Annotated in this window: 53 protein-coding genes, 3 tRNA genes and 1 other RNA gene (1 of these 57 cut by a window edge); 27 read left to right on the top strand and 30 right to left on the bottom strand. The window is 29.0% G+C overall.

The annotated features are described in order from the left end of the window. The 7 genes from mtrD to mcrB all read right to left on the bottom strand — a co-directional run. On the bottom strand, window positions 1–611 hold the 5' portion of the coding sequence (gene mtrD, locus J3E06_RS01315) for a tetrahydromethanopterin S-methyltransferase subunit D (protein WP_013180515.1). 100 nt of this gene lie to the left of the window's left edge; only the first 611 of its 711 coding nucleotides appear in the window; it begins with the start codon at window positions 609–611; its stop codon lies off the left edge, out of view. 22 nt (window positions 612–633) lie between these two features. Next, window positions 634–1,542 carry a tetrahydromethanopterin S-methyltransferase subunit E gene (gene mtrE, locus J3E06_RS01310; protein WP_013180514.1) on the bottom strand — a complete coding sequence of 303 codons (909 nt, stop codon included), beginning with the start codon at window positions 1,540–1,542 and terminating at the stop codon, window positions 634–636. 568 nt (window positions 1,543–2,110) lie between these two features. Further along, a complete protein-coding gene (gene mcrA, locus J3E06_RS01305) occupies window positions 2,111–3,775 on the bottom strand; it encodes a coenzyme-B sulfoethylthiotransferase subunit alpha (RefSeq protein ID WP_013180513.1) in 1,665 nt (554 codons plus the stop codon). A gap of 57 nt (window positions 3,776–3,832) precedes the next feature. Then, window positions 3,833–4,618, bottom strand: coding sequence for a coenzyme-B sulfoethylthiotransferase subunit gamma (gene mcrG / locus J3E06_RS01300; protein WP_013180512.1), 786 nt, complete (start codon window positions 4,616–4,618; stop codon window positions 3,833–3,835). A gap of 9 nt (window positions 4,619–4,627) precedes the next feature. Then, complete coding sequence (gene mcrC, locus J3E06_RS01295) at window positions 4,628–5,221, bottom strand: methyl-coenzyme M reductase I operon protein C (protein WP_013180511.1); 594 nt, start codon at window positions 5,219–5,221, stop codon at window positions 4,628–4,630. Between the two features lies 1 nt (window position 5,222). Beyond that, window positions 5,223–5,702 (bottom strand): methyl-coenzyme M reductase operon protein D, encoded by a 480-nt coding sequence (gene mcrD / locus J3E06_RS01290; RefSeq protein WP_013180510.1) that lies wholly within the window; start codon window positions 5,700–5,702, stop codon window positions 5,223–5,225. Between the two features lie 190 nt (window positions 5,703–5,892). Further along, complete coding sequence (gene mcrB / locus J3E06_RS01285; RefSeq protein WP_013180509.1) at window positions 5,893–7,224, bottom strand: coenzyme-B sulfoethylthiotransferase subunit beta; 1,332 nt, start codon at window positions 7,222–7,224, stop codon at window positions 5,893–5,895. Between the two features lie 724 nt (window positions 7,225–7,948). Between mcrB and mmp10 the strand changes: the two genes are divergently transcribed. Continuing rightward, window positions 7,949–9,235: a methyl coenzyme M reductase-arginine methyltransferase Mmp10 gene (gene mmp10 / locus J3E06_RS01280; RefSeq protein ID WP_048187544.1), complete on the top strand. Its 1,287-nt coding sequence runs from the start codon at window positions 7,949–7,951 to the stop codon at window positions 9,233–9,235. A gap of 129 nt (window positions 9,236–9,364) precedes the next feature. On the opposite strand, the gene J3E06_RS01275 is transcribed toward mmp10, so the two are convergent. Continuing rightward, window positions 9,365–9,479: transfer RNA gene (locus J3E06_RS01275), tRNA-Met, on the bottom strand. Window positions 9,480–9,753: 274 nt separating this feature from the next. Here J3E06_RS01275 and J3E06_RS01270 point away from each other — a divergent pair. The 3 genes from J3E06_RS01270 to J3E06_RS01260 all read left to right on the top strand — a co-directional run bounded on the left by J3E06_RS01270 (window position 9,754) and on the right by J3E06_RS01260 (window position 12,250). Next, window positions 9,754–9,838 (top strand) — tRNA-Leu (locus J3E06_RS01270). Window positions 9,839–10,086: 248 nt separating this feature from the next. Next, a complete protein-coding gene (locus J3E06_RS01265) occupies window positions 10,087–10,668 on the top strand; it encodes a UbiX family flavin prenyltransferase (protein WP_013180507.1) in 582 nt (193 codons plus the stop codon). A 229-nt stretch (window positions 10,669–10,897) separates the two neighbouring features. Continuing rightward, entirely contained in the window at window positions 10,898–12,250 is a 1,353-nt protein-coding gene (locus J3E06_RS01260) for a signal recognition particle protein Srp54 (RefSeq protein WP_013180506.1), read from the top strand. 80 nt (window positions 12,251–12,330) lie between these two features. Here the strand turns inward: J3E06_RS01260 and J3E06_RS01255 are convergent, their stop codons facing one another. Then, on the bottom strand, window positions 12,331–12,930 hold the full coding sequence (locus tag J3E06_RS01255; protein WP_013180505.1) for a FumA C-terminus/TtdB family hydratase beta subunit: 600 nt from the start codon (window positions 12,928–12,930) through the stop codon (window positions 12,331–12,333). A 218-nt stretch (window positions 12,931–13,148) separates the two neighbouring features. Between J3E06_RS01255 and J3E06_RS01250 the strand changes: the two genes are divergently transcribed. The 3 genes from J3E06_RS01250 to J3E06_RS01240 all read left to right on the top strand — a co-directional run bounded on the left by J3E06_RS01250 (window position 13,149) and on the right by J3E06_RS01240 (window position 15,091). Further along, complete coding sequence (locus tag J3E06_RS01250) at window positions 13,149–14,018, top strand: sugar phosphate isomerase/epimerase family protein (protein ID WP_013180504.1); 870 nt, start codon at window positions 13,149–13,151, stop codon at window positions 14,016–14,018. 122 nt (window positions 14,019–14,140) lie between these two features. Continuing rightward, the gene (gene npdG / locus J3E06_RS01245; RefSeq protein ID WP_013180503.1) at window positions 14,141–14,836 is read left to right on the top strand and encodes an NADPH-dependent F420 reductase; all 696 of its coding nucleotides are present in this window, start codon (window positions 14,141–14,143) and stop codon (window positions 14,834–14,836) included. A gap of 90 nt (window positions 14,837–14,926) precedes the next feature. Continuing rightward, window positions 14,927–15,091 (top strand): hypothetical protein, encoded by a 165-nt coding sequence (locus J3E06_RS01240; RefSeq protein ID WP_013180502.1) that lies wholly within the window; start codon window positions 14,927–14,929, stop codon window positions 15,089–15,091. 121 nt (window positions 15,092–15,212) lie between these two features. Here the strand turns inward: J3E06_RS01240 and J3E06_RS01235 are convergent, their stop codons facing one another. The 5 genes from J3E06_RS01235 to J3E06_RS01215 form a co-directional block, all read right to left on the bottom strand. Further along, window positions 15,213–15,695, bottom strand: coding sequence for a 30S ribosomal protein S19 (locus tag J3E06_RS01235; RefSeq protein WP_013180501.1), 483 nt, complete (start codon window positions 15,693–15,695; stop codon window positions 15,213–15,215). Window positions 15,696–15,774: 79 nt separating this feature from the next. Next, window positions 15,775–16,500 (bottom strand): 50S ribosomal protein L2, encoded by a 726-nt coding sequence (locus tag J3E06_RS01230; protein ID WP_013180500.1) that lies wholly within the window; start codon window positions 16,498–16,500, stop codon window positions 15,775–15,777. Between the two features lie 205 nt (window positions 16,501–16,705). Beyond that, a complete protein-coding gene (locus J3E06_RS01225) occupies window positions 16,706–16,966 on the bottom strand; it encodes a 50S ribosomal protein L23 (RefSeq protein ID WP_013180499.1) in 261 nt (86 codons plus the stop codon). 224 nt (window positions 16,967–17,190) lie between these two features. Then, window positions 17,191–17,952, bottom strand: coding sequence for a 50S ribosomal protein L4 (rpl4p, locus tag J3E06_RS01220; RefSeq protein ID WP_013180498.1), 762 nt, complete (start codon window positions 17,950–17,952; stop codon window positions 17,191–17,193). Between the two features lie 111 nt (window positions 17,953–18,063). After that, window positions 18,064–19,065 (bottom strand): 50S ribosomal protein L3, encoded by a 1,002-nt coding sequence (locus tag J3E06_RS01215; RefSeq protein ID WP_013180497.1) that lies wholly within the window; start codon window positions 19,063–19,065, stop codon window positions 18,064–18,066. 664 nt (window positions 19,066–19,729) lie between these two features. On the opposite strand from J3E06_RS01215, the gene J3E06_RS01210 reads away from it, so the two are divergent. After that, complete coding sequence (locus tag J3E06_RS01210; RefSeq protein ID WP_013180496.1) at window positions 19,730–20,374, top strand: haloacid dehalogenase; 645 nt, start codon at window positions 19,730–19,732, stop codon at window positions 20,372–20,374. 27 nt (window positions 20,375–20,401) lie between these two features. Next, a complete protein-coding gene (locus tag J3E06_RS01205; RefSeq protein WP_013180495.1) occupies window positions 20,402–20,791 on the top strand; it encodes a hypothetical protein in 390 nt (129 codons plus the stop codon). Window positions 20,792–21,148: 357 nt separating this feature from the next. On the opposite strand, the gene J3E06_RS01200 is transcribed toward J3E06_RS01205, so the two are convergent. The 5 genes from J3E06_RS01200 to J3E06_RS01180 form a co-directional block, all read right to left on the bottom strand. Then, window positions 21,149–21,223 (bottom strand) — tRNA-Ile (locus tag J3E06_RS01200). Between the two features lie 206 nt (window positions 21,224–21,429). After that, window positions 21,430–22,278: an NAD(P)H-hydrate dehydratase gene (locus J3E06_RS01195; RefSeq protein WP_048187542.1), complete on the bottom strand. Its 849-nt coding sequence runs from the start codon at window positions 22,276–22,278 to the stop codon at window positions 21,430–21,432. A 183-nt stretch (window positions 22,279–22,461) separates the two neighbouring features. Further along, window positions 22,462–23,064: a DUF3343 domain-containing protein gene (locus J3E06_RS01190; protein WP_013180493.1), complete on the bottom strand. Its 603-nt coding sequence runs from the start codon at window positions 23,062–23,064 to the stop codon at window positions 22,462–22,464. A 295-nt stretch (window positions 23,065–23,359) separates the two neighbouring features. Next, complete coding sequence (locus tag J3E06_RS01185) at window positions 23,360–23,830, bottom strand: YeeE/YedE thiosulfate transporter family protein (protein ID WP_048187540.1); 471 nt, start codon at window positions 23,828–23,830, stop codon at window positions 23,360–23,362. A gap of 172 nt (window positions 23,831–24,002) precedes the next feature. Then, a complete protein-coding gene (locus tag J3E06_RS01180; RefSeq protein WP_013180491.1) occupies window positions 24,003–24,458 on the bottom strand; it encodes a cytochrome c in 456 nt (151 codons plus the stop codon). A 458-nt stretch (window positions 24,459–24,916) separates the two neighbouring features. On the opposite strand from J3E06_RS01180, the gene J3E06_RS01175 reads away from it, so the two are divergent. Together J3E06_RS01175 and J3E06_RS01170 are read left to right on the top strand one after the other, a co-directional pair. Further along, window positions 24,917–25,585 carry a hypothetical protein gene (locus J3E06_RS01175; RefSeq protein ID WP_048187174.1) on the top strand — a complete coding sequence of 223 codons (669 nt, stop codon included), beginning with the start codon at window positions 24,917–24,919 and terminating at the stop codon, window positions 25,583–25,585. Window positions 25,586–25,740: 155 nt separating this feature from the next. Next, window positions 25,741–27,204 carry a tripartite tricarboxylate transporter permease gene (locus J3E06_RS01170; protein WP_013180489.1) on the top strand — a complete coding sequence of 488 codons (1,464 nt, stop codon included), beginning with the start codon at window positions 25,741–25,743 and terminating at the stop codon, window positions 27,202–27,204. A 141-nt stretch (window positions 27,205–27,345) separates the two neighbouring features. Here the strand turns inward: J3E06_RS01170 and J3E06_RS01165 are convergent, their stop codons facing one another. Beyond that, entirely contained in the window at window positions 27,346–27,945 is a 600-nt protein-coding gene (locus tag J3E06_RS01165) for an adenylate kinase family protein (protein ID WP_326480563.1), read from the bottom strand. Between the two features lie 8 nt (window positions 27,946–27,953). Continuing rightward, on the bottom strand, window positions 27,954–28,484 hold the full coding sequence (locus J3E06_RS01160) for a hypothetical protein (RefSeq protein WP_013180487.1): 531 nt from the start codon (window positions 28,482–28,484) through the stop codon (window positions 27,954–27,956). A 474-nt stretch (window positions 28,485–28,958) separates the two neighbouring features. Here J3E06_RS01160 and J3E06_RS01155 point away from each other — a divergent pair, with 474 nt between their 5' ends. The 6 genes from J3E06_RS01155 to J3E06_RS01130 all read left to right on the top strand — a co-directional run bounded on the left by J3E06_RS01155 (window position 28,959) and on the right by J3E06_RS01130 (window position 35,338). Next, on the top strand, window positions 28,959–30,206 hold the full coding sequence (locus J3E06_RS01155) for a phosphoglycerate kinase (protein ID WP_013180486.1): 1,248 nt from the start codon (window positions 28,959–28,961) through the stop codon (window positions 30,204–30,206). A gap of 295 nt (window positions 30,207–30,501) precedes the next feature. Next, the gene (locus tag J3E06_RS01150; RefSeq protein ID WP_013180485.1) at window positions 30,502–31,485 is read left to right on the top strand and encodes a methanogenesis marker 2 protein; all 984 of its coding nucleotides are present in this window, start codon (window positions 30,502–30,504) and stop codon (window positions 31,483–31,485) included. Window positions 31,486–31,769: 284 nt separating this feature from the next. Further along, window positions 31,770–32,066 (top strand): hypothetical protein, encoded by a 297-nt coding sequence (locus tag J3E06_RS01145; RefSeq protein ID WP_013180484.1) that lies wholly within the window; start codon window positions 31,770–31,772, stop codon window positions 32,064–32,066. A gap of 102 nt (window positions 32,067–32,168) precedes the next feature. Then, window positions 32,169–33,035 (top strand): class I SAM-dependent methyltransferase, encoded by an 867-nt coding sequence (locus J3E06_RS01140; RefSeq protein WP_013180483.1) that lies wholly within the window; start codon window positions 32,169–32,171, stop codon window positions 33,033–33,035. A gap of 55 nt (window positions 33,036–33,090) precedes the next feature. Beyond that, window positions 33,091–33,957 carry a prephenate dehydratase gene (pheA, locus tag J3E06_RS01135; protein ID WP_013180482.1) on the top strand — a complete coding sequence of 289 codons (867 nt, stop codon included), beginning with the start codon at window positions 33,091–33,093 and terminating at the stop codon, window positions 33,955–33,957. A gap of 133 nt (window positions 33,958–34,090) precedes the next feature. Continuing rightward, the gene (locus J3E06_RS01130) at window positions 34,091–35,338 is read left to right on the top strand and encodes an LL-diaminopimelate aminotransferase (protein ID WP_013180481.1); all 1,248 of its coding nucleotides are present in this window, start codon (window positions 34,091–34,093) and stop codon (window positions 35,336–35,338) included. A 92-nt stretch (window positions 35,339–35,430) separates the two neighbouring features. Here J3E06_RS01130 and J3E06_RS01125 read toward each other — a convergent pair whose 3' ends face one another. After that, complete coding sequence (locus J3E06_RS01125) at window positions 35,431–36,756, bottom strand: TldD/PmbA family protein (protein WP_013180480.1); 1,326 nt, start codon at window positions 36,754–36,756, stop codon at window positions 35,431–35,433. A 339-nt stretch (window positions 36,757–37,095) separates the two neighbouring features. Here J3E06_RS01125 and J3E06_RS01120 point away from each other — a divergent pair, with 339 nt between their 5' ends. From J3E06_RS01120 to J3E06_RS01105, 4 genes are all read left to right on the top strand, one after another. Continuing rightward, complete coding sequence (locus J3E06_RS01120) at window positions 37,096–37,941, top strand: protein translocase subunit SecF (RefSeq protein ID WP_013180479.1); 846 nt, start codon at window positions 37,096–37,098, stop codon at window positions 37,939–37,941. Between the two features lie 217 nt (window positions 37,942–38,158). Next, window positions 38,159–39,328, top strand: coding sequence for a preprotein translocase subunit SecD (locus tag J3E06_RS01115; protein WP_013180478.1), 1,170 nt, complete (start codon window positions 38,159–38,161; stop codon window positions 39,326–39,328). 509 nt (window positions 39,329–39,837) lie between these two features. Further along, the gene (locus tag J3E06_RS01110) at window positions 39,838–40,974 is read left to right on the top strand and encodes a flippase-like domain-containing protein (RefSeq protein ID WP_013180477.1); all 1,137 of its coding nucleotides are present in this window, start codon (window positions 39,838–39,840) and stop codon (window positions 40,972–40,974) included. Window positions 40,975–41,095: 121 nt separating this feature from the next. Continuing rightward, the gene (locus J3E06_RS01105; protein WP_013180476.1) at window positions 41,096–41,515 is read left to right on the top strand and encodes a DUF2120 family protein; all 420 of its coding nucleotides are present in this window, start codon (window positions 41,096–41,098) and stop codon (window positions 41,513–41,515) included. Window positions 41,516–41,627: 112 nt separating this feature from the next. Here J3E06_RS01105 and pyrE read toward each other — a convergent pair whose 3' ends face one another. After that, window positions 41,628–42,182 carry an orotate phosphoribosyltransferase gene (pyrE, locus tag J3E06_RS01100; protein ID WP_013180475.1) on the bottom strand — a complete coding sequence of 185 codons (555 nt, stop codon included), beginning with the start codon at window positions 42,180–42,182 and terminating at the stop codon, window positions 41,628–41,630. Window positions 42,183–42,616: 434 nt separating this feature from the next. Between pyrE and J3E06_RS01095 the strand changes: the two genes are divergently transcribed. Both J3E06_RS01095 and J3E06_RS01090 read left to right on the top strand, forming a co-directional pair. After that, a complete protein-coding gene (locus tag J3E06_RS01095) occupies window positions 42,617–43,954 on the top strand; it encodes a hypothetical protein (RefSeq protein ID WP_013180474.1) in 1,338 nt (445 codons plus the stop codon). Window positions 43,955–44,173: 219 nt separating this feature from the next. Further along, on the top strand, window positions 44,174–44,803 hold the full coding sequence (locus tag J3E06_RS01090) for a DUF366 family protein (protein WP_013180473.1): 630 nt from the start codon (window positions 44,174–44,176) through the stop codon (window positions 44,801–44,803). A 95-nt stretch (window positions 44,804–44,898) separates the two neighbouring features. Here J3E06_RS01090 and J3E06_RS01085 read toward each other — a convergent pair whose 3' ends face one another. The 3 genes from J3E06_RS01085 to J3E06_RS01075 form a co-directional block, all read right to left on the bottom strand. Further along, the gene (locus J3E06_RS01085; protein ID WP_013180472.1) at window positions 44,899–45,690 is read right to left on the bottom strand and encodes a DUF1188 domain-containing protein; all 792 of its coding nucleotides are present in this window, start codon (window positions 45,688–45,690) and stop codon (window positions 44,899–44,901) included. Continuing rightward, on the bottom strand, window positions 45,687–46,199 hold the full coding sequence (locus J3E06_RS01080) for a DUF3236 domain-containing protein (protein WP_013180471.1): 513 nt from the start codon (window positions 46,197–46,199) through the stop codon (window positions 45,687–45,689). The genes J3E06_RS01085 and J3E06_RS01080 overlap by 4 nt, the downstream gene beginning before the upstream one ends. Window positions 46,200–46,346: 147 nt before the next feature. Continuing rightward, window positions 46,347–47,870 carry a phenylalanine--tRNA ligase subunit alpha gene (locus J3E06_RS01075; protein ID WP_198003569.1) on the bottom strand — a complete coding sequence of 508 codons (1,524 nt, stop codon included), beginning with the start codon at window positions 47,868–47,870 and terminating at the stop codon, window positions 46,347–46,349. A gap of 509 nt (window positions 47,871–48,379) precedes the next feature. On the opposite strand from J3E06_RS01075, the gene J3E06_RS01070 reads away from it, so the two are divergent. Beyond that, a complete protein-coding gene (locus J3E06_RS01070) occupies window positions 48,380–49,327 on the top strand; it encodes a TIGR01212 family radical SAM protein (protein ID WP_157209450.1) in 948 nt (315 codons plus the stop codon). Window positions 49,328–49,371: 44 nt separating this feature from the next. Here the strand turns inward: J3E06_RS01070 and J3E06_RS01065 are convergent, their stop codons facing one another. Together J3E06_RS01065 and ftsZ are read right to left on the bottom strand one after the other, a co-directional pair. Then, window positions 49,372–49,884, bottom strand: coding sequence for a helix-turn-helix domain-containing protein (locus J3E06_RS01065; RefSeq protein WP_013180468.1), 513 nt, complete (start codon window positions 49,882–49,884; stop codon window positions 49,372–49,374). Window positions 49,885–50,242: 358 nt separating this feature from the next. Then, window positions 50,243–51,340 carry a cell division protein FtsZ gene (gene ftsZ, locus J3E06_RS01060; protein WP_013180467.1) on the bottom strand — a complete coding sequence of 366 codons (1,098 nt, stop codon included), beginning with the start codon at window positions 51,338–51,340 and terminating at the stop codon, window positions 50,243–50,245. A gap of 548 nt (window positions 51,341–51,888) precedes the next feature. Here ftsZ and ffs point away from each other — a divergent pair. From ffs to gatA, 3 genes are all read left to right on the top strand, one after another. Further along, an RNA gene (gene ffs / locus J3E06_RS01055) (signal recognition particle sRNA) lies at window positions 51,889–52,202 on the top strand. Between the two features lie 1,246 nt (window positions 52,203–53,448). Beyond that, a complete protein-coding gene (locus J3E06_RS01050; RefSeq protein WP_013180466.1) occupies window positions 53,449–54,801 on the top strand; it encodes an alanine/glycine:cation symporter family protein in 1,353 nt (450 codons plus the stop codon). Window positions 54,802–55,143: 342 nt separating this feature from the next. Next, complete coding sequence (gatA, locus tag J3E06_RS01045) at window positions 55,144–56,445, top strand: Asp-tRNA(Asn)/Glu-tRNA(Gln) amidotransferase subunit GatA (RefSeq protein ID WP_013180465.1); 1,302 nt, start codon at window positions 55,144–55,146, stop codon at window positions 56,443–56,445. 171 nt (window positions 56,446–56,616) lie between these two features. On the opposite strand, the gene J3E06_RS01040 is transcribed toward gatA, so the two are convergent. Together J3E06_RS01040 and J3E06_RS01035 are read right to left on the bottom strand one after the other, a co-directional pair. Then, on the bottom strand, window positions 56,617–56,958 hold the full coding sequence (locus tag J3E06_RS01040) for a DUF555 domain-containing protein (RefSeq protein ID WP_013180464.1): 342 nt from the start codon (window positions 56,956–56,958) through the stop codon (window positions 56,617–56,619). A 32-nt stretch (window positions 56,959–56,990) separates the two neighbouring features. Continuing rightward, a complete protein-coding gene (locus J3E06_RS01035) occupies window positions 56,991–57,323 on the bottom strand; it encodes a DUF357 domain-containing protein (protein ID WP_013180463.1) in 333 nt (110 codons plus the stop codon). Between the last annotated feature and the right edge of the window lie 348 nt (window positions 57,324–57,671).

The raw sequence follows: 57,671 nt of genomic DNA, 5'->3' as shown, positions 1-57,671 counted from the left end.
TGGAAACCTTCAATGGTACCACCAATGTTATATGAAGCAAGAACTGCATTCATAAAGAAGAATCCTACTGCTAATACTCCCGCAATTGCAGGTATTGTAAATCCTAATCCTAAAAGACCTACATAAGCCATTCCTCCACCGATTCCTCCTAAAGCTGCTCCGATTAGTCCACTAACGAAACATACTGTTGGAATACCGTGTCCAGTTGTACCTGGAGTGATAAATGCACTTTGTGGGTCTTTTGTGATGGGGTCAATATCACATTTATCTGCTGCTGGTACAATACCAACACCGTAAACGTAAATTAACTGACCTATTAACATGGTTAATCCTAACATAATCATAGCACCAACAGCACCTGATAACATAATCAAAAGTGCGTGAAGTGGATTGCTAGCTATTATGCCAGGTTGTGCAGCCATTCCTGCTGCTGCTAATAAACCTGTGAAACCTGCACCTGCAGCCAACTGTGTTGTACCGGTACCTACCCCAGTTGAAGTAGCCATCGCAGCTGGTGCACCACCTACTGGAACAAAGTGAACACTTGCGTTGATAATTGCTCCTGCAAGGGTGATTTCAACAAGAGGTAATATAATACTTGAAATATCCATATTATCACCATTACTTTATTAATTATTTGTATGGCCCGTACTTGTTTCTTGCATATACTTCTACTTTTCTGTTAACAATTGCAGTAGCAATTACGATTAAAACACCTAATATAATTGCAAGTAAAGCTTTGATAACGAGGTCTGCACCCATTATATCGCCGATAATATTTCCTGTAACGGTTCTCCAGCCATCTAAGAAGATAATTAAACCGAAACAGAGACCGGTTAATGGACCTCCGAGTCTTGAACAGAAGTATGATGAATCTAAACCATTTCTAATACCAGTTTCTGCTTTAATATCAATGTCACCTTGGTTAGCAACAGGAATACCACCACCGAAAGCGTATTTTTGGTATTCTCTTTCAGCACCATAGTGGACATCCCCGGTTGATGAACCGATAGCACCAACTGTGATACCGAAGATTAAAGCTACCAATGGCAATGGGAATGGATTACCTAATGCTAATGTAGCTAAGTAAGCTGCTAATAACATAGTGAAAATTGCTATAAAACCGTGTCCCATCATAGGACCCATGTGTGTACTTATAACGTCCATATAAACTGGTTGGTTGAAGTTTTTGGACTGACCAACAATCCTACCTAAGTATGCGCTTAATGAGTATGCACCGTGAGTAATTGCACCTACTCCTGAACCTACTATTAAACCTAAGATTGGATTGTATCCTGCATTCATTAAAGCCCATGCTACAGCTCCTGCAACCGCTACGTATAAACCGTAGGATACAGGTTCACCGGAGATAGCTTTGTTGAAATATCTGTGTATGTTACCCATTTGGGGACCTAATTGCACCTGAGAGTTAGGGTTTGACTGTGAACCTACATCTGATTCTAAGTCTTCCGCACAACCTGAAACAGTTGCCGCAGCACCTGCCAAGGCTAAGGCTCCAAGGGTTAATAATGTTGGATCCATTTCTTTCACCTCATTGATTAAGGTAATATTGGCTATTTGTTAATTAAATATTTTAAGAATTCGTTAAACATTTCTTTAAACATTTAATGGTGTTAACTATTCAAATATTATTTATTTATATGATATATATTACTTTCCATTTCATTAATAAGTAAAATGACGTTAATATCCAAAAATACAATTAAAAAACTCTTTAATTTAATTAAAGATTTTTTTATTAAATATATTTTACTTTTTAAATATTATAATGTACTATGTACTCATTAATAATAGATGTTAATATTGCATAATTTTACGTAAATTTAACATCAACATATATTTTATTTTTAGTATTATAATTATATTATGATTTAATTTGTATCATATCCGTATGTCATAAGACTAATAAATTATACAAATAAAAATAATTAATTTTAACACTTTTTTATATCATAGTTATTAAACAAAAATTGAATTTGATTAACTTTAATTATAATTGTTATCTATTACATAACAATTTTTAAAATATATAAAAAAAGGAAACCATAAAAGGTTTCCTTAATTTTTTTAAACCATATTATTTACTAAATTAAATTTTAGCAGGTAATATAGCGTCTCTTTCACCAGCAGCTTCGAATTCTCTCAAAGCACCTCTAGCCATTTCTTTTCTTGGCTTAGTGAAGTCGAATACTAATGAAGGGTCAGCAAATGCAACTTTAATTAATGCGTTTGTTGCGAATGCGTCTCCTCTAGCTGAGTGTGCAGACTGTGCAATACCAGCGTATTCACCTTGGTGACCTACGTTCATTGCATAGTTAGGGTAGTTAGGACCTCTTAATTCCAATGGTGAAGCTTCGTCGTTTCTTATTGCTAAGGAGTTTGAAGCACCACATTGGTCTTGTAAGTCATAACCGTAGAATCCAAGTCTGCTGTGGTATTCTTTGTGTAATATTTGTGATAAGTACCAGCCGTTAACACCAGCGTTTGAGTTACCGGTTGCCATACATGTTGAAATACCAGCTGCAGCAGCAGCAACAGCAGCTCTTTGTGAGCCACCGAAGTGGTCTTCTAATAATGCTGGGTATTCATCGTATTGTTCTAATGCATAGAGTGTAACTTCTGAAGCGATATCTTCAACTACATCCATTGTAGCTTTTGTTCCGCATCTTCCGTATTTTTTCTCTACGTAGTCTAATCCGTAGTATGAGAAGTCATCTAAGATGTCATCTGTGTATGATGCTGTAGCATATTGTGTGAATCCTACACCACCAGACATGTATGAACCAAGCCAGATTTGGTCGTATAAAGCAGCACCAGTTGCAACTACCTCTAATGATTGCTCAACAGGGTCGTCGCTAACTCTTGTTGTTTGTACAACATCTGATAAGATACCGAATCTAACTCCACCAGGTTCGTTTGGACCTCTTGCTCTTCTTCCAGGTAAAGCATTACCCATCTGAATAACGTCAGCGTGCTTAGCAGCGTATGAGAAATCAGCAATTGCAGCTTCCCCAGCACATAATTTGTATGCTGTAATGAAAGACATACCAATTTGCATTGCAGACCATCTTGAGATGGTACCACCATCACATACTCTACCAACGAGTGAAGGTACTCTTGATACCTGGTATGTTTTTTTACCGATAGCAGCTTTTAATTCTTCAGCTTGTTCTTCAGGGAACAATTTGTTAATGTTGATTACAAATCTGTCGTCTAATTCGTCAGCTAATTCATCGTCACCGGTGAATATCTTAGCATAACAGTCCCAAGCTAATGAAGGGTGAACTTCTACCATGTGCTCTTGAACAACAGCTCCCCCTGGGAGTGAGTGGTTAATTGTGTGCATGTACTCGTTGATTGTTTCAGGAGTTACTTCTACACCCAATCTTTTTTCAAGAACCATGTGAGCTGTATCCATACCTACGATAACAGTTCTTCTGATATCGTCCCATAATTGCTGGATTGCAGCGTTGTTCATAAAGTGTAAGTCATCGCCTTCTACATATGAATCAGTGTTTGAAACTTTGTAAGGCATTAATTTTCTTTGTCCTAAAGGTACACCAATATCTGGGTTGTACATAGGAATTCCGTCCCTTTTCTCAGCAACAATTCTTTCGTTTTCTGCAAAGAATTCTTTCTTCCTTTCTGATTGTTGCCATCCACCGTATGTATAGAACTTGGTGAATTTTTCTTTAGGGTCTTCTTCAAACTTTTCTTTTAATGCTTTTAAGAATAATCTTTTTTCAGCTTCCATATAGGTTCACCTCAAGATTTATGAGAGGTTTTTCTCCCGTAAGGGTGGTGTATTTAATTATAAGTATGCGTCGAAGATTTCATTGAGTGGACAGTATCCACCAAGTGTTCTTGCTCTGTGTATTCTTTTAACAACTTCTACAACTTCCATGTCGTCTCTCATAGCAACGCCATCTTTTCTGTAGATTGTTGTAATTTCTTTTAATTTTTCTTGAGGTACTGGTTCTCCTACATCAACAGGTTCGTCCAATGGTCTTCCAACCTGGTCTTTAACATATAATATGTGTCCTGTTGCTTCGTCAAACTCGTATCTTTGTAATGCATCGAACATTACTCCGTTTTCATCTAATCTTAATGAGTGCCCGTGTACAGTAGCTCCTCTAATACCTGTTGTAGCAGGGTCAAATAACTCTGTGTCAACTAAGTAGTTTTTAGAGATAGCTTCCAAGTTGCTTTCTCTTAACTCAACAACTTGTCTTCCTGATAATGTACCACAATCTACTCCTCTAAATCTTGACATGTAGAGTCTTGATCTGTCGTATGGTTGTGATGGAGCAAAGTACATTGAGTCTGCAAACTGAATGTATCTAATTCTGTGTCCTTCTTTTGCACCGCTGATAGGTTCTACTAAATCTCTTACGTAGTCTTCAGCTAAGTCCATTTCTTCTAAAGGTGGGTGAACGGTTTTGTAATCTTCACCTGGTTGTCTGTGACCCATTATTTTAACAACATCTTCATCTGGAATTTCTCTTAATTTTTCCAATTCAAACGCTGGGTTAATGTGATTTCTTCTGTTCTCAGCAACTTTTGTTGCACCAGGGTAGAACTGAGGCTTGTATGCCATAAGATCACCTTATTTCAAGTGTTTTTTTATTTTTTCAATAATTTCATCAATTTTAGATTGTGGTGATGATTCTCCTCTTACAACTCCAGTAACTATTTCAACAATAGTTCCTTTAGTTTTAGGTTCTACTGGGATTACATCAGCAGTTTTAATTCCGATTTTAGCAAAGTCTTCCATATCAATAGGTGTCTGGCAAACAACTATCGTAGGTATGTTAACGTGTCTTAAAAACAACCTTGCTTTATAAACAACGTGGCTTTTAACGTTTCCAAAGTGAATAACGCATAATTTATGCCTATTTACTTGCTCTACTTCCTCAGGTTTTAAACCAAAAGTTGAACCTAAACTATTTGGTGCATCTGCTGGAAGTCCGCTACCTGCATTTAGTACAAGTACACTTGTTTGAATACCAGATTCTCTGATTCCATAGGTAATTTCGCAAACAGGTTTTGTGATATGTCGTCTGCCGGGTGACATTGCAACTACTACAACATCATTTTTTAGACCTTCAGCAAAGGTTCCTCTCTGAGCTAATCCGCCACCTTGGCCTAATCCCATTACAGCTCTACAGTCAACAATCTGCTCTCTCCTACCTACTGGCAAATTATTCACCCTTTTCGCTTTTAGGAATAAGTGAAACGGAGTTCTCAAATCTACTTCTTGGGTCTGTAACACCAAGCATTCTTTTATCAATGCTATTTACGAAACTTTCACCGTATTTCAAGTAGTCAGTAACTGTTGGTGAATCTTTTATAAATCTTCCTTCTGATACTCTGTATCCGAATGGGAATAATTCATTACAAATTTCATCAATTTTAGACAATTCATTTTCATTGTCTAATAATATCCAAAATCTACCTACTTGTAAGGTTAATTGAACTTCGACACCATTCACATTGATGAGTTTCCTCTCACTGTGATTAACGGGTGCCCCTTTTGCAGGTCCATAACCAACTTTTTGAGGTAAGGATTCGCCATGTAGTATTACTCTTTGAACGGTTTCTAACTTATAAGCACTATTTAGGAATTTTTCCGTAGTAGTGGCTTTTAAGAACCTATGTGGAAAGACTTCAATTTCAATCATTTTTTTACCTATTATTCGATTATTTCAAAATATAATTAAACACAATTCATAATATAATTTACAATTATAGTTTATCATTGTCCTTTTTTATATTTTTACTAATTTAATCGATTTTTATCAGTAATATAAAATTTAGAAATTAGATTTTCGGAATTTATTAGTCATAATTTAATAAAATTCAAATATCTAATTAGAGTTTATCTTGAACTTCTAAAGCACCTTCAATTACGTATTTTAAAGGTTCTCTGAATTCATCAAATGCTGAGTATACTGTACCAACTAATGCTGAAGTTTTTTCAGGTGAGAACATCTGTGTACCAGCGTCCATACACATAGCTGCACATACAGGAGGTATAGCAAATCCTTTTGAGTGTCTTGTTACAACGTGGTTACCGTTGAAGATACCTGGTCCTCCACCACCGTAAATAGAGTGTGAGAAGAATGAGAATCCTACTGCAGTACCCATTGATCTACCGTAATCTACACCAGGTAAACCAGTTTCGTACTCAATAATGTCGTTGTAGTATAAAATAGTTGAAGCAACGTTTTGTGCAGCTCTAGCAGCACCACAGTTAACCATAACTGCAGCAACTAAACCAGCAGCAGCGTATGCGTTCCATTTGTTTACATCAGCAGGTTTGTACATGTTGAATCCTGAACCTAAGGTTTTGTCTACAACAATAACGCCATCTGCGATTGCTTTTTCAATGATACTGTTAACAACTGAACCAACTGTACCGTTTGCATTAGCTTTAACTAATTCAATCACTAAGTTGTTAGCGTTTAATCCTTGGTAAGCTAAACCTAATAAGTGCTGTCTTTCAAATGAACCAACTGCATCTCCCATTTCGAACATAGCTGTTTGTTCTAAAACTGATGAGAATGCGATAGCGTTCATTAAGCTCTTTTTAGTTGTAGCTACTGCGTGGTTTACAGGGATATTTCTTAAAGCGTATCCTAAACCTTCTAATTTTGATGGAGCACCTAATAATGATGCAATGTTTCCACCAGCGTAGTCCATATCTTGTGGATATTGACCCATGATAGCTGAGTGTACTGTTGAACCGTCAAACATATCAACGTTGAAGTTAGTGATAATAGCTTCTTTTAAAGCCATACCTGTAGCTAACATTGATACTGAGTATTCTGCAGCAACATCTAATCTTTTTGTAGGTACTTGCACAGCCATTTGTTTACCGCCGTTAATTAACTTAACTTCGGTATCATCACCAGCTGATACTTGTAATATGCTTTTTACTTTGTCAGCGATAGCTTCCGCATCACTTACAACGTCTAACTCTATAGCTCTACCAGGAACCTGGCAACCTTTACCGCCGATTTTACCTTTAGCCAATGAATCTTCAACACCAGCTAAGTTAACCGCCACGGTTCTTTTAATGTTCTTAACCATCCCCATTATAGTTGGGTTATTTAATGGGCTGATAGCTTCCAATGGTACATCTTCTGCTACTTGGTTTCCTTTCGCATCAAATAGACATATCTTATCTTCATACTTTACCATAGGAATCACTCCTATTTTTTTGATATATACATCATAACATTACTCTATGTGTATATATTCACTTTTTCATTAGCTTTAAATAGAAAAGTTTATATATTTGATGTAATTAACACAATAGTTTGCGATAAAATATTGAAAAATTAGCCTTTAATATATAAAATTAAGATGAAAATAGAAGATTTTTTTAAAATATGTAATTATTATATCCCAATATCTAAATATTATATTTAATTTAAGTATTATATCAATATTCGCATAAATAATTCGTTTTCGATAGTATATTACAAACAAGGCGTTTTTTATTACCATCCCCTATTTTTTAAAGATTTTTTAATACTTTCAAAAATAATTAAAACTAAACTGAAGTATTGAGAATATATAAAAAATTTTTCAATAATGTATTACAAATCATCCTATAAGTATTAAATTATCGTATTTTAGTATTATGAATTAGTAATATAATATTATATATTCATACGATTGATTATACTTTGTAATTCCATACCTGGTAATATCCTACCTATACTCAATAACAATTAATTTATATTCAATATAACAATATTATGATAAATAATATTATGATAAAAATATAAATAAATTATAATTAAACTACAATCAAATTATACTTACAGATAATCAATTATGTTTATGTGATTTTATGAAAAATTTTGACTTTGATAATTTAAACGATTTTAATGATATGGACTTTTTTGACCCTTTCCAAATGGCAAATGAGAAGCGAAAAAACGACCAAAAGAATGACAACTTAAAAACACAGCTTTTAATAGATTTAAAAGGAGAACCGGGTAAAAATTGTGGGGGCTTTTGTAAATTTTGCTATTTTAGAAAAGTAAATTTCAAAAATCCTGAACCTTTGGGTTGTGGACAATGTACTTACCGTATAGGTTGTGATTATTGTACTAACTCAATAAGGGAAATCAATGGCGATTTTATACCTTTACCTTTTGCAATTCAACAAATACAGGACTCTTTAATGTTTAAACGATATGATAAAATAAATATCACAAGTGGTGGGGATACAAGTTATTACCCTTATTTGGAGGAACTTTGCCGAGAAATAGCAAATATGGGTTTAAAAATACATTTAGGCTATACTTCTGGAAAAGGAATAAAAAGTTTGCAATCTGCAAAAAATATGGTTGATTATGGCGTTGATGAAGTGACATTTTCAGTATTTGCAACAGATAAACAACTTAGAAAAGAATGGATGAATGATAAAGACCCTGACGTTTCAATCGAATGTTTAAAGCACTTCTGTAAACATTGTGAAACCCATTGTGCCATAATTGTAGTTCCTGGCGTTAATGATGGGGAAATTTTGAAAAAAACAATATCCGATTTAATAGATTGGGGTGCAAATGCTATAATTTTGATGAGATTTGCAAATAAAATAGAAAATGGGTTGATATTTGAGAATGAGCCTTTAATTGAAGAGATTGAAGTTCAAACAATAGAGGAATTTAGAAATGTTGTAGAAGAAATGTACAATACGTACGGGGATAAAGTAAGACTTTCAGGAACGCCAGTTTATGACCCTATTACTGATACGCCATTTGCTATAATGAAAGATGAAGAAACAATAAATAATTTAAAAAATAGTATAAAATCCGAAGCAACGATTATTACGGGTTCAGTATCGTATATATTCCTCTCAGAACTTTTTAAAGATACGCCGATAAACGTTATAAAAGTTAATAAAGATATTTCAGACCTTATTACTAAAAAAGATTTAGAAACAATTGATTTAACTGAATTAAAGGATACTGTATTAATTCCTTCAAGAGCATTAGTTCACGATAGGGATATGGAAGATATATTAAAGAAAGACGGAAGCGATAGAATCGTATTACGGGGTGTTGATAAATTAACACTCGATGGAGAAGTTAGTGGAGTTTATACAAAAGAGCAAGCAATAGAATTTGAAAAGGAATGTTTTAATGAATTGATTGATAAAATAAATTTCTTTGGAACTCCCATAAAAAGTAAATAATTAATTTTTTTATTTTTTATTTTTAATTTTCTTTATACCTTATTTTTTAGATTATCTTTTATTTTTTAAATTTTTAATTTTCTTTATTAGTATATTCAAATATACAAATTAATTTACCTAAAATAAAAATGCCGAGGGGGGGACTCGAACCCCCGACCTCTCGGTTTCCCAGGACCCAGGGAATTAAATCCCTGAGTATTTTCCGTATGAGCCGAGCGCTATAACCAGCCTAAGCCACCTCGGCAAATCTCCACCTTTTCATCGTAAACCCACTAATTCATCTTGGCTACTTTAACATACTCAAAACATCTATATATAGTTTTCTATTACGTAAAATACCCAAATATATAAGTTTATGGATTTATTAAGTAATCTATTTATTTTTAAACTATTTAGCGAAAACTATATATATTTAAAGATATGATTAAACTATGTAATTAAGTTATATACCTCATAATGATTAATAATTGATATACTACGGTATAACAAGCATAATATGTATTATACACTGTTTTAGTGCGAGGGTCGCCGAGCCTGGTCAAAGGCGCTAGATTGAGGGTCTAGTCTCGTAGGAGTTCGAGGGTTCGAATCCCTTCCCTCGCATATATTTTAAACTCAGAGCTTTTTTAGATAATTTATAATTTATAATTTATTGATAATTTTATAATTATAAGTATGATTATATGTAAATATATTTTACAAAATTATTATATTTTACAAAATATTGGCTATAATTTATTTATCGAATAAACATAATATTGTAATTTATAAGATAAATATAACGATAAAGAAACTTTTTAAAACTGTTTTATATTTTAGAACTTATATTTTGAAAAAATTGAGCTGAAAATATGGAAAACTCAAACAATAGAAAAGAAATTGTAGTATGTATTACAGGCGCCAGTGGTGCAATTTATGCAAAAAGGTTGTTGGAAGAGCTAAAAAAAGATGATTCGATAATCACATCGTTAGTAGTTTCAAAAATGGGTATTTCTACAATAAAATATGAATTAAATATAGAAATAGATGAATTTTATAAATTAGCGGATAATTATTATTTGGAAGACGATTTTTATGCCCCGATAGCGTCAGGCTCCCATAAATTTGATTCTGCTATAGTGATACCCTGTTCTATGAAATCGGTTTCAGCAGTTGCAAATGGTTATGCAGACAATTTAATTGCAAGAGTATGTGATGTTTGTTTAAAAGAGCACAGAAAATTAGTGTTGATTACTCGAGAAACACCCTTAAATGCAATTCATTTGGAAAATATGACTAAATTATCGAAATTGGGTGTAATTATAATGCCACCAGTACCTGCATTTTATAGTTTCCCTAAAACAGTCGATGATATTATAAATTTCACTGTGGGACGAATTTTAGATACTTTAGATGTTAAAAACAATTTAGTTAAACGTTGGGGCGATGAATAATTTAACATTAATAGTAATATTAACATTAATAATATGAAATTTAACATATTTCTTTTTTAAACTAATTTAATTAGTTTACTATAATTTAAAATAATATCATTATAATTATATAATATATTGAATAATATACTCATAATATCAACGTATCAAATTATTAAACTTATCAAAAGTATTAGGATTTTAAACAGTAATCTGTAATATTTATATGTAATAATTAATTGGTGAAATTATGCTTGACAAATTGGGTCAAAATATTTCAACTGCACTAAATAAAATAAAAAGTGCAACATTAGTGGATAAAAAATTAATTAAAGAAGTTATAAAGGATATCCAAAAAGCTTTAATTCAATCGGACGTTAATGTTAAGCTTGTTTTAAAAATGAGTAAGGATATTGAAAAGAAAGCGATAGAAGAAAATCCTCCAAAAGGTTTAACAAAAAAGGAACACATTATCCAAATAGTTTACAATGAACTTGTACAATTGATTGGAAATGAGCCTCAAAAGTTAGACTTAGACCCTTCAAAAAAATCAATAATTTTGTTGGTTGGTATCCAAGGGAGTGGTAAAACTACAAGTTCCGCAAAATTAGCAAGATTAATCCAAAAAAGAGGTTTAAAACCCGCTTTAATTGCAGCAGATGTTTACAGACCTGCGGCATATAAGCAATTACAACAGCTCGCTGAAAAAATAAATGTTCCTCTTTATGGTGACGAAACAAGAACCAAAACTCCTATAGAAATAGCTAAAGATGGTTTAAATAAGCTAAAAAAAGCAGATGTATTTATTATTGATACTGCAGGTAGGCACAAAGAAGAATCTGGTCTTTTAACGGAAATGAAAGAATTAAAAGATGAACTAAATCCAAAAGAAATTGTTTTGGTTATTGATGGTACTTTGGGACAACAGGCTAAAAACCAAGCTAAAGCATTTAAGGACGCCGTGGAAGATATCGGTAGTATTTTAGTTACTAAATTAGACGGTTCTGCAAAAGGTGGTGGTGCTTTAAGTGCGGTAGCTGAAATAAACGCTCCTATTAAATTTATTGGTACTGGTGAGGGTGTAGACGATTTAGAAACATTTGAACCTAAAAAATTTATATCCCGACTTTTAGGTATGGGTGATTTAGACAGTTTACTTGAAAAAACCGATGATATCGTAGAAGAAGCAAACGAAGAAGATATCGAAGCAATACTTAAGGGTAAGTTTACATTGGTTGAATTATATTCCCAATTAGAAACAATCTCAAAAATGGGGCCAATGAAACAAATATTAAGTATGATACCAGGAATGGGTGCATCAATGCCAAAAGAGGCAGCAAGTTTAACAGAGCAAAAATTGAAACGTTATAAAATTTTAATGGATTCTATGACTGAAGAAGAAAAGGAAAACCCAGAACTAATTAAAACTTCACGAATGCAAAGAATTGCAAGAGGGGCAGGAGCAAAACAGGAAGAGGTAAAAGAATTATTAAAATATTACCAAACTACTAAAAATGCTTTCTCAAACTTAAAACGTGGTAAAATGCTAAAAATGGGCGGTCAAATGGGTAAAATTATGAGACAAATTATGTATAAAGAATAATTAAACTAATAAAAATAATAAATTAATAAAATAATAAATTAATAAAATAATAAGCTAATAAACTAAAAATTATTTTATTTTTAAATTAACTCTTTTATTTCTTTTAAATTTTTTTCAACATTTTTATTTACATTTTTATATAAACTTTGACAATGGCTATCCATCGAAACAACCAAAGGACCAAATTCTTCAACTTTTAAACTCCAAAAAGCTTCTGGAATCCCCAAATTTAGTTTATGGACTGATTCAACTTTTTTAACACTTTCTGCAAGTAATGCAGCACATCCACCAGGTGCTGATAAGTAAACGACGGAATGTTCTTCAAAAACACTTAATAAGTCGTCAGACATTCCCCCTTTTCCGATAATCGCCGAAATATTAGTAATTTCTATAAATTTTTTTTCAGTTTTATTCATACGTGCTGACGTGGTTGGACCAATTGCCACACATTCCCATTCATCAGTTGTTTTTCCCGTTTCTGTCTTTTTCTGTTTCATTATGGGGCCTGCGTGATATATTACGCCATTTTTTAAATCAACAGGGGGTTTTTCTTCTTCTATTGCAGTAATATGTGCTTCGTCTCTCCCAGTGCATATATTGCCAGATAAATAAACAATATCTCCAACGTTTAATTTTTTAATATCTTCTTTTGAAATAGGGGTTTTTAAATGATATTGCATAATTTCACCGTTTTATAATTTAATTTATATATCTAATCTTATTACTGTATTTTTAATTATATTTTTAATTATAACTTATAATTATTAATATATTTTTTATATTATGTAGTTTAATTATTAATATACTTAAGATATTCAATAATATTTAATCTATTAAATACATTCATTGCAATGAAATACTATTTAAATGTATTAATTTTAAAATTTATAGTGATAAAATGGAAAATCAATCTTTTAATTTTGGTAAATTTAATAATAAGTGTGGATTATCTTCACTTGTATATATACACGATGATATAGTATCTTCCTTAGAAAAAATAAGCAAATATAACTTTGATTCTTGGGAAATAGTTTTTGAAGGTACTCACGCAGAAGCAGACTGTAAAATGGATAATATTTTAAATTTAAAACATTGTGAAATGAAAAAATGTCAAAAAGGTTTGGAAACTGTAGTACACGCCCCATTTACTGATTTAAACCCTGCTTCATTAAATGACAAGGTTTCAAAAGTGACCGTAGACAGTATAATCGAGGCAATAGATTTTGCTTCAAAAACAAACTCTAAAATCGTGACTGTACACCCGGGTTATATTCCATATCTTTGGAAAGATTATAAGGAGCGAGTAATCGAAAGGAATAGTAATTCGATAAAAAAATTAGTGGAAGTGGCTGAAACTTACGATATAACAATCGGTTTGGAAAATATGCCTAACTTTTTTGGTGTTTTAGGAACTACACCCGAAGAATTAGAACTGCTTACAAAAGGAATTGATTCAAATAGTTTGGGTATTACATTCGATATTGGTCATGCAAATACTTGCAAAGAGTTGTCAAACTTAAATACTGAGGATTACATCGCTGAATTAAACAATATTGGTAAAGGTATAGTTCATACTCATATTCACGATAATGATGGGACTGACGATTCTCACCTTAAACTAAAAGAGGGTAATATTAATTTAGAAGCCGTCTTTACAAACTTAAACGACATTAATTATAACGGAATTTATAGTTTGGAATGTAGAAGTATAGATGATGCAGTTGAAAGTAGGCGTATTATATCAGAAATTTTGAAAGATATTAATTAATACTTAATCAATTTATTTGATTTAATTTATCAGTAAATTATATAATGAATATTGTATTATGTAAATATAATCTAAATATGCAGTATCAATGAGTTAACCAAAAAGATTAAGTCGGTGAAATTATGAAAGTAGCAATATTGGGCGGAACAGGCGACCAAGGATTAGGTCTTGCAATGAGATTTGCAATGAATGAAGCTAATGAAGTAATCATTGGTTCAAGAAAAGAAGAAAAAGCAATCGAAGCTGCAAAAGAAGCAATGGAACGTTTATCCACAGTACAATCAAAAGATACAAAAAACATATCTATAAATGCAATGACAAATTTAGATGCTGCAAAAGAAGCTGACGTGGTACTTTTATCATTACCGTTTGAATACACTATTTCAACATTAAAAGATTTGAAAGACGCTTTAAAAGGTAAAATAGTAGTTTCTTTAATGGTTCCATTAGCAAGTGCATTTGGAGATAAACCTACAAGAGTAATCACTTGTCCACAAGGCTCCGTAGCTGAAATGGTGCAAGCATATTTACCAGAATCAACTGTGGTAAGTGGTTTCCATAATGTATGCCATAAGTGTTTATGTGATTTAGAAAATCCTATCAATTGTGATGTATTGATTGCAGGTGATGATAAAGAAGCAAATAAAACAGTTGTGGAACTTGCAAATACAATCAACGGTGTAAATGGTATTGATTGCGGAAAATTAGAAATTTCAAGATATATCGAACAGATAACTCCGCTTTTAGTTCAATTGAATATAAAATACAAAGCTAAAGGAACTGGATTGAGAATAACAGGTTTAGAAGGTAAATTATAATAATTAACTTTATTTTTTATTTAAATTTTTATTTAAATTTTTATTTTTTAGTTTTATATTAGTTGTTTCATTTAAAGTTCGAGTGATTATATGGGTAAAAAAGTTTTAAATAATCTTTTGGAAAAATATATTTATTTGGGTATTTTTACAATACCTTTTACAATATTGTTTATTCCTCAAATTGGATACAATATAATTTATTACTATTTTATGGGAATTATTCTAATAATCCTTATATCTGAATTTATCGATTAAATAATATAAAAATAATATAAATTAAGTAATATAACTTAAATAATATATTATAATATTTTTTTAAAGTAGTTTTAATTTGTTTTAAAAATTGAAAAAAATAAGATTTGGGTATGTAAGTACCTTATTTAATCGGTACGAACATTGAACCTCTTGTAGCACCCATACCTGGGGAACCGTGTTGAACTACAGCTCTTGTTGGTGCAAATTCTCCTAAGAATCTACCAACAGCTTCTTCAACTAATTTTACTTCTTTGAAGGCTTTACCGTTGTAAATACCGAATGATAATCCAATCATTTCAGGAGTAATCACAAAGTCTCTGCAGTGTGTTCTGATAACTCTTGGGTCTTTTCCTCTATTTACGAGTTTTCTTGCCTTTTTAATTTTCATAACCAATTTTCTTTGGTTTGCAGTAATTCCTCTTTTCATAGTTCTTCTTTGTCTTGAAGGAATTATTTCCATGAATTTCTTTACAGGCATTTCTTGCAACTGTTCTAATGTGTATCCTTTGTATTTGAATTCTACTCTTCTTCTAGGAGCCACATTTTGTTTAGTTGACTTTTTTCTTTTGCCGCCTTTTCCACTAAACTTTTTTTGTCTGGCCATGTTTATTCACCTTAGTAATAATAATCAATCATTTTATAATTGTTAATCTTAAGCATAAATGATTAACTGATTAGCGCAATTATCTCTTGCCACCAGTTCTTCTTGAAGCTATGTGACCAACTTTTCTACCTGGTGATGTGTGTCTTGAAACGCTTGTAGGTTTACCTGTGTGTTGGTGTCTACCTCCCCCGTAAGGGTGGTCTACTGCGTTCATTGCAACACCCCTAACTCTTGGCCAAGCAACAGCTTTAGCACTTAAAGCGTGGAATTTCTTACCTGCTTTCAAAAGAGGTTTTTCTTTTCTTCCACCACCAGCAACTACACCAATTGTAGCCCTACATGATGGATTTAAAACTTTTGGATATCCAGATGGTAATTTGATAATTGTTTTACCTACGTCGTGTGAAACAACGTGAGCGTAGCAACCACCAGCTCTTACTAATTTACCACCGTCTCCAGGAATAGTTTCAATGTTGTATACAGGAATACCTTCAGGTATTTCAGCTAAAGGCAATACGTTACCAGGCTTGATTTCTGCACTGATACCACAAGCAATTTCATCCCCAACTTTTTTACCTTCAGGGATTAAAACTAATCTTTCTTCACCATTTTCAAATCTTACTTTTCCAACAGGAGCGCTTCTTCCAGGGTCGTGTAATACGTCGATTAAAGCACCTACAACACTGCCGGTTTTCTCTGATTCGTCGTATGCTCTGTATTTAACTGCGCCTTTTCTTTTGTGAGATGGGGATGTATATTTAGGAGTCCCCCTACCTCTATTTTGGGATATTAGTCTTTTACCCATTTATATCACCATCGATTGTATCTACAAGTGTGTGTTTGAGTAATCTGATTTTACTTGTTTTCATCTTTTACGATAGGATTTACCACTTAGGGCGAAATTCAATACTTTTTCATCTTTTAACAAACGTATTGCGAATTGCATAGTTTATCAATAAACGAATTATCTGAATTTCCTTTTTCGTATATTTGCAAAATGCTAAGTAAAATTAGTAAATACCTAAGTTTGCAGCTACTTCACTTGCATCATATTCTTCTTTTAATGTAATGTAAGCTTTTTTAAGTCCTTTCGGGGTTATTTCTGTGTTAATGCTTTTAGCTTCAACTTCGAATAACTCTTTCATAGCTTTTTTAACGTCTTCTTTTGTGGCTTTCCTTTCCACATAGAATACAATCTTGTTTTCTTCCTCTATCAGTTTCATTGTTTTTTCACTGATAATAGGTGTTTTAATTACGTCAAAGGCATCCATTGCCATTCACCTCAAAGTCTACTTTGACCAAATAATTGCAAACTTTAAGACAAATCAAATCTAATTTAAATTTTATACGCATATGTAGAATTATAATAAAATATTATATTTCTATTTTCATATTTCGATTAAATTTATTAGATTTTATTCAACTTGTTGCAATTTGCAATTTTTAACCATTGATAAATAATCGAATAATAAATTAATTAAATTAAATAGAATGATTATTCGAATTTTTCTCTTAATGCTTCGATAGCTCCTTCAGTCCAGAGTGTTAATCTACCTGCTGCAGTACCTGGTGCTATGTGCATAGTACCTAAGTCATCAGCTGTGATTACATCAACACCTGCAATGTTTTTGGAAGCTTTAACAGCATCGCAAGCTTTTGATACAACAACCAAAACACTTCTTGGTTTTTTGTATTTTCTTCCTCTTAATTTACCTTTACCAGCTTTAATTGAGATACCTTCTTTAGCTCTCGTTAAATCTGCATCTAATTTTAAAGCTTTGAATACATCTAAAGCATCTTTTGTTTTCACAATACTTTCGAATTCTTCACTTACGATTAAAGGTAATGCCGGAACATCAGGTATGATGTGTCCTCTTGCTTTAACAATTTCTACGTTTGCACTTGCAGCAATAGCACTTTGTAAAGCTTTTAATCTTTCTTTTCTGTTGATTCTTTCTAATAAAATCTTTTCTACTTTAGGTCCGTGTGCTCTTCTACCGCCAACAGCTTGAGGAACAAATGCTCCACCACCTTGAGCGGTTCTTCTAACTCTTGCTCTACCATGACCTTTACCGATTGATTTAGCGGAAGTTCTATGACCAGCTAATAAATTTGAACCTTTTGGTTGTAATTTTGCGGTCAATGATGAAATTACAGCTCTTTTAATCAAGTCAGGTCTGTATTCTGCACTGAATACGGATGGTATTGCTACTTCTCCTTTTTCAGAACCATCTAAGTTGAATATTTTTGCGTTCATAAATTTACACCTGCTCGTGTTTTATTTATAGGTGATTGATTTAATGAATTTTCTTCTTAGCGTTAATGAATATATTATTCATAATCTATCTAATTTGAAACGTTAATTTGATTAGTTTCCTTGTTTTGATTCGGTGCTGATGTATGTAATTTCAGGTAATCCGAATTTATCAACAGGTGCTCTAATAGCGCCTCTTATCATAACTAATCTTTTAGCAGGACCTTGAACGGTACCTTTTACTAAAACGTATCCATTTTTAAGTACACCGTAGTTTAAGAATCCACCTTTCGGTGTAACTTCTGTTCCTTCTGCACCAATTTTGAATATTCTTTTGTTATATTCAGTTCTTTGGTGGAAACCCATCTGACCAGGTAATGGTACTGACCACATAACTCTTCTTGGTCTCCAAGGACCGATTGAACCTGTGTGTCTACCTACACCTTTTCTTTGGTGTTTACCAAATTGTATTTTGATGCCCCATCTTTTAACTGAACCTTGGAAACCTTTTCCTTTGGTTACAGCTACAGTATCGATGATTTCTCCAGCTTCAAATACGTCGTTGATTGACAATTTTTGACCGAGAATACCTTTTGCATAGTTTAATCTTTCGTCAACGCTACTGCCGCCAACTCTAATTTCAACTACTTCAGGTTTTTTCTTAGCTATTGCTGTCTCTTTAGGAATTGTGTATACAATTACTCTTACATCAACAATTTCGTTAATTAATGAGTCTAATGTATCAACTGATTTCAATTCTTTTTTAGCAACAGTCAATTTTCTTGCTAATTCTTGGTCTAATTCAGGAGCCCAAACTTCTGTCAATACTTTTAATCCATTTGTATCTTTTTTGTAAACTCTGATACCAGCGATTGTGATATTTGGAGTTTCTAAAACAGTTACAGGGGATGCTACTTCTTGCTCAGCATTTGGACTTTTTGGGTTGTTTTCAACATATAAAGCGTGTGTTACACCAGCTTTATATACAGGGTAAGCTTGGAGTCTCACTTTTTCGTCAACAGGCCATGACCTGATTTTTGGAACGATTCTTTTAGCTCTTTTTCTTGGGCTAAATGCTAAAGAACCTCTACGAGGTCTATTTTTTTTCATACCCATATTCTAACCTCCTTATAATTAACCCCATAGTGTAATTATTAGGTTATCGTCAGTTATTGTTATTAATTACTTTTTTAACTTATTGTATATTTATACGACATTTCATTAAAATATTAAAATATTGATGAAATTGCGTGTTTACACCTTTAATAAATATACAATAATAGCTAACAACTTATTTAAGTTTTAATAGCTTTTATAAGTGTTTTAAGTTTTTTGAAAGTTTATTTTCAAATATTTTAACATATTATATATTATAGATATTTAAAATATTGCAAAATAAAAGCAACCTATTGATGGCTCACGCCTTTTCAGGTTTTCCATATAGTTGCTCTATCAATGTAGAGTATCACAATATATAAAGTTTACTCAAAAAGTTAGTATTGTAATAAACCATATGTTATTATTAACATACTATTGTTATTGATATCCTCTTGATGATGTTAAGTATTTAATGGGATATAATATTATGTACCAAATTTTAATACCATTCAAATTTGAACTCAAAATATGTATAACATAATTATATAATTATACAATTATATAATCCCAATGAGATATAATTGTTCATAAATATAGTATTAAGTACATTATTGGGTATTATTATTAATTATTATAAATTATTACAAATTATTCTTAAAAAAACTGACCATACGGTGGTATCTTGGAAAAAAATTTATTAAATTACGATAATTTTAATAATCAAAATGAACTTATTGATTTTTTTGAAAATAAAGATTTAAAAAGAGAAAAAATATTAAAACTTTCAAGAGATATTGTAAGAAATTGCGGAATTACAATACGAAAAATACAGAAAGACGAAGAAGTATCCTTTAATCAATTAACAAACGATTTAAATAATTTACATAGTCATACGGTAGAGTTTCCTGAATTTAAAAAATACTTGGGTACCCCACAACAAGAGTATGTGGAAGCAATAGTATACCATATGATAACAACTCATAAAAAAATACCAACTTATGAAGATTTAAAGAAAGAATGCAGTACTTTGTTAAAAGAAAGCTACATTTTAGGATTATGTGATGTAATAGGGGAACTTCGTAGAAAAGTTTTAGATTGTATTTCAAAAGATAATAAGGACGATGCAGAGTTTTATAATGACGTTATGGAAATTTTATATGATTTTATTATGAAATTTGATTATTACCACGTAATAGACAATTTAAGAAGAAAACAAGACGTTTCAAGAAGTTTAGTCGAAAAAACAAATGGAGATTTTATTAATTTTGTTGAAAATTTAAAATTAAGAAATGAATTGAAAAAATTACAAGAATCAAACGATTTATAATACGAAAATGGGGTAAAACGGGAAATTATGGATATTTTTTATTTAATTTCAATATTGGGTGTGGCAAGTATATTCGTAATACTTGGATATACATTAATTGATACACTTTCAACGTTATTCGGCGCAAAAGTGATAAAAATAGATTTAAATTTTATAAAATCTTTAAAAATTTCTGTTTATAGCTCTTTAGCATCTATAATACTAATGTTTGTACCTTTTATTGGATTATTTGGGGGAGTTTTAGTAATTATCTATTTGATAAAAGAAGAAGCTCAAACAACTTGGAAAAAAGCGATTATGGCATATTTAGTAAGATTTGTAGTTTTAAACATTTTGCTTGTAATATTATCAATTACTGCAGTCTTAACAGGGATTATAAGCGTTTCAGAAATTTTAAACATTTTTGGGAATTTTTAAAAATTTACTATAACTTATGTGCTAAATAAAACAATTATTTCTTTTTAAATATCTTTAAAATTAAAAAAAATTAAAGGGGGGAATTTGTATCAAAAAATAGGGGTTTTCCTTAGTATTTCGTATATATTAATATTTAATAACTTAGTAGGATATTATAATGTTAATTATTTAATTTTTAAGTTGTTATTTTTCTAATATACAATACACGGTTATGGTATTAATAATTATCTATTTGTAAGATATCTAACTATTTAATTAGCCTATGAGATTTTTTATTAACCTTTTTATACTCAATAGAATTTTATATATTATATTTGTATATCTATATGTACAAATTAATATGTCTAAAATAAAAAGTAGGACAGCGGGGATTCGAACCCCGGACCACTCGGTTATCAGCCGAGCACTCTAACCAGGCTGAGCCACTGTCCTAATGTTCCTATTATAATTTAAGATTTCTTGTTTTACCTTTCATCTTAAACGCAAATTCAACTATGCACTCATACTATATAAAGTTTTTTATAATTAATAAATTTAAATTTAGTATTCTTTAAAAGGGCGCTGTTTTAATATTTAAATTTGATAATCTTTTAAAAAATAGAGAATTTATTATTTTTATTTTTTATTTTAAAAAATATTTACTCGATAATTTTATCTAATGCGTCAGGTATGGCATCAATTATTTCATTAATTTTGGTGTCCGGAGTAGGTTTAATCATATTTGCAATTTCTCGATTTACAAGACATCCCAATGTACAAGCTTCTGAAATTTCATAACCGCAGTAGATTAAACCTGAAATTATACCTGTTAAATTGTCGCCTGTACCCCCAATACACTCCATAGCGGCGTGTTTTGGTTCTGAAACTGAGGCTATAATTTCACCTTTTTCAACAATATAATCTGTTTCTCCTTTCACAATCATATTATCAGGCATTTTGCCAGTTTCATACGCCATTTTTATCAATTTGACAACATCTAAATCGTCAACTTCTGAAATAAAGCCCCTTACATATGCAGGATGTGAAGAATCTTTATCTGCTAAAAATGCTAATTCTCCAACATCTGGCAGGAATAATTTAAATTTATCGCCTATTCCAGCAGCTTTTCCTGCATACATTCCACCTGCATCCCCAACTACAAAGTTTCTTTCAAAATCAACCCTACTGATTTCGGATATTTTTGGTTTTATGTAGTGTACAATAAGGAATTTGTTATTTAAATGACTGATTTCGTCATATATCTTAGCACTACCGTCTCCATCTCCAATATCGCCTGCAAGTATTGCAATTAACTCCTTACTTCTATTAAAATATTGAAGAGTTTTATAGCAAGAAGCTATCAATGTAGCAGTACCCATAGAAATTGGTATTTGAACCGTATTCTCAGGAATGTTTTCATTATAAAACCTTATATTATCGAATGAGATTTCAACGTTTCCTTTTGTAAGTCCTAAGCCGTGAATAGGAATTGTTCCAGCAATAACCATTTCGGAGAATTTATTATTTTCCATGATATCCCCCTATCGTTTATAATACCTAATTTTTAATTATATTTTTAAAATTATATTATATATGGTGTAATTAACATATTATACTTATAATTATACTTATAATAATAATAATAATAATAATAATCTGTTTTTTATTTTATTTATTTTATTCTACTTGATTTAATTTTGTTTGTGGTTTTTAGCCCTTTCAAAGGCTTTATGGAGCGTATATGCACATAATGAATACCCCAATTCTTTAGGGTGCTCTTGTTCTGGGATATCTGAAATATTTTTATTCATCAATTTTATGGTAAGATATGGCACATCAGGACAACCGCCTCCCGAAACATTTGTAATTATCCCGTTTTTATCCAACGTTATTTTCATATTGCCGGACCTATACATCGTATGTTCACCAATTTTTTTAATTTTTACAAGTTCTATTGGTTTTAACATAGTTTCTTCAAGGGATATGGATTTAATTACTTCAATATCATTATTTTTTAATTCTCGGATTATTTCTATATTTTCTATTATTTCATATTGCAAAGCTAAATCACAACCTTCTCGAACCTCTGCAGGGGGTGCGACTACCTTTATATTGTAATTTTTCTTTTTCAATATCTTTTCAGAGTTTATTGTATCTTTAACGTTTTTAAAAATTAATAGCCCTTTTCCAGATAATTTTTCATTACCTGTCTTGTTTTTTGAAGTATTTTGCGATTCAAAATCTTTTGGATTTTCTGACTTTGATATAATATTCTTTAATTTTTTTAGTATCATAATTTCACCAAATGGCGGGGGTCAATTAATTATTATTCATCAATTTTAGAGATTTTAACCGTACATATCTGTGCAAATATTCTCTATTAACACTATATGGAAATAATTATTATTGATAATCAAATTTTAAAATACATTTTATGATATGTACTATTAAATTGTTTTTAATTTTTTAATTATTTTTTACATAAATTATAATTACTGAAATTATAATCTGAAAAAAGTCGAAATAAGTCGAAGTAATTCTAATTCTAAAAAGAATAAAATAGGGTATTTTATATTTTATGTAGATTAATTATGATAATATTGATTGTACTAATGGAGTAACCCATTGGTGGAATATTACAGCACCTACTGCCATACCGAATACATATGCAATAGCTGTTTTATTACCTTCTCCTGCCATAACAAAGTTTCTGAATGGACAACCGCCTTGAATAATGGATAATATACCAACACCAAGACCGCCAATAACTGTAACGATGATGTGGGGCATTAATCCTAAACTTCCTGCAGCATCTCCAGGTATTGCAGTAAATCCTTTTGTAACTATCCATGGGAATGTAGGCAATTGACCTAATAAGCTGAATAATATTGCAGTTATAAGGGCGCCTCCAATAAATCCGATTAAACCCTTGAATAACCAACTATCTTTTATTAATATCATATCTCGAATACCACCGCAGAAGCAGAGTGCAGACCTTTGTCCAAGGTATCCAAGAATGAGACCAAATATTAAAGTTCCAATTGCTGGAAGCCAGTTTATAACTTCTGACATTCTTTTCACCATATTTTGAATGTTGTTTTTATCTATTTTTTATCTATTTTTTATTATTTTTATCCAATTTTAATTACATTAAGTTCGTTTTTGACGTAATCTAAGTTTTTAATCAATAATTATTACTTAAACTCGTTAATTAACTATTATTCAATAATTCTTAAGCTCTTTTTAAATAGAATTCTGTACCTACGTATACACCAATTGCTATGAATACTAAACCAATTAATGATATCATATCGCCGTAAGCAGTTCTTAAAGCCATTCTAACAGGGCAACCGCCCATTAATAATGCAAAGTTGATAACTAAAAGACCTAATATAAATCCAACTACCATATTGTGCGTAGTTCTTAATTTGAAATCTCCGTTTGCTTTTGCAGCAACTAAAGCTCCTATAAATATACCAACAACTGTTAATACAGGAATTATTTTTGAAACAGGTGCCATACCTAATGAAGTTCCAAATGCGTTGTTAACAATCCAATTGGTTAAATCTCTCGTATGGCAAGCAATACATAAACCGTATGCTGGTGGTGGTGTAACTTTAAAAATAGTTTCCAATATTATTGCTGAAAATCCTGCAAATAATCCAACTTTTCCCGGTGTAATTTTCATTTTTTCACTTTAAAAATTTTTTAACATTATAATTTATTTAAATATATCTTCTAAATCAAACATATTAATTAATCTAATAAACAATATAATATTAAGTTATTTAATATGTATCAATATTTTGAAAAATATACTCTTTAGAAATCTTTATTTTTGATATATATTTAAGCTATTCTGAAAATATAGCCAAATAATATTTTCGCATATATGGTATATAAAAGTAGTGTTTAGGTAATCTAATATCTAAATACATATTAATTTATATAATACCTACTAATATAAATATGGAATATATGATGGCAACAAAATATAAAATTAAATAAAATAATAAAATTAAATAATAAAAATAATAATAAAATAATAATAATAATAATAATAAGAATAATAATAAAAACTAAAAACTAAAAACTAAAAAATGATAATGTATGAACAATAATTTTATAAGATTTTTATGCGTTTTAATGGTTTTATTGGGATTTTTGCTAATTAATATACCATTAGACCCCCAAAACAAAAGTATATCTGAATTAAAAGCTGGAGAATATGTAAAAACTTTGGGAATTGTCTATTATATAGACTATATTCATGAAAAGGAAACTTATAAAATAAAAATATGTAAAAATGACGAATATGAAAATTATTGCAGTGGCAAAAATATAGATTATCAAAATTCATTAATAATTTATCCCGAAAATAATTTGTTAAAGAATGGGGATAATAATAATAATAATAATAATAAGGATTTAATGTATAATCGCTACATATACAACCTCAATATATCAAAAGGAGATAAATTAGAAGTAATTGGAAAAATAACCGAGTATATGGGTTATAAAATAATGTACTTAAAAGAAGCCTCTGATTTAACAATAGTTTCTAAATCAAATATAAAAACTATCGAAAATGCAGATAATCAAAATAATATGACAAGGGCAATATTAAATGAAAATAAAACAGAATATAATTTAAGTTTAGTATATATTAGTTTAAAATCTTCTTCAAAAGTTTATCATACTTTAGATAACTGTCCTTATGGCAGTAGAATAACAAATAAGACTTATGTAAATATTTCAGAAATAAATGATACTTACGAAATTTGTAGCTATTGCAAATCTCATTTAGTCGATTAAATCTATATCAAAATAAATATACTTCATAATCTATATTATCTAATAAAATTAATTATTAATTATTAATTATTACTTATTAATTATTACTTACTAATTATTACTTATTACTTATTAATTAGTTTACTTATTTTAAAAAATTAAAAACCGGTGAAATTTTGCATAATTTAATATTTGCTTTATTAAGTATATTTGCAGGTGTAATTTGCGGTATATGCACTGGTTTATGTATTGGAATCCATCCTAATCTTTTTTTACCAACAGTAGCTTTTTTAACTTACGAATATACTTTAAATGATAATTTATTAATTTATTTTTTAATCAGCTGGGTTATATCTCATTATTTTATAAATTACATTCCAACTGCTTATTTTGGAGTTCCCGACTCAGAAACCGCTGTTTCGGTAAATATTCTCCAAAAATATGTTAAACAAGGTAATGCGCATAATGGTATTTTTGCATCGGGTTTGGGCGGTTTATTAAGTGTTTTATTGTCTACAATAATCATATTATCATTGTTTGGGGTATCGGTAGTAATAAATGTTATATCCAATAATACCATAGATGTTTATTCGGTTATTTCAGTAATTTATGGCGGATTAAAAAACTATATGGCTTACATATTATCCATTTTGTTAATTTTGGCGATTTTATCTGAAAAAAATAGGTTATGGACGATAATACTTTCAATAATCTCCGGATTATTTGGTATATATACCTTATCGATTAACCCATCTTTTGATATTACATTAACTTTAGTTTTTACAGGTATGTTCGGTATACCAATTTTAATACACAATGTTTTATTTGGTAATTTTCAGAATAAGGATATTTCTAAAAATTTGAACGATATATATACTCCAAAAATGACTTTTGAAAAAGAATCCTTGTTTAATTATTTTTATTATTCATTAATGGGTACTATCGGCGGTTTTTTTAGAATAATCATTCCAGCTTTTGGAGGTTCTCAAATAAACTACTTTTTAGGCGTATTTGTGAGAAAAATACAAAATATACAATTTTTCCAATACTTACAAAATTTACTAAAAATTAATAATAATAGCACTAATAATAATAATAATAATACTAATAATAATAATAATAATAATAATAATAATTTGAAGAGTTTGAAGAATTTGGAAAATTTTTTAATTTCACAAGGGGCTATCGTAATATCTAATGAAATGCTATCAATATGGGCTTTAATGGTTATAGGGGTTGGTAGAAGTGGTTCAGCACAATTAATAAGTAATTTAAACGTTGATTTAGAATTGTTTAAATTATTGGGAGTTTCATTAATTTCAGCGGTTTTAAGTTTTGTTTTACTTTTAAAAATCTCGAAAATTTTTTCAAATTTACTTCTAAAAACTCAGAAAAATGAATCGGAAAAGCAAAATGGCAATAAAATAAGTTATAAAAAAATATCAAAATATTTATTGTTTGGAATAGTATCAATTATCACAATATTAACGTTTTTAAGTCAAAATATGCTTTATAACATAATTATATTTGCCATATCCATAATTTTGGGATTACTATGTTTGTATAAAAACGTAAATACGTCTATACTAATGTCTTATTTAATATATCCAACAATTTTATTTTATTTGTTGAATTTTTAAATTTTAACTAATTTATTGATAAAAATAAAAATATGATATAATTAGATAAAATATATGAAAAATAATAATTTTTATATTTGTTATTTTTATATTTATTAATTTATTATCTCTATTTCTATTATTTTTATTGTAATTATGCACTTAAATAGTCAAATAGTCAAAATATTTTTCAAGCCAGCTAACTTTTCCATATTCTAATTCATCAGTAGTTAGTGCATCATTTATTTCTTTAACTATTTCATCGGGTTTTTTGTTTGTACAGTCTATTTCATGAACTTTTGAATTTTCTTCGTCGTTTTTATATCTTTCTAATGATTCAATTAGACAAACATCCATTATTTCAGCTTCAACATTCTCCTTAATTTTATTTTCAGAATAGCCTCTTTTTTTGAGCCTTTCCTCAATAATTTTTGGTTCGCATCTTAAAACAATTATATAATCATAATCAATATCAAGATGCTGACTAACGTGCCCTTCAATAACAATATTATTATCTAACTCATTTTTTAAATTATTTTTCTTATTTTTCTTATTTTCTTTATTTTCATTAGAATATATTTCTTTTTCAAAAAATTCTTTTAATTTATTGAAATTAACAACGTAGGAATCCATTGATTCATCTTTTTCATAATACAACTCTTTTTCTTTGACAATTTTAGTTATATCATATAATTTATAATTTTGTATGTCGCAAAATACTTTTGAAACAGTTGATTTTCCAACTCCTGGAGTACCAGTTATTGCAATTTTTATTGTCCCACCATACTTTTAGCAATTGCATCTGAAACATATTTATCCAATTCTACTTCGTCCCTGTATGCTAAAATAATGTTTTCGCTCAATCCGCCCAAATTGTAGCCTAAAGTTTCAAGATACTTTCTAAAGTCTGAAAACTGTTTTATGATAGCTTCGATAGGAACTTCTTCAAGATTTATGATGAATACGTCATAAATTTCTTTGTTAAGTCGTTCTTTAAGGTATTCAAAGTCTTCTGGAGATTTTATTCTTGCTATTATCATTTTAGGGTTTATTTTTTCAGTTATAATTTTTATTTTTTCTTCAGGAACATTTACAGTTTGCGGTTGTGTTTCTGGCGCTGGCTGTATATCTTCAGATATTGCTACTTTTTCTGGTACTTCTTGTATTGGAATTCTTTCTTCATTTTTTATAGGTAATTTGCCTTTATTTTCCCCATATATAACATATTCTTCCTCTTTTATAGGTACTTGTGCAGGTAATTCTTTATTGCCAACAAATATTCTTTTTATTTTTCTTAACATTATTCAACCTCCTAAGGTTAGAATTCAAATAACTTATATATATGCCCATTTTTTTAGTATCATATGATTATATTATTAATTTTTTTAAAATCAATATATCTTTTATGTTTATTTTTATATATCTTTTTTGATTGAATTTTTATATTTCATAAAAAATCATATTTGGATATAAATTAAAATACACAAACTATATACAAACTATACACGAAATATGCACTAAAATTATACACTAAAATGTACCCAAATATTATAATCTACATACTTATATATAATTGATTTAATTATTATACTGATATAATTAATATGGCGAAATAGGTATTCAGATTATCTTAGAAACACAATAACTATACAATTTGAATATATAAATAAAAATAAAATTAAATAAATAAAATACTAAATAAAATACTAAATAATAATAATAATAATAATAATCAAATAATTGAAAAGGTAATAAATTGATTTGGTGACGATAATATGTATTATACAATAGATGATTTTGATTTAAAGGATAAAACTGTAGTTTTGAGGGTAGATATTAATAGTCCCATCGACCCATCAACGAAGGAAATAACTGACATCACAAGGATAGAAGCTTGCAAGGACACAATATGTGATTTAGTTAAAAAAGGCTCGAAGATAGTTATTATCGCACACCAAAGTAGACCTGGCAAAAATGACTACATATCGCTTGAGCAACACTCGAAAAAATTAGCTGAAGTTTTGGATTACCCTGTAAAGTTCATAGACTCGATAATCTGTAGTGCAGTAGTAAACCAAATTGAAAATTTAAAGAGTGGCGAGATTTTAATGCTTGAAAATTTCAGATTTTTAGCAGAAGAAGTTATGTCAGACTGGAAAAAATGGGAAAACATCACTCCTGAAAAACAAGCCAATACCGTTGCAATCTCAAAATTGGCACCTCTTTTTGATTACTTTATAAATGATGCTTTTGCAGCAGCTCACAGGGCTCAACCTTCATTAGTAGGCTTTGCATACTATATGCCAATGTTGGCAGGTAGAATTTTGGAAAAAGAATTGCATAGCTTAACTAAAGCATTAAATGACCCGGAAAAACCTTGTGTTTATGCAGTAGGTGGAGCTAAAGCTGATGACAGTATCGAAGTTATTGACAACGTTCTTAAAAAAGATATCGCAGATAAGGTTTTAACAAGTGGTATCGTAGCAAACATTTTTTTATCAGCTAAGGGTTATGATATAGGCGCTAATGTAGATACAATTGAAAAAATGGGTTATAAAGACCAGATAGACATTGCAAAAGGCTTATTAATTAAATATGGAAGTAAGATATTAACACCTGTAGATGTGGCTTTAAATATCAATAATGAACGGGTAGAACGAGATTTAAATGAGGAAGACTCTTTTAATTATCCAATATTTGATATGGGCAGAAAAACAATGAATATATACGAAAAAGAGTTAAAAAGTGCAAAAGTTATTGTAGCAAATGGTCCTGCGGGAGTATTTGAAGACCCTAACTTTATGGCAGGTACTAAATCATTAATTGAAAGCATAGCTGATTCAGAAGCCTTTTCAATAATTGGTGGGGGACACTTATCAGCGGCAACTGAAAAAATAGGTCTTTCAAAGAAAATTAACCATATTAGTACGGGTGGAGGGGCTTGTATTGAGTATCTTTCGGGTAAAAAATTGCCCGTTATTGAACTTTTAAGGGACTCCTATAAAAAATATAATAACAAATAATGCCAATACTAATAATAAAATAATGTATATATAAAATATAAAAGTAAAATAATAACTTATCATTATTTATTTTTTAAACTATTAAATTTTTCAATAATTTAATTTATCTTATATAATCTATCTTATTCTCAAATTTTTGATTATTATTTAAATCAATAGCTTAATAAATAATAAGAAAAAAAGAATATTAAATAAAACATTAAATTATATTTTATGATTATATTTTAAATTTAACAGTTTAAAATTAATATATCTCATCTATTACTATATATTAAACAATATTAGGCGATTTTATATGGATTTAAAGAGCGTAGTTAATTTAGTAAAAACTTTTGACGGGGTGACTCGTAAAAAGGAAATAAAAAATGTAGTGAATAATTTTAAATTCAACGCAGAAGAATGTGATTATGATTTTGAAATTATATCAGACTTTGGTGATGACGCAGCAATTATCGGTTATGATGACGAAAATGCAATCCTTTTGGCCGCAGATGGAATATGGGGTAAATTATTGGAAAAAAATCCCTACTGGGCAGGTTATTGTTCTGTATTGGTGAATGCAAACGATATCGCAGCAATGGGTGGTAAATCAATCGGGATGACAAATATAATTGGTATAAAAAACTTAGAAATGGGAAAAGATTTATTAAAAGGTTTAAAGGACGGCGTTAAAAAATTTGGAATTCCCGTAGTTGGGGGACATACACACCCTGACGCACAATGCAACGTTTTAGACGTTTCAATAACGGGTACAGTTAGGAAAGATTCCGTTTTAAGAAGTGATTCAGCTAAAGCAGGCGATAAAATAGTTTTTGCCTACGATATTGATGGGAAAGCACACGATGATTTTTCTTTAAACTGGGATACAACTTCAATGAAATCTAAAAGGCTTGTAAGGTCTCAATTAAAATCTTTAGTCGACATAGGGGAGAATAAGCTTGCAAACGCTTGTAAAGATATTAGTAATCCTGGAGCTTTGGGAACTCTTGGAATGCTATTAGAAGTTTCGAGAAAAGGTGCAGTGGTTAATGTAGATAAAATACCAAAAAGTGATGATATTCCAATGTCGCAATGGTTAAATATATATCCAGGAAGTGCTTTTGTATTTACTACAAGCGAAAATAATGTAAATGCACTAAAAAAGACGTTAGAAGATGTAAATATCACAGCAGAAGTTTGTGGTGAGGTTAAAGCAGATAAAAAGTATTATATCACAAATGATAAGAATGATAAAGAATTATTGTATGACTTTGAGAAAGAATATATTTGTGGATGTTAAAAAAAATTGATAAATATTTATATTATATGTTATAATTTGTAGTATACAATAGAATGTATAAAAGAGGAATATGATATATATTTTGAAGTATGCCATATTATATGCCATATTATATAATATATGAGATATAATATATAAAATTTTCAAAATAATGCTTTATTTTTTAATTTTAATACTTATTTGTACGTTATTATTAATTTACTCAAATATAATTTTTAAATTAACTGTATAAAAATATTAATTGAATTAATATACCTTTAAACTATCTAAATTTTGGTGATTTTATGAAATTAATGGTTGATGGTGTTTTTTACAACAAAGAAGTAATCGATTTTGAAAATATATTAAAAGGTATTGTAAATATATTGGGCGAAGATTCACGAGTTGTTTCTATAGAATTTCCCGAAGTGGCAATGATTATGGAAAATACATACTATCATAGAACTGGTTTTTCATTGGATAAAGAATTGAATGAAGATGAAAAAATAACCGATGAAAATAGGGATGAAATAATTATTAAAATTAAAGATTTATTTCCTCAGGATACAATAGTGTATGGTTTAAAATGTGAAGTAATTTAATTAAACTATAATATTGGGAAACCACTGCCCACTTAATTTTATTTTAATATCAATAAAAATAATAAATTCTTTTTAATTTTATTACTAAATATTTGTGAGATTATGACTATTAAAGACCAAACTAAGAAGTTATCTAAAAAAGAAACTAATTTTAGAGTAAAAGATTTTTATGATAATTGGAAAGTTGAAAATTATCCAAATTATGTAAAAAATATAATGAAACACGAAGAAGACCTTATTTTTAATATTTTTGATGAAAATAAGAAAAATGGTACTTTAAAGTTAAAAGAGCCAGTTGTTGATTGTGGATGTGGATATGGCTCTTTTTATAATCTTACAAAAGATTTAGATACAATTTACATAGATTTTTCGCAAAATTTACTCGATATTTTTAAAAATAATACAAAAATTAGCTCTGATAAATTATTATGTGCAAATATAGAAAATTTGCCTTTAAAAGATAATTTTGCAAGCACCATTTTATGTATAAATGTTTTAGAGCATGTAAATATAACAAAAGCAATGAATGAATTAACAAGAGTATTAAAAGACGATGGTACCATAGTTTTAATTGTAGTAAATAAAGATTCCTTTTTTAATGAGGATGTTTTCACTGATTGGAAAATCGAGCATAATCTTTTAAATTTGGAAACTTTTAATAATTATATAACGAAATATAATGAAAACAATAATAATACTAATAATACTAATAATACTAATAAAAATAATAATAATACTAATAAAAATACTAATAAAAATAATAATAATAATTCGTCAAATTTAAAAATTGAACATTTTGAGACGTTTTATTTTGTTCATCCCATTTTTAAGATTTTACCAAATTTTTTATTGGATAAAATACTTAAATTATCATTAAAGTATAATAAGAAAATATCAAAGTCAAAATTAAAATCAAAAGGTCAATTCTTAATGGTTCAAATTAAAAAATATAAAAAAATTAAAAATTAAAAATTAAAACTTAAAGATTAAAAAAGATTACCTAAATAATGATATAGGTGATAATATGATTTATTGTCTTGGACCTGTGGGTAGTTATAGCGAAAAAGCAGCTAAATTATTTGCAGAACATCTAAAAAATTCTGAAGAGATAGTTTATTGTAATTCAATAAATGAAATATTTGAAAAACTTGAAAAAATCGACAATTCAATTGATTGCAATTCCGAATCAATGGTTTATGGCGTAGTACCTTCTGAGAATTCCATAGAGGGCTCTGTGACATTAACCCAGGATTTGTTAATGGAAACAAACGTTAAAATACTCGCAGAAATAGACATAAGCATAGAACACGCTTTAATTTCGGTATCAAATGACAAAAAAACCATAAAAAGAGTTTTATCCCATCCTCAAGCACTTGCACAATGTAGAAATTATATTAATTCTAATCACTGGGCGACTCAAACAATGGAAAGTACTGCACTTTCAGCAAAAACGGTTGCAGAAAGAAAGAACAACGAAATTGCGGCAATTTGTTCAGATGCTAATGCAGAATTGTATGACTTAAATATACTCGATAAAAATATACAGGATTATAAAAATAATCAAACAAGGTTTTTATTAATTTCAAAAAAGCAAAATAAAGAGTATATAAAAGATATTAACTTTGGAATAGATGATTTAAATAAAGTAAAATCCACAGTAATATTGGAATTAAAGGAAAATAGGGCAGGAAGTTTATATGATGTATTGGGGGAATTTAAAAAGCTCAATATTGATTTATCAAGGATTGAATCCAGACCTTCTAAAACAAAATTAGGAACTTATGTATTTTATATGGATTTTGAATATTATGAAAATATGGATGAATTATTTAATAAATTGGAAAAATGGGTTTCTAAATTAATATATTTAGGTACTTATTTTGTTTTATAATTTATAACGCTTATTTTTTAATTTTTTATATTTTTTTAGGTTATTTTTTTTATAAATTCATTATTTTAAATTTATCCCTATATTTTATATAGGATAACTAAGTATGTATAAAAAACAACTTATTGGTGTTAAAATGGAAAGTTATATTCAAAATCTTTTTGCAGACAGAATCGGTGGCAATAACTTTGGAAAAGAAGATGTAATTTACAAATTCGAAAAAATCAAAAGAGCAAAGAATGAAGCTAAAAAGAAATACCCAAACATTGAATTAATCGATATGGGCGTAGGGGAGCCAGACGAAATGGCAGATGCAAAAGTAGTCGAAACTCTTTATGAAGAGGCAAAAAAACCTGAAAACAGGGGATACTCTGATAACGGTACGCAAGCTTTAAAAGATGAAATACCAATATATATGGAAAAGGTATTCGGTGTAAAAGGTATAAACCCAGAAACTGAAGTAATCCATTCAATAGGTTCAAAACCAGCTTTGGCTTATATTACATCGGTATTTATTAATCCAGGGGATATTACATTAATGACTACTCCGGGCTACCCTGTGACAGCAACACACACAAAATGGTATGGCGGAGAAGTTTACAACTTAGAGTTAAAAGAAGAAAACGGATTTTTACCTGATTTAAAAAGTATACCTGATGATATAAAGCAAAAAGCTAAGATTTTATACTTAAACTATCCAAATAACCCAACAGGTGCACAAGCAACAGTTGAATTTTACAAAGAAGCAATTGAATTTGCAAAAGAAAATAACATTTTAATTGTACAAGATGCAGCATATGCAGCATTAACATACGGCGAGAAACCTCTTTCATTTTTATCAGTTGAAGGGGCTAAAGACGTTGGTGTAGAAATACACAGTTTTTCAAAAGCTTACAATATGACAGGATGGAGATTAGCTTTCGTAGTAGGTAATGAGTTAATTGTAAGGGGTTTTGCAGCTGTTAAGGATAATTACGATAGCGGTCAATTTATACCTATTCAAAAAGCAGGTATTTACTGTTTAAGACATCCTGAAATTACGGAAGCTACAAGAGCTAAATATGAAAGAAGACTCCAAAAAATGGTAAATATGTTAAAAGAATTAGGTTTCAATGCACAAATGCCTGGTGGAACTTTCTATTTATACGTAAAAGCACCAATTGGAACAAAGGACGGTGCTAAATTTGCAAATGCGGAAGAATTTTCACAATATCTCATTAAAGAAAAATTAATCTCAACAGTACCCTGGGATGACGTAGGAAACTACATAAGAATGGCAGCTTGTTTCAGTGCTTTTGAAGATGGCAAACTTTCGGAAAAGAAAGAAGATGAAATCTTAAATGAAGTAAAAAGAAGATTATCTGACGTTGAATTTGTATTCTAATAAATATAATTTTAAAAATATTTATTTTTTAAAATAATTATTAAAACTAAATTAAAACTAAAAAAATTATTTTATTATTTTATATTATTATTTTATTCTATAATTGTTTTTCCATTAAATTTAAGAGCTGGAGCTATTAATTTACCCCTCTGTTCCACATTATCTAATGGAACGGCCTCTTTTAATATTTCAAATATATTTCCTGAGAGCATACCCTTTTTAACTGGTGTTTTGTCCCCTTTATTTACAATATAGCTATTGCTAATTTCTACGGAAAAGTCGCCAGTAATTGGGTTTGAGGTATGTGTACCGATTAATGAATTTACATATAGGTATTTATCTAATTCTTCAATCTTTTCAACCGGATTAATTATGATATTGGAGCTTGAAATACTTGGTAGGCTTGAATAACCTCTTGAAGCATTGCCTGTAGTTTTTACACGCTCTTTTTCATCTTTTTTAGATTCATTTTCAATATTTGCTCTTTTAATATCATATAAATAGTTTTTTAAAATTCCATCTTCTACTAAAACCGTTCTTTGACTTGGAATACCTTCATCATCAGTTTTTGAAGAGTAAAGTGCATTATCAAGCGTACTATCATCATAAATAGATATATTTTCCCCAAATATCTTTTCTCCGATTTTTCCCGCTAACATTGACCTGTTTCTTTGTACACTTTCAGCGTTAAATGCGGGTATCAACGTATACGCTAATAACGAGTATAAAGCACGAGGACTAAGAACGATATTACCTTCAAAGCTTTCTTTAATTGATTGGGTGTTTTTGAGGATATTAATCACATAATCAGAAATAATATCTACATTAAACATATTGTTTTTGGTAAGATATTCGTAAGCAGTTTCTCCATCTTTTATTCCCGAAATAGATGCAGAATAATAAGTTCCTTCTTCTTCTACATCAATACCGTTCGTATTTATAAGTCTACTATATCCATAACTTGTAGAAACTCCCCCGCCTACTGCAGTAATGTTATTTTTTTCCAATTCTTCAGCCATATAAAATACATCTTCAAGAATTTTAGACTGGTTAATTTCTCTTAATTCCTTAAAGAAAATACCTTTTGGGGTTTTATATTTTTGAGGTGATGGTATTTCCGTGTATTTATCTTTTACAAGGTTAGCCATAGCTTTATATATAATTTCGGGACTTTGGACGGTGCTGTATGCAAGACCTACTTTACCATCTTTAATTACACGCACCCCCATACCAAAACTATCGGAGGTTTCTACATTATCCAAGTGTTTGCCTTCTAATTCGGCACTAAAGTCATCATCTTTAGATATATAGATATCAGCTTCATATCCTTCTTTTTCAGCAATATTTAATATCTTATCGATTGTATTATCAATGTCATTGAAATTTTTACAAAAATTCATATTATCAAGTTTTTCCATAATCGCACCTAATTAAAATCAATTTAAAATCAATTTAAAATCAATTTATAAATATATCGTAATTCCTAATATATAGATTTTATTTAAATATTGTATATAAATCAATAATCTAAAACAATGATTTTCCCGAATGTAATAAATAATTATATATTTTATTACAAGTTATAATGAATATACGTATTAATATGGTGGATACTAATTATTTAAACTCATATATTAAATCATATATTTATACAGTCATATAATATTATTATTCATCTGAAATTTATTCATATATATTTAAATAATATACATCTCAATTATCACTTATCAGAATTTTTAAAATTCGGAGGGTGCATTATGTACAAGAATTATAAAGTGTTAACAGTTATTCCGGTAATTTTAGCACTCTTATCAGTGGTTTTCGTTTCCGTAAATGGTCTAAATCAGAGCATTGACGTTAGCGGAGGTACTGAAATAACTGTAATAGTACCTAATAACTTTGACTATAGTTCATTAGAAAAACAATATCCGAACGTGGATTTTAAAATATCAAAGTCTTCCTCTGCAGAATATTTGGATATAAAAGCGGGAACAGGCGTTGATATTAATCAATTAAGAACTTCACTGGCAACAGCTTTAAATACGGACGATTTATCAAACTTACAATATACCGAAAAGCAAATTGGTTCTACATTAAGTAGTAAATTCTGGGAACAAGGTGCATTAGCAGTTGGATTTGCGTTCTTATTTATGGCAATCGTAGTTTATGTAATCTTTAGAACACCAGTACCAAGTTTTGCGGTTATTTTGGCAGCAGCATCAGATATCGCAATTGCAATCGGTGGAATGAGCATATTCGGAATACCTATTTCAACATCTACAATAGCAGCATTATTAATGTTAATCGGTTATAGTGTCGATACGGACATTATGTTAACTACAAGAGTTTTAAAGAGAAAATCGGACACTCTTGAAGGTAGAATTAATCAATCAATGAAAACAGGAATGACAATGTCTATTACTACAATTGTGGCAATGGCCGTATTATACTTCGTAGTTTCATACATAGTTCCGGCAGCTGAAATGTTAAAGGACATTTCTGTAGTTTTATTAATTGGTTTAATAGCGGATTTAATGTTAACGTGGATAACAAACGTGGGAATATTGAGATATTACGTTACAGAACTTAAAAAATCTAAATAATGTATAACTAATGTATAATTATATAACAAATAACTCAAATAACTCAAATAACTAAAAAAAATAAAAAATAAAAAATAAAAAAATAATTTAATAAATATGCAAATAATTAGATAATACAATACCAAAATTAAATTAAATTAATAAAACTATAATTTTAATTAAGATTACCAACTTAATTGGGTTTATTTAAGTTTAGTTAATTTAATTGAGGGATATTATGAAATTATTAAAAGATAAAAAGGTTTTATTCCTATTGGTGTGTGTTTTGGCTTCTATATTAACCATCGTATTCAATGGAATATCTTTTGGAGTAGATTTAAGTGGTGGGTCTACCATAGTACTACAAACCGAAGAAACAGTTGATGACGAGGAAATGGCTGTCATTACCGAGATTTTAACCAGTAGATTGAATACAAATGGTTTAAGTGATGTGAAGGTTTATGCACGGGGTAATGACGAAATAGCCATCGAAATACCTGAAAGTGCGGACCTGGAACGTATAGAAAAAGTTATCGCACAACAAGGGGTATTTTATGCTGAAATATCCAATACAACGGCATACACTGGTAAAGACGTTGAATACGTTGAGGAACCAGGATTAACTGCAGCAGGTTATGGGGTAAGCTTTAAATTATCCACTGACGGCGCAGCTAAATTTGCAAATGTTTCATATGGAAAAGGCGGTTATACCGTAAATCTTTATTTGGATGATAAATTAATAAGTAATCCAGTACTTTCGCCAGATTTGGCAGATGGAAAATCACATCCTGACCAGGTAATTACTGTAGCAGGTAGTAATCCTACGGAAGAAGATGAAACAGAAGCTTGGGCAATATATACCGCTTTAAAATCTGGTTCATTACCTGTAAAAGTTAATATTGCATATATTAACTCAATATCTCCTACATTAGGTCAGGAATTCATAAAAAGTTCAATGATTGCAGGTATTATTGCATTTTTGGCAGTAGCTCTTGTAATCGGAATTAGATATAAAACACCTAAAATAGTTCTTCCTATCTTAATAACCGGAGCTTCTGAAGTACTCCTTATCTTGGGTTTTGCTTCAGTAATCGGCTGGAAATTAGATTTAGCAGCTATTGCAGGTATTATTGCAACTTTGGGTACAAGTGTTGACCACCAAATTGTGATAACTGATGAAACCTTGGCAGGTGAATCTAAAAAGGTTAAAAGAAGTATTCAAAGAGCATTCTTTATCATATTCGGTGCAGCAGCAACTACAATAGCAGCAATGTCTCCATTATTCTTAATGAGTATTGGTATGTTAAAAGGATTTGCAATTACAACAATTGCAGGGGTTTTATTTGGGGTATTCATCTCAAGACCTGCATTTGCAACAATCATAAGGGAATTGTTGAGAAAATATTAATGTATTGAAATATTACATAATATATTCATAATTAATTTTTAATACTTTATTTTTTAATACTTAATTTTTTAACAATCAATTTTTTAATATTAATCAATATTTTTGCAAAATAATACTTTAAATTTATTTCTTTTTTAAAACAGCAATTATTTAAGATTCCTATACGATTTTTTCGATTTAAACCTATTATTTCGTATTACTAATGTATTAATTCATCTTATTATTAAATTATAAAAACAAATTATATATATTATAAAAAATATCTTAAAAGTAGAAAAGAATTAGCTTTTATATAAATATATAAATTTAGGAATTTGAGAATTTAGGAATTTAGGAATTTAAAATTATATGTAAATTTTTGTTGACTTTTATAATGCCATAATGGGCAGTATTTATACGATACAGTACTTGTCGATTACTTGTTAGTCATTTATCGATTATTTATATAATTATTATAAATTAACCCTATATTATACAAAATAGGTTAATTTTACAATTAAGGGGAAAAAATGAATATAAAGAATCCAGAGCCAAAATTCAAATCCAAAGGAAAAATTAATATCAAAAAATGGGTAAAAAATATCGTATTTTATGGATTAGGTTTTGTAATATTGGCATATATATTTAATTGGATAGGTATTGATGATATATACCAAGTTTTATTAAAAACGAATTTCCAAATATTCGGGATTTCTATCATAGTTTATGGTTTTGCAATTTTAATGCTTATAATGAGATGGCAATATTTGCTAAAACTCAAAGGATATAACGCAAAATATACGGATTTGCTTAATTTAGTCTTAATGGGGCAATTTATAAACAATATAACTCCATCTATGAAGGGGGGTGGAGAACCTTTCCGAGCTTATTATCTTTCAAAACTTGAAGATATCCCTTATCACGTTTCTTTTTCAACAGTTATGATAGAAAGATTGCTGGATAGTGTGGTGTTTTTAACTCTTTCCCTTATAACAATCCTCTATTTCATAGTAAATGGTCTTTCTGAACAGTATACCTTAATGTTTATAATAGCGTGGATAGTTGTAATGGCACTAACTGGGTTAATATTATATGCTGCAATGAAAAAACAAATAGCCTATAAAATAGTAAAATTTGTTGCAAAAATAATCCGAAAAGTATCTAATAAAAAAATATCTGATACTCAATTATGCAGAGGGGTAGATGAGTTCCAAGATACATTGATTTTCTTTAAAACTAAGAAAAAAGGAATTGCAGTTGCAACTTTTTACTCGTTTATGTGGTGGTCTCTCGATATTTTCAAAATATATATATTCTTCATAGCAATAGGTTCTATAGCCCCACTATTTGCAGTTTCTTCGACCTATCTTGTATCATTATTGGTAGGAATAGTGCCTGCATTACCTGGGGGTTTAGGTACTTCAGATACGGTTATGATAGCAATGTATATGTTCTTTAATATTAGTCCTTCAAGTGCGGCAACGATTACGTTATTGGATAGGGCAGTTTCTTACGTTTTAGTATCCCTATTCGGGGCTATATCATTCCAATTGATTAAATCAAAATCAAAAAAATTGAAAAAGTTAAGAAAATTGAATGATAAAGATAATAACGATAATAACGATAATAAAGATAATAAAGATAATAAAGATAATAATACAAATTAATATGTTAATATAATACCTTATAACTATACTAAAACTTATAAAATATTAGATTACAATAGTAAAATTATAACTTATATTATAAATTATATTATAAATGATGAATAAACACGGTGAATAAAATATGATGTTAAATGTTAAAATTGGAAAAATAGTAAGGTCATTAGATGCTTTTAAAGGTTCAAAACCGGTAGTAAACAAGGAAGAAATGATTGCTGTACGGAGCATTTGCAGAGATTTAGAGTTCAATGATTACAATAGTATTAAAGAATATTTGGAAGCTAAGATAAAACAAAATGGATATGAATTAATGGATGAAGACGATAAACTCATAATGGTCAATAGGATAAATGAAATAATGGACGAAAAAGGCATATTTCCTGATGAAATGGGTTTTGATGCTTTAAAAGCTTCTTTTGAAAATATCGGTTGTAAATGTGATTACGCACTCGGTAAAAAAGATAATTTGATGTTAGGTATAAGTATGTGGTATAACGAAGAAGATGACCTTCATAAATTTGTGGAAGTTATGGTATTATACTAATTTAAAATAGAAAATTAAAAAAAGAGTTTATTATCCTTATTATTATTCTTAGTTATTTAATTCAATTAATTCAATTAATTCAATTAATTCTTTTAATTCTTTTGAATTATTTTTATTCTTTTAATTCGTTAACTTCTACTAAAGGTATAAATCTAACGTTATTTTCTTCCATTAACTCGTTTGCGCCATCTAATCTGTCTACAATCACAAAAACAGCTTTAACGTTTGCACCGGATTCTTTAAGTTCTTCAACTGCTTTTAATACACTTCCGCCAGTAGTAGTGACATCTTCCATAACAATTATATTATCATTAGGGTTCAGTTCACCTTCTATTTTATTTTTAGTACCATAGCTTTTAGCTTTTTTTCTAACAATCAACAAATCTTTTTCAAGTTCCAAAGAAACAGCTGTGGCAATTGAAACAGAGCCAAGTTCAACACCTGCAACTTTTAAATTTTCATATTCTCCATTTTCTTTGAATTCTTCGCATAATTCAGCTGTTAATTCAGCTACTGCTTTTAATACTTTTGGATTTGTTGTAGCTTTTTTTATATCTACATAATAATCGCTTTTTTTACCTGAAGCTAATGTAAAATCTCCAAACTTTACGCAATTAACTTCTTTAAGTAATTCAATCAATTTTGATTTTAAATCATTAGAATTCATATGCTCTCACCGTATTTGAAATTTTATTATAATTTAGCGTATTAAAATTTTACAATCAAATTTACAATTATATTTTATTAAAACTATATAATTCTAATATTTAATAATATTTAATTGCTTTAATTTTATTTCAAGGCAAAAAAACAATAAGTAATTTATATTTTAAATGAAAGATAGTAAAATGTGTACATATTATAATATACATCTTTTTGAAAATCTCGATTATTATTTATGGATGGTACACCAAACCAAATGACAAAATATATTAATTATAAAACTTTTATCAATATTTATATAATAATCACACTTAAAATTATTATTCTTTGAATTACATAAAATTTATACTAACTATTTATAACTATATCTAAGATATTATGAATATGTCAATTTGTAAAATTTAAATAACAATTTAATTTACTCAACGTGGTGATTTAATGAATTTGCCAAAGTATATAGCAATTTTAATATTGACTATAATGGTAATGGCTCCAATTTCGATGGGTTATTCGCTAAATAGCCCTCTTATCGTAGTTAATAAAGATAAAGTAGATGCAGAATATGCGGATATGCTTTTAGATAGCTATTATTCAAAAAGAGAACTTTCAGTTACTGACGATAACAAATTGAAAGTTTTAGAAACTTTAATCTATTTCGTACCTGCAATTGATGAATTCGAATTAAATGATAACTCTGAAAAACTCGAAGTTTCATTTAGTAGGGAAGGCACAACTGTAATTTATAAAGATATAGAATATAGTGAAACCCTGGATTCCGATGAAGTAGGCGACGAAGTTTCATTTATGGGTAGTAGTTATACCGTTTTAGAATCCGGCCGTGATAAAATAGTTTTAGGTAATTTAATAAATGATACCTCAGCATCAGATTCATTTACCGTGGGCGATATTACATTTAAATTATTGGCTTACACAGAAGGGGAGCTTTTAATTGATGTATTGAGAAATGGTAAAAGAGTTGAAAACTTTAAATTATTCATAGACGATGTACATAAAGTAGATGGCGAAGATATCGCTTTAAAATATGATGATATGTTAGAATCAGATAAAACAAAAATATTTTTCTTCAATGTATATAAATCATATGAATTTGAAAAAGGGGAAGATTTAGAAGGTTATTCTGATATTAGGGTTAATATAGAAGATAAAACAATCGAATTAGAACAGAGAAATGCAGATGAATTGCCTGCTAATTTCAATTTCTTGAATTATAATATACAACTTGCAGACGTTGGTTCAAATACAAGTGAAGTATTCTTCAAAGTAATTAAAAATGCAGATTATATTGCAGACCTTGAAGAAGGTTCAAAAAGTTTCGGTAATAACGTATTTGCTGTAAAAGTTGAAAATAATGAAGATGACGAGTGGGATGACCAAATATTCTTGTACAAAAACAATAAATTGCAAGATACTATCATAGACTTCCAAGGTTCAGTTAATATAATTGACCAAGATGAATTATTGATGTCAAGTGCAGATTTAATTCTTGTAGGCGGTCCCGTAGCTAACCAAGCAACAGAGAAAGTTAAAGATGGATTAATTTTCCAAGTTTCAAATGATAATCCTGGGGAAAATAAAGGTATTATTCAAAAGATAACCAATCCATTCAATAAAAACAGTGAAATCTTAGTTCTTGCAGGTTCCGATAAATACGGTACTAAAGCTTGCGTTATTGCGATGAAAAAAGGATTATATAATGGTGAATCTACAATGACAGTTGAATATGTAGATGACAGCACTGTAAAAATTTTAAACTAAATATAATTAATTATATTTAGTTATATCTAATTGTACATAAATATATAATTATTAAAATCAATTAAATTTTTTCTTTTTTTTAAATTTGTTTATAAATTAATTTATGACGTGTTTACTGTACCATACTATTCTTTTTTATATTATTTTTTTAATAGTTATGTAATTAGTTATTTACACAATCTCAAATTTATATATTATTTAAAAAATTTAGGTGAATTTATGGAATCTAACTCATTTGATTATAATAAATTGGATTTTAATAGTATCTGCGGAATAAAATTAAATGATAAAATGGATTATACGGGTGTTGAAATAGAACCATTATGGGCTTTTAAAGCTTTTGACGTCCAAAAAGATAGTATTGTAGGATTTATTGGAGCTATGGAAGTTAAAATCGCAAATATGAAAGATTTAAAAGATGTTAAAGAAGAAGCAGAATATGAAGTTCCAATTTCTTCCAAACGAGCGATAAACTTTATTGTGGAACATTTTGATAATAATGATTTAAAAACTACTTATTTAAGGCAAAGAATGCTTGTAAATATCGTAAAAGAAGTAATTGAACTAAAAGCCGGTATTAAAATATTAAAAACAGGGGATGACTTATACTACAATGGTAAAAAATTATCTGTATGTATTGCTTGTAAAGGTATTACCTCAGGTAAAATTCATCTTGGTATCAATATTACATCAGAAGGTACGCCAGAACACGTTTCAGCAATTGGTTTATTAGAAATGGGTGTGTCTGAAAGCGATTTAACTGATATTTTAGAAAGTATACTTACTGAATACTGTACTGAAATTGATAAAATAGAACGAGATATTAGAAAAACATTACCATTAATTTAATTACAATTTTATTATTACAATTTTATTATTACTATTTTTAATTATTTTTATATTTGAATTAATTTATTATTTTAAAAAAATAAAATATAGGTATATTATTTAACTAATTTAACAAATGAATATACTTTTTGCATATTTTTATCGATTATTTCATCGATTTCAGCTTCTAAATTACCTAAACAACTTACAGTAAGTGCAGGCGTGTTTACTTCTCTTAAGAATTTTCTAACGTCTTTTTCGTGGAATACAATTCCTTCAAAATACTCTAAGTTTGGAACTGAGTATAATACGCCATCTAATTCTTTAATTTCTATGCAACTGTCCATTATTACATCAACAGTAAGTGTCATAGTACCGGAAGTTTTTGAGATTTTTGAAGAACGGAAAGTCTTCAATGAACCTTTTTTATGCCCCACACATAATCTTTTATGTGTATTATCTGCTTCCATTAGCTCTTTATCAAATGAACTTTTTGGGTCTTCGATTATTAACACTTTGGGGTCAAAATCTTTTAACATATTAGGGTCTACACCACCCAATCCTGTGACATCAATGATTAAATCCGGATTTATTTCTTTATCTTTGTTATTCCTAAGTTTTAACATAAAAGTGTTTAAATCCATAAATTTTATTCCATTTCCTGTGACTATATCTTCCAAATGAGGCTGTGAATCAATTAATATTACTTCTCCACAATCTGCTTTTAATGTATTTGCAATATAATTGCCCGATAAGTAAGCACCAAATATAATTGCTTGTTCGAATTCTTCGCCTTCCAAATAATATTTTATTGCATTAGCCTTTTTTTCAGCAATCTTTTTTATAATATCTCTAACTTTGACTTTTGATTCGATTGTTTTAACGTTTTCAGTAATACCATACTTCATAGTTCCACCATTATCCCAATTTTTTTGAGTGCTTGTAAAAGTTCAAACTCCATTTTATGTTCGATACTTTCTTTATGGATTATTGATGAGGGAGACATAGCACCTGTAAGAATTCGTCCTTTGCCATCCATTAATAATAGTAAAGAGCCAGAACCTGCGATTCCTAATCTACCACGAGCTATAATTAAATCTGCATCTGTAATATCAACTGCAATTAATCCTTTAGTTAATGCAGGCATCCGTGTTAAATCTGCTGAATTTGTGCAGATATCTAACATTTCAATGTTAACATTATTTTGATTATTGTCATTACAGTGATTATCTAAAACTTTCAAAATAATATTTTTTACTACTTTAAATTTCTTTCCATTGGAAGTTGCAACTACAATTTTTTTAGAATTTTTGATGACATTTTGAATGGCTTCAATTTCCTCAATTTGGTCGCCATTTCTACAATTTTCTAATGAATGAATATATGAATTTTTAATTATTTTATTGACCTTTTCCACGATATCCCCATAATTTAAAATATTGTAATGAAAAATAGATAATTAATTAAAAGAAAAATAGATTAAGTATTATTCTTTTTTACAGGCGCTATTTTTATTATTTTTATTATTAATAATGTTTTATTATTATTGGTATTATTATTAGTATTATTTAACTGATTTAACTCTTGAATTTCTTATCCAATCTAAGTCGTTTTTATGGAGTTCTCTAATATCTTTTAATTCTAATATCATCATAACTAATCTACTTAAACCGATACCCCAAGCTAAAACTGGTTTTTTAATCCCGAAAGGCTCTAATACTTCAGGTCTGAATATACCTGCACCGAGCAATTCCATCCAACCTTTGCCCTCGACATAAACTTCTGCTTCAAGAGACGGCTCTGTAAATGGGAAGTATGCGGGTCTGATTCTTACCTTTTCAAATCCTAATTTGTTTAAGAATTCTGACAATAAACCAACTAAGTTGTCAAAATTCACATTGTCGTCCATTACAATACCTTCACATTGATAGAATTCTGGTAAGTGCTTATAATCGATAGCTTCGTTTCTAAACACCCTATCAATACAGAATATCTTATGGGGTTTTTCTTTTTCTTCTTCACTCAACGATGCTAAGTATTTAATAGACGAAACGGTTGTATGTGTCCTTAATACTACTTTTTTAGATACATCTTCACTGAATACATAGCCCCAACCTTTAGAAATCTGCTCATCTCCTACAATACCAGATTCGTGTATTGATTTAAGCTTTTGAAGTAATTCTTCGTTAACTTCCCCTTTATTCGGATATTTTAAAAAGAATGTATCTTGCATATCTCTTGCAGGGTGGTCTTGAGGTTCAAACAATGAATCAAAGTTCCAGAATTCAGTTTGCACAGCGGAAGTTTTAACTTCTTTGAATCCAATTGATACAAGAATATCTTTAACATCGTCAATAATTTTAGCCATTGGGTGCGGTTTAGCAGGATACACTTTTTCAGTAGGAATAGTTGCATCATAAGCTCTTATATCACATTCTTTCCATTTTCCGCTTAATATATCTTCTTTTGTCAATTGAGTGATTTCTTCTTTAATTTCAATAGGATTTTTAATATATTCAATACCTTCCGATGTTAATTTTAATTCCCTATTTTTGATTTCTTTTACTTCAATTAATCCTCTTTTTTTCAAAGAATCAACTATTTTTTTATCTTCTTTGCTTAATTCAGAAATGTCAAGTCCTTCATCTAAATTTGCAAGTTTTGAGATTAAATTTTCTTCTTCATCTTCGTAATCTAAATTTTTAAAGACAATATTTCCTTTATCAATTGTTATTAAGTTCTTTTTCTTTAAATTACCTAATAATGGATTTATTTCGCCTTTTTCAAGACTTTCAACTTTAGAAAGGTCTTTTATACCAATACTTTCAATATTATTGTCTAATATATATTTTGAAAGTCTTCTTTCGGGCAATTGTTTTTCATTTGCTTCTAAACCTTCTGAACTGAGTTTTACAAGTTTTTTACTCTCTTCGAGTACTTCTGCAAGACTGTGCCCTGTAAGCCATAAACTTGCTCTCATAATTTTTTCTTTTTCTATTTCTTGAGAAATTTCATCAAAATTAAGTGTACTCTTTTCAAATTTTTGAAATATTTGTAATATTCTTTTTTCATCATTGTGAAGCTCTATATCCATAAACATAATTTCACCTGTAATTATAATTGATAACTTATTTTTAACGATATTCACTATTTATATTCAATATTGATATAAAATATAAATAATCATGTATTTTGAATATTATAATTATCATAGCAATATACTATTTAATAATTTATAAAAGATTTTATACTCGTTGAAATAAAACATATTTAAATAATTAATGGGGCTATTAAAATTATTAGTTGTGATTATATAATTATATATATTTATTGAATATAGGTTTATTGAATATAAATTATAAATTATAAATTATAACTTGTAGATTATGAATTATATCTTAAATTGTTATTATTTTTAAAATATTTTAAAATATAACACATATTACATTTCTAATGAATTTGATGATTTAATGAATTTGGTGGATTATGGAAAAAGACGAAAAAAACATGGATAACAAAAGCAGGGAATTTGCAAGTTATGAAGAACTAAAATGTAAGGCATCCAATCTGGCAAAAAATATAGATTTTACTGCAAAAATGGGGGATATAAACATTATACGAAAAAAAGGTTTTCCCATATCTCAATATGGAGTTTATACAAAGTCTAAAAGTCCAAAAACATTTAAAATACCTGTGGATGCTGGTTTCTCTTGCCCCAATAAAGATGGTACTTTAGATGATAAAGGCTGTATTTACTGTCCTAAAATGGGTCGACCCATTTCTGTAGAGTATTGCAACCGAAAATACAGCCTAAAGGAGCAGATAGAATTTCAATTAAATGAACATAGTCGAAAAGGTATTACTAACTTTTACGTTTATTTTTATCCTGCAACTAATACCTATGATACTCCAGAAAATTTAAAAAAGTTATGGGATTTTGCTTTATCATACAATACAGTAATAGGTTTATCAATTGGTACAAGGCCCGACTGTTTAGAAGTGGAAAAATTGGATATTTTGGAAACTTATGTAAAACAAGGTTATGACATTTGGATTGACTTAGGGGTTCAATCTTTACAGGATAAAACATTAGACTTGCTTAATAGGAAACACAATGCAACGGATACCTTAAATGCCATTAAAAACTGTAAAGAACGAGGTATTAAAGTTTGTGGTCATATTATTTTGGGATTACCTGGTGAAACAAAAAAAGAAATGAGGGAAACTGCAGAATTACTTTCTTTAATAAAAATAGATGCTTTAAAAATCTATCCTCTCGTAGTTATCGAGAATACAAAACTCGAAGAAATGTATTGGAATGCAGAATATAAATCGCTTGATAAAATACAGTATGTGGGCTTAGTAATAGACTTTTTAGAAAATATATCTCCTCAGATATTAATTCAAAGAATTTCAAAAGATAAAGTTCCAAATGAGATAAAAATATCTCCAGAGTGGGATTTAGGACGTTTGAAAATATTAAATGAAGTTTCAAATAATTTAAAAAGTAGAAAATCGTTTCAAGGTTCAAAATTTAATATATAAAAAAATAAAATAATATGTCTTTATAAATGTTATTTTTATATTTCTTATATCTTTGAAGCAGCAATTTCCACTGCTTTTAAATAATCTGTAGATTCTGTAATAACAACAGCTACGGGTATACGTACCAGCTTTTCAACACACGCACTGACTATTGGGGCGCATACAATCGCTTTTACTCCATCACGTTCCGCACTAACTGCAGATATAAGACATTCTTCAAGTGTATTTGAAGGATATTCTTTAATAGCATATGTTTTATTGTCAAATTCGATAGTTTTTTGAGTAAGTTTGTTAAGAGATGACCTTGCTGCAATAATTGCTATTCTATCGCCTAATTCATCATCTTTTTCAAATTCTTTAATAACTTTAATAATTTTTTGGAGCGTGGAAACTCTAAAATCTTTTTTATTCATAACTTTGTATAATGTACTGTAAGGTATTTCAGAATGGTCTGAAAATTCTTTTAATGAAATATTCAATTCCAATAATATCTTTTTAAATTCATCGGTAAACTTTTCCGAACCTAAACTTAATAAAAGCCTTTCATATGCCTTCATAGCACTCACGTCACATATATTATATTTATTTGAATTTAATATTATATAAACACCCAATTTATTTAATATTATATACTTTATCTTGTAATATAAATTATTCTATCAAATAATTCTAATATTAAAAATTTATAATATTATTTAATAGCTTATTAACTAATTTATTAGGCATTACTAATATAAAACTGTTATTTTTTAATTATATGCTATTAATTTATTTGATATATCCATTTATTTTTTTAATTACTTTTCAGTTAACAAATTAATCACGGATAAATTTAAAAAATAAATGTTTAAAAAGAGTTTTATGATATTTAAAAAAGGAAAATGAGAAGTTCAAATAATGATACATAATGATACATTATACGATGTAGTCAATTCCTAATGAACTTTTTGATTGTACCTGTTTTTTAGGGAGTATTCTCTGTGGTAATTTACCGCCACCTAATATGTTAGGTGATTTTACACCAGTAATAATTGCCATAACTCTAATTGCTCCGTCCATAGTACTATCTAATCTCGCACCCCATATAACATTAGCTTCTACATCCATACTACTGGTTATTCCTTCACCAATTCTGTTTGCTTCACCTAATGTTAAATCAGGACCTCCGGTAATGTGAATAATAGCTCCAGTAGCTCCTTTGTAATCAATGTCTAATAATGGACACTGTAAAGCATCTTTAACTACTTTTTCTACCCTATCGCCTTTGGAATCACTATCTACTTCACCTACACCAATCATTGCGACACCGCCGTTTGTCATAACAGCTTTTACGTCAGCATAATCGATGTTTATCATACTTTTGGTTGATATGGTTTCTGTAATACCTTTAACTGATTGAGCGATAATTTCATCAGCTACTCTAAAAGCTTCGTTCATAGGTAAGTTTGGAACAAAGTCAACTAATCTGTTGTTGTCTATTACAATAACGGTATCACAACATTCTGTTAATCTTTTAAGACCTTCGTCAGCTTTTTTAAGTCTTGCTCTTTCAATTTTGAATGGATATGTTACAACACCGATTACAACAGCACCGCTTTCTTTTGCTACTTCTGCAACAATTGGGGCTGAACCTGTACCTGTACCTCCACCCATACCTGCAGAAACAAATACTAAATCTGCGTTTTTCAAAACATCTTCAAGAACGTTTTTGGCTAATTCTGCGGATTTCCTACCTATTTCCGGGTATCCTCCTGCACCTAAACCTCTTGTTAATGTAGAACCTATTAATATGGTTTTATCAGCTTTTATGTGTTCTAAATGTTGTTTATCCGTATTTAATGCAATAGTTTCAGCACCTTCAATTCCTATTTCCGTAAGTCTTGAAATTGTGTTGTTTCCTGCACCACCACATCCCACTACGATAATTTTGGCGTTCCCAAAATCATCTTTAGACATTTGAGCCTGGTATAATTCTTCATTGTTTTTAGAAAGTGCATCTTTAACAAGTCTCATAGTAATCCTCCAAAGGCAAATCTCAAATAAAATCGATAGATTATAATAAAATATAGATAATATCTATAAATTTTCATATTATATATTATTTTTTATATGTAATTTGATATATACACATATTTTTTTAATTATTCTATTTATTATATCTTATATTCAATATTAGAATATATTTATTTGTATTTTTTAATGCCATGCCCATATGACATATTATATACATTATTTAGTCGTTATTTAAAATTTAATATATCGGTTATTTCCTTTTTGTACTTATTTTTAAATTTGGGGGTTGTATTTAAATTTTTAGTATTCTGTTAATATTAATTTGAGTATATGTTTATAATTATTAATGCTATATAAATAATAAGATTTAATAGTTATATAAATTTTACTTATTGAAAATAATTAGATTATTAAATAGCTTATTAAATTGTCGAATTAATATGTTTTAACTTATTTTTTTAATAAATTTTCCTCAAAGATACTCAATTCGAATTTTATTATAAATATTAAATAAATAGTAAACTATATAAGATAGAAGAAGTTATTTAGTATTGGCTAGGCTGGGAGGTTAGGCGTCTCCTGTAATTCGAAATCGCCTTTGCGGAAGCCGAAAACTTGGGGGCGGCATTAGTTCCCAAATTTCATTCTTAATTAATATGTAGACGTTTCGTCCTTTGGGGTAAGATGGTAAGGGACCCTCTTTCTTATGAAAGAGTCAAACCCTTTTTGTATTTCGAAACCCGCCAGGTCCGGAAGGGAGCAACGGTAGAATTTACTTCGACGCTCAAAGGGTAGCGGAGCTGAGTATTGATTAAGGTAAAATGGAATTTGGTGCTTTTGTCCACCCCAAGGATGCCACTTTTTATTTTATGAGATTTTAATCAATTTTATTTACTATTTTGTTAGTTTAATTCATTTTCATATATTATTTTTAGTTTTATATTTTTAGATATCCACTAAAAATAGGGCTCTATTATAACATAAAATTTTAAGATATTATTAATAATTATTGCGACATAATTAAAAAATAAGCATATTATTTTTAAAAAATTTAATATTTTTTCAAGATTTTAAGAGAAAATTTCAATAGTAATATATATTATTACAACTTATGTATATGGCACAAAAGTAGGAAATGTTAACTAATCACTCCAACATTGAATTCTCCATATAGTTAATTAGAGTACTATTATAACAAATATACAAACTCCACAAAAAATGAAATAATCAGATTTTAAAATTTAATCCAACTCTAAATTGTAAAATCGCTTTAATTCACGAATATATGATTTATTACTCAATATAATCATTTTTAATAATTATATATCTTATAATTACTATTTTTTTTAAAGTTTTAATTATCAACATTTATTTAAAAAAATGAATAAGCTTTTTTCATCGAGTAATCTTATATTAACCAAATTTTAACCGATTTTTTATTTTTTTATTTTTTTAGTTTTATCATAACGTATATAAAGGATATATCATATATTTTGAAAAGTAGATTTATAATGATTAAATACTGTAGATATTGAATAGTACAAATAGTACATATTGTCATCATCCGTAGACTGTTGATATGTTATTTAATCGTGATTTAAATTTACAATGAGTTGGAATAAGTTTAATTATTAAAAAAATACTAATCGATAATTAATTATAACTAGTTAGTAAATAACCGCATATGTTTATTAAGAAAGGATAATCTTATAAACACTTAAAAACTTTTAAACACTATATAAGTATAAAGTTATAAAAATAAGTTATAAAAATTTAATTTATAATTTATATTTATAATGTATTTTCTAATTTAGCCAATACTAAATGTGTAATAGAACTAATAAATTGAATTTTAATTGTTAAATCGGGGGATTGACAATATATTGCGAGATTTGTTTATTATATTGTGGAGATATTAAACATATCCGTGAATTTCAGTTTATTAGTTTTTATTTCATTTCATTTTTGAAGTTGCTAAATAGTAAAATAGCAATAGCAATAATTGTTTAAATTTTTAAAATGTTTTCTGATTTTCTGATTTTAATGAGTTTATTTTAATTTGCGATTTTGTTGCTAACGATATTTTAATGTTGGAGTGAAGTGGTATTATGTTAGACGTTTTTATGTCTTTTATGGGCGAATTAAATAGTATTGTATGGGGACCTTATATGCTTACTTTGTTGGTAGGTACAGGTGTAATCCTTACAATTCTTTTAAAAGGTTATCAATTTATACAATTACCTTACGCTTTTAAGTTAATGTTTAAAAAATCCGATAAAAAAGTTGAAGGGGATATTTCTCCATTTCAGGCTTTAACCACAGCTTTATCAGCTACAATCGGTACTGGTAATATTGTGGGTGTGGCTACTGCATTTACACTTGGTGGTCCTGGTGCTATTTTCTGGATGTGGATTGCTGCGTTATTTGGTATGGCTACAAAATACGCTGAGGCAGTTTTAGCTGTTAAGTACAGAATTACTGACGATGCTGGCGAAATGGCAGGAGGTCCAATGTACTACATTGAGAAAGGTGCAGGTATTAAATGGTTAGCTGTTTTATTTGCTTTCTTTGGAGCTTTCGCAGCATTCGGTATTGGTAATGTAGCGCAGGTTAACTCAATTGCTTCCGCATTATCACCATTAGGTATTGAACCATTATATATCGGTATAATGATAGCAGTTTTAGTTGCCGCAGTTACTATGGGCGGTATTAAGTCAATCGGTAGAGTTACTTCATATATTGTTCCATTTATGGCAGTATTCTATTTCTTAACTGGTGCAGCTGTTTTAATATTAAATGCACAGTATATACTCCCAGCTTTATCTTATATTGTAAACGATGCTTTCACAGGTACGGCAGTTGCAGGTGGTGCAATTGGTACTGTAATGAGATATGGGGTTGCAAGAGGTGTATTTTCAAATGAGGCAGGTTTAGGTAGTGCTCCGATTGCAGCGGCAGCGGCTAAAACAGACCACCCTGGAAGACAGGGTTTAATTTCAATGACTGGTACATTTATAGACACCATAATCATATGTTCAATTACGGGATTAGCTTTAACAATTGCTACACTAAAATCAGGTCTTTTAACAAGTGGTTTAGAAGGTGCACAGCTTACAATGGCAGCATTTGATTCATTATTACCAAACAGTGGTTGGATTGTTATGATTGCATTACCATTCTTTGCATACACCACAATCTTAGGTTGGACTTACTACGGTGAAAAATGTTTGGAATACTTAATCGGTAGCTCAAAAATAGCACATATATACAGAATAATTTTTGTATTGGTTGTTATTTGGGGTTCAACAGCTGACTTAAAACTTGTTTGGGATATTGCAGATACTTTAAACGGTGCAATGGCTATACCTAACTTAATTGGTATTTTATTGCTCTTAAAAGTTGTAGTATCTGAAACAAAAGATTTCCAAAAAATTAAAAAAGCAGAAACAACTCAAGAATAAGTTTTGATGCTAAATTAGTATAATCTATAAACTATACGCTATAAACTATAAAAAATATACGAAATATATGGTATATCAAAAATATAGTTTATTACCCATTATTTTTTAACTTTTTTTAACTTGTAATTCGGATTTATATTGAAATATATTGGATTTATTTTTATAATTTATGAAAAAATTACACAAAGTTTTTATTTAATTAAGTAATTTAATATAATAATTATATCTTATTTATTTAAAATTATAGACTCGCAATATTATAATTAAAATACCCTAAAGAAGAATGATATTATAATAACATTAAAATAACATTATATGTGGTATTAATTAAAAGGTGATTTAATGATTATCAATAGGGCTCAGGAATATCTCGAAAAAATAGAAAAATCTGATTTAAACGCTTTTATAGAAGTAAAACCCGAAAGAGTTTTAAAAGAAGCACAAGACTTAGAAAAAAACGATGCTTTAAAGAATAAACCATTATATGGAAAAATAATTGGTATTAAATCTAACATAAACGTTGAAGGATATACCATTTCTTGCGCATCAAAAACATTGAGTAATTATATTGGAACCTACGATGCAACCGTTATTAAAAAATTAAAGTCTCAAGGTGCTTTAATTATTGGTATGACAAATATGGACGAGTTTGCAAGTGGTAGCAGTGGTGAAACATCCTACTATGGTCCAACAAAAAATGCAGCAGCTTTGGACAGAATACCAGGTGGTTCAAGTAGCGGTAGCGCTTCCGCAGTAGCTGGAGACTTGTGTGATATGACATTAGGTAGTGATACGGGGGGTAGTATTAGAAACCCTGCAAGTCATTGTGGCGTAGTTGGATTTAAACCATCATACGGTGTTGTAAGTAGGCAAGGTTTATGCGATTTATCAATGAGTCTTGACCAAATTGGACCTTTGACAAAAACCGCAGAAGATGCTTTATTATTAACAAATGCAATTAAAGGGAAAGATATTTCCGAAACTACTTCATTAAGTACTCCTAAATTCAATAAAAACACAGAAGAAGTTAAAAACTACAAAGTAGGGGTAGTTAAAGAATTTATGGACATCACTGATGAAAAAATTAGAAATAACATCGAGAAAGGTATTCAAGCTTTGGAAGATGTTGGTTGTGAAATTGTAGAATTAAACTATAATTATACAGATATCGCATTGCCTACTTACTATTTAATAAATTACGTTGAATTCTTCTCCGCTACAAGAAAATATGATGGTAGAAGATACGGATACCCAATAGAAGAAGCTTGTGGCGAAGAAGTTCTCAGAAGAATTTTAATCGGTAAAACAATCAGTGAACAGGAATTCAGCGGAAAGTACTATAAAAAAGCATTACAAGCAAGAAGAACAATGAAAGCGGAAATGATAAAGTTTTTTGACAAAGTAGATATTATTGCAGGTTCAACAGTTCCTAAATTGCCACACAAATTAGGGGAAGAGATTTCAACAATGGATATGTATGCTTACGATGTTTTAACAGTTCCTACTAACCTATGTGGTATGTGTGCAGGAGTTGTAAGATGTGGAGATATTAACGGCATACCTGTCGGTTTACAATTACAAGGAGCTCCTTTAAGCGACGAAAAAGTATTAAATACAATGATTGAATTTGAAAATAGATTCTAAATATAAAACAGATTCTAATTATTTTAAATAAAATTTTTTAACTTTTTTTATTATTTTATTAGTTTAAATTATAATTGATTATTCAAAAAAAGAATGAAAAATATTTTTATACAAATATATAATAATATATTCGTATAATTTAATAATAACATTTTATTTTAGTTTATTACCTTAAAAATCTACAACATCGATTTCTTCGAGTGGTATATCTTTTAAAGCTTTACCAATTGAAGCTTTTGCGATTCTAAGGGCATGTTCCGGACTTTCTGCGTTAAATACTCTCATTGATAGGATGATACCTACAATTGCAGTTCTCGCAACCACTAACACGCAATCAACTGGTTCGCTACATTCTGGACATAAAGTTAATCCTAACTCAATGTCTACGTAGTCCAATTTTCCCTTATTCAAAGATTTACCTATCTGGGAAATTGCAATTCCTATTGCATCTTCTGCATCTTCTACATTCTTTGCAACATATGCTGCTTGTAATTTTACGTGATAATTTGTCATTTTTTCACCAATCTCACTGTTCTCACTATTTACTATTTTGCTAATGTAAATCTCACATCGTCGTCGCCTACATTGAAAATGCCAAGTCTTGCACCTGCATCTATCCAACCATAAGCATAATTTAACGAAGCAAATGCGTTTATATAGTCTCCTTTTTGTATAAATGTTTTTGCATCTGAAAAATAACATTCAATCATAGTCATGAAATCTATGGCTATATCGTGAAGCAAGCTTTTTTCAGATGGTAATCCTTTTTTTATGATAGAAATGGCTTCTTCTGTTCTATCATAATAATTTTCTATTTTTGCATATGTCAATACATCTTGTTTTTGTGTTTCGTATTCTGGGTTGATTTTTATATTCAAGTTTACACCCTAATTTTTATTATATTACTTTAATATGTCGTATTAGCATTATTCATTACATTTATAATTAGTATAATTATTAGTATAATTATTAGTATAATTATTATAATAATTATTATTAGTACTACTATTCATTAATATTATTTTATTTAACCATAATTCTATGTTATTAATTTTTATAATACGTTATTTATCTGAGTTATATGTATTAGATATATTCCTATATTTATTATTTTTTTAAAAAAGTTTACATTTTATGAATTTATTTTTAATATTTGGATAAATTTAGTTAATTTTTATAATAATTCTATCGACATTATATACGGCATTTGCCTTATAACAAAAATG

Origin of the sequence: Methanococcus voltae, from assembly GCF_024807655.1 — an archaeon.
Lineage (GTDB): Archaea > AGJL01 > Methanococci > Methanococcales > Methanococcaceae > Methanococcus > Methanococcus voltae_D.
This window is presented reverse-complemented; position numbering and strand designations above follow the sequence as displayed.

Coding starts and splice junctions, on each gene's coding strand:
- J3E06_RS01145 (WP_013180484.1), top strand. CDS start 31,770: ATGAAATTAATGGTTGATGGTGTTTTTTACAACAAAGAAGTAATCGAT.
- J3E06_RS01125 (WP_013180480.1), bottom strand. CDS start 36,756: ATGGAAAAACTTGATAATATGAATTTTTGTAAAAATTTCAATGACATT.
- J3E06_RS01190 (WP_013180493.1), bottom strand. CDS start 23,064: ATGATACTAAAAAAATTAAAGAATATTATATCAAAGTCAGAAAATCCA.
- J3E06_RS01040 (WP_013180464.1), bottom strand. CDS start 56,958: ATGACAAATTATCACGTAAAATTACAAGCAGCATATGTTGCAAAGAAT.
- npdG (WP_013180503.1), top strand. CDS start 14,141: ATGAAAGTAGCAATATTGGGCGGAACAGGCGACCAAGGATTAGGTCTT.
- J3E06_RS01235 (WP_013180501.1), bottom strand. CDS start 15,695: ATGGCCAGACAAAAAAAGTTTAGTGGAAAAGGCGGCAAAAGAAAAAAG.
- mcrG (WP_013180512.1), bottom strand. CDS start 4,618: ATGGCATACAAGCCTCAGTTCTACCCTGGTGCAACAAAAGTTGCTGAG.
- pyrE (WP_013180475.1), bottom strand. CDS start 42,182: ATGAATTCTAATGATTTAAAATCAAAATTGATTGAATTACTTAAAGAA.
- mmp10 (WP_048187544.1), top strand. CDS start 7,949: ATGGCAAATGAGAAGCGAAAAAACGACCAAAAGAATGACAACTTAAAA.
- J3E06_RS01260 (WP_013180506.1), top strand. CDS start 10,898: ATGCTTGACAAATTGGGTCAAAATATTTCAACTGCACTAAATAAAATA.
- J3E06_RS01070 (WP_157209450.1), top strand. CDS start 48,380: ATGGGGGATATAAACATTATACGAAAAAAAGGTTTTCCCATATCTCAA.
- rpl4p (WP_013180498.1), bottom strand. CDS start 17,952: ATGAACGCAAAAATATTCAACTTAGATGGTTCTGAAAAAGGAGAAGTA.
- J3E06_RS01140 (WP_013180483.1), top strand. CDS start 32,169: ATGACTATTAAAGACCAAACTAAGAAGTTATCTAAAAAAGAAACTAAT.
- J3E06_RS01130 (WP_013180481.1), top strand. CDS start 34,091: ATGGAAAGTTATATTCAAAATCTTTTTGCAGACAGAATCGGTGGCAAT.
- pheA (WP_013180482.1), top strand. CDS start 33,091: ATGATTTATTGTCTTGGACCTGTGGGTAGTTATAGCGAAAAAGCAGCT.
- gatA (WP_013180465.1), top strand. CDS start 55,144: ATGATTATCAATAGGGCTCAGGAATATCTCGAAAAAATAGAAAAATCT.
- J3E06_RS01065 (WP_013180468.1), bottom strand. CDS start 49,884: ATGAAGGCATATGAAAGGCTTTTATTAAGTTTAGGTTCGGAAAAGTTT.
- J3E06_RS01105 (WP_013180476.1), top strand. CDS start 41,096: ATGATGTTAAATGTTAAAATTGGAAAAATAGTAAGGTCATTAGATGCT.
- J3E06_RS01090 (WP_013180473.1), top strand. CDS start 44,174: ATGGAATCTAACTCATTTGATTATAATAAATTGGATTTTAATAGTATC.
- J3E06_RS01215 (WP_013180497.1), bottom strand. CDS start 19,065: ATGGGTATGAAAAAAAATAGACCTCGTAGAGGTTCTTTAGCATTTAGC.
- J3E06_RS01120 (WP_013180479.1), top strand. CDS start 37,096: ATGTACAAGAATTATAAAGTGTTAACAGTTATTCCGGTAATTTTAGCA.
- J3E06_RS01205 (WP_013180495.1), top strand. CDS start 20,402: ATGGATATTTTTTATTTAATTTCAATATTGGGTGTGGCAAGTATATTC.
- J3E06_RS01180 (WP_013180491.1), bottom strand. CDS start 24,458: ATGAAAATTACACCGGGAAAAGTTGGATTATTTGCAGGATTTTCAGCA.
- J3E06_RS01195 (WP_048187542.1), bottom strand. CDS start 22,278: ATGGTTATTGCTGGAACAATTCCTATTCACGGCTTAGGACTTACAAAA.
- J3E06_RS01095 (WP_013180474.1), top strand. CDS start 42,617: ATGAATTTGCCAAAGTATATAGCAATTTTAATATTGACTATAATGGTA.
- J3E06_RS01240 (WP_013180502.1), top strand. CDS start 14,927: ATGGGTAAAAAAGTTTTAAATAATCTTTTGGAAAAATATATTTATTTG.
- mtrE (WP_013180514.1), bottom strand. CDS start 1,542: ATGGATCCAACATTATTAACCCTTGGAGCCTTAGCCTTGGCAGGTGCT.
- J3E06_RS01255 (WP_013180505.1), bottom strand. CDS start 12,930: ATGCAATATCATTTAAAAACCCCTATTTCAAAAGAAGATATTAAAAAA.
- mcrD (WP_013180510.1), bottom strand. CDS start 5,702: ATGATTGAAATTGAAGTCTTTCCACATAGGTTCTTAAAAGCCACTACT.
- ftsZ (WP_013180467.1), bottom strand. CDS start 51,340: ATGAGACTTGTTAAAGATGCACTTTCTAAAAACAATGAAGAATTATAC.
- J3E06_RS01110 (WP_013180477.1), top strand. CDS start 39,838: ATGAATATAAAGAATCCAGAGCCAAAATTCAAATCCAAAGGAAAAATT.
- J3E06_RS01155 (WP_013180486.1), top strand. CDS start 28,959: ATGTATTATACAATAGATGATTTTGATTTAAAGGATAAAACTGTAGTT.
- J3E06_RS01225 (WP_013180499.1), bottom strand. CDS start 16,966: ATGGATGCCTTTGACGTAATTAAAACACCTATTATCAGTGAAAAAACA.
- J3E06_RS01230 (WP_013180500.1), bottom strand. CDS start 16,500: ATGGGTAAAAGACTAATATCCCAAAATAGAGGTAGGGGGACTCCTAAA.
- J3E06_RS01175 (WP_048187174.1), top strand. CDS start 24,917: ATGGTTTTATTGGGATTTTTGCTAATTAATATACCATTAGACCCCCAA.
- J3E06_RS01250 (WP_013180504.1), top strand. CDS start 13,149: ATGGAAAATCAATCTTTTAATTTTGGTAAATTTAATAATAAGTGTGGA.
- J3E06_RS01050 (WP_013180466.1), top strand. CDS start 53,449: ATGTTAGACGTTTTTATGTCTTTTATGGGCGAATTAAATAGTATTGTA.
- J3E06_RS01160 (WP_013180487.1), bottom strand. CDS start 28,484: ATGTTAAGAAAAATAAAAAGAATATTTGTTGGCAATAAAGAATTACCT.
- J3E06_RS01085 (WP_013180472.1), bottom strand. CDS start 45,690: ATGAAGTATGGTATTACTGAAAACGTTAAAACAATCGAATCAAAAGTC.
- J3E06_RS01150 (WP_013180485.1), top strand. CDS start 30,502: ATGGATTTAAAGAGCGTAGTTAATTTAGTAAAAACTTTTGACGGGGTG.
- mcrB (WP_013180509.1), bottom strand. CDS start 7,224: ATGGTAAAGTATGAAGATAAGATATGTCTATTTGATGCGAAAGGAAAC.
- mcrA (WP_013180513.1), bottom strand. CDS start 3,775: ATGGAAGCTGAAAAAAGATTATTCTTAAAAGCATTAAAAGAAAAGTTT.
- J3E06_RS01265 (WP_013180507.1), top strand. CDS start 10,087: ATGGAAAACTCAAACAATAGAAAAGAAATTGTAGTATGTATTACAGGC.
- J3E06_RS01115 (WP_013180478.1), top strand. CDS start 38,159: ATGAAATTATTAAAAGATAAAAAGGTTTTATTCCTATTGGTGTGTGTT.